The sequence below is a fragment of the Streptomyces sp. NPDC093801 genome, assembly GCF_040701585.1.
Lineage (GTDB): Bacteria > Actinomycetota > Actinomycetes > Streptomycetales > Streptomycetaceae > Streptomyces.
In genome coordinates, this window is record NZ_JBFBDP010000010.1 from 187976 (window position 1) to 243931 (window position 55956).

Consider the following 55956-nt stretch of genomic DNA (forward strand, 5'->3'; position numbering starts at 1 on the left):
CCGAACTCGGCTTCGGTCATGGCGCGCTTCTTGCCGCCGGTGACCTGCCAGACGGTGGGGTCGCCCTGGGCGAGGACCATCGTGCCGTCGGCGGGGGCGGTCCTGGCGGCGGCCGCGTGCAGCCACTCACCCGGGACGACCTCCAGAGGGCGCTTGTCGTAGCCGAGGCCGGTGAAGTCGGCGTAGGACAGCGTGACGGCCTTGCCGCCCGCCATCACGTAGACGGTGGGGTCGGCGGCGCTCTTGACGATCGTGCCGTTGACCAGCTGCTTGGCGGCCGCGGCGGCCAGCCAGCTGGTCGGGACGCCCATCTCGGCGCGCTGGTCGTACCCGTTGGCCGTCCACTCCGGGGCGGAGATGTGCACGGCGGTGCCGTTGACTATCACGTAGCGGTTCGGGTCCTTGCCCGACTGGTCCAGGACCACGGTGCCGTTGGCCGGGGCCTTGGCGGCGGCGGCCTGCAGCCAGGCGGTCGGGACGCCCATGTCCGGGAGGGTGTCGTACCCGTTGGCGGTCCAGTCGTCGGCGCCGATGTGCAGGGCCGCGCCGCCGATGATCACGTACCGGCCGGCGCCGCCGGCCTGGTCGTGTACGACCGTACCGGCGGGCGGGGTGCTCGCCAGGCCGTTGAACGCCGCGTCCTCGATCAGCACGATCCTGGCGAGGTCGTAGTGGTCGGGCGTGACGTCGGAGCCCGCGACCGGGATGCCGGCGCCCTTGACCATCACCTTCACGGCCGGGCCGTTCGGGGACTTCACGAGGGTGCCGTCGGCGAGCGAGGCCGGGCTCGGGTAGGAGGGGCCCGACGGGTACGGGTCGGCGTGGTCGTAGGCCAGGCCGGCGGCCGCGCCGCAGCTGCCCCAGGCGCCCGCACCCTGGCCGGCGAGGATCTTCTCGGCGGTGAGGATCTGCTGCTGCTTGGTCGCCTGGTGAGGGTAGGAGGCGTACCGGGTGCCGCCGTACGCGTCCCAGGTGCTCTTCAGTATCTGGAGGCCGCCGTAGTAGCCGTTGCCGGTGTTGATGCTCCAGTTGTCGGTGCTCTCGCAGTGCGCGACCTTGTCCCAGGTGGAGACGGACGCGGCCGAGGCGGTGGTGCTCGCGGCGAGCGGGGCGGCGATGGCGAGGAGGGCGGTGGCGGCGGCGAGCAGTACGGACTTCTTGCGGGCGGCGGAGCGCATGACGGTGTCCCTCGGGGTGTCTGTGGCGGCGGGGCGGAGGCTGCGGGGCGGCGGGCCGCCGGAGGCCCGTGCCGCCCGGCCGGTGGGGGCCGGGCGGCACGGGGTGTTGCTCAGGAGGTGCTCCGGCGGTGTGCCGGGGATGTTCCGGGGGAGCGTCAGGCGGTCGGCAGGGGGGCCGGCGCCGGGGTCGGCTGGACGGTCGGCAGGGAGGCGACGAGGGCGGCCGGGACGCTGACGACCTGGTCGAAGGAGGCCTTGCCGGGGCCGAACTCGGCTTCGGTCATGGCGCGCTTCTTGCCGCCGGTGACCTGCCAGACGGTGGGGTCGCCCTGGGCGAGGACCATCGTGCCGTCGGCGGGGACCGCCTTGGCGACGGCGGAGGCCAGCCACTCGGCCGGCAGCGTCTCCAGGGGGCGCTTGTCGTAGCCGAGGCCGGTGAAGTCGGCGTAGGACAGCGTGACGGCCTTGCCGCCCGCCATCACGTAGACGGTGGGGTCGGAGGCGTTCTTGACGATGGTGCCGTCGGCCAGCTGCTTGCTGACGGCGCCGGCGAGCCAGGCGCCGGGGACGCCCATCTCGGGACGCTGGTTGTAGCCGTTGGCCGTCCACTCGGCGGCGGAGATGTGCACGGCGGTGCCGTTGACCACCACGTAGCGGTTCGGGTCGGTGGTCGACTGGTCCATGACCACGGTGCCGTTGGCCGGGGCCTTGGCGGCGGCGGCCTTCAGCCACTCGCCGGGGACGCCCATGAGGGTCATCTCGTTGTAGCCGTCGGCCGTCCACTCCGCGGCCGAGATGTGCAGGGCGCCGCCCTCGACCATCACGTAGCGGGCCGGGTCCTTGCCCGTCTGGTCCATGACCACCACGCCGGTGGTGATCTGGCGCTGCGCGGCGGTCTTCAGCCAGGCGGTCGGGACGCCCATGTCCGGGCGGTTGTTGTAGCCGGCGGCGGTCCAGTCCTCGGCGCCGATCTTCAGGGCGGCTCCGTCGATGATCACGTAGCGTTCGGCGCCGCCCGCCTGGTCGTGCACCACGGTGCCGGCCGGCGGGGCGCTCGCCAGGGAGCGGAAGGCCGAGTCGTCGATGAGGACGATCTTGCTGAGGTCGTACTTGTCCGGCGCGACGTCGGAGCCCGCCACGGGGACGCCGGCGCCCTTGACCATGACCTTCACCTCGGGCCCGTTCGGCGACTTGACGAGGGTGCCGTCCGCGAGGGAGGACGGGGCCGGGTAGGAGGGCTTGGTGGTGCCGGCCGGGGAGATGTAGCCGCTGATCCGCTGGCCCCAGGGGGAGGAGCCGACCTGCCACTCGTCGGTGCTGTTGGTGCTGACGTGGCCCGGGTAGCCGCCCTGGTTGCCGCCGGTGATGGTGACCCAGTTGCCGGAGACGGCGGTGACGATGGCCACGTGGTCGTCGGCGTAGCTGCCGCCGTGGTTGTAGACGACGGCGTCGCCGACGTGGGGGGTGTTCGAGAGGGTGCCGTTCTTGACGCCGTAGTCGTAGAAGCTGTCGGCCATGTCGTTCAGCGTGGACAGGCCGGTGACCCCGTTGCGGGCCCAGACCCAGCCGGCGAAGTCGGCGCACCAGGCGTGGGTTCTCTGGCCGTTGTAGCAGCTGCTGTTCTGGTTGGGTCCGCCGACGTAACCACCGTGGGCGCAGGCGCCGTTGCCGTTCTCGGCGCGGGCCGTGGCGGCGATGCCGTCGGTGAGTGCCGAGGCGCTGGCCGGCGAGGCGAAGATCATGGTGGCGGCGGTCGCGGCGAGGGCCGAGGTGGAGGCGACGCGGATGGCGGTGGCCTTGGGGTTCTTGGGCATGGCTGAACTCCTGCGGGCGTGAAGAGACGTGTGGTGGCGCCGCGGGATGCCGCGGGCGGGCCCGTTCGGGGGCCGGAAGGGGTGGGGCTGTGCACCGTGGTGGCGGTGGGACGGCTGCCCTGCAGGAACAGCGGTCGGTGGGCCGGGCGGTCGGTGGCCGGGAAGGCGCTAGGGGGTGAGCAGCGGGCTCAGGTGGTAGGCGCGGCCCGCTCCGGTGCCGAGGACGGCCTTGAGGAGGCGGGTCGCCTTCCGGTGGGCCTGGTCGTCGTCCTCGGCGCGGACGAAGAGGGCCACGCTCAGGCCCGTCGGCAGCGGGCGCACCCGTACGTGTTCGAGGGCGTGCTCCGGACCCGCGTGGGCCCACAGGGCGTCCTGGAGGAGGCTCGCCCCGCTCTCGGTACCCGGTGCCCCGGTGTGGCTGAGGAGGGGCAGTCGGACGAGGAGCATGCCGGTCAGTCCCAGCTGATGACGTCAGTGCGGGCGGTGCGGGCGGTGCGGGCGGCGCAGGCGTGGATGCGGTGGAGCGGAGCGGTTTTCGACATGGCGGTGCCCCCTGACGGCTGGTGCTGGTGGACCCGGAAGGCGGACGTCCGGGCCTCGGGGGCGAGTCCCGCCCCTGCGGCCCCGGCTTCGGGTTCCGTTCCCGCCGCCGTTCCGGTGATCACCATCCTGCTGCCCGCGGAAGACGCGCGGAAGGGGGTCGGCCCGGCACCAAGAGGTCAGTCACCTTGGTGACAGCGGTCCCGCGGCGTCAGGAGTAGCGCTCGCGCAGGCGGTACTTGAGGACCTTGCGCAGGGCGTCGTTGCGGGGCAGGGCGTCGACCAGCTCCAGCTGCTCGGGGAGCTTGTACGGGGAAAGGCCCTGGGAGCGGAGGTAGGCAGTCACCTGGGGGAGGGTCAGCGGGGCGGCGCCCGCGGGCTGCTCGACCACGGCGCAGACGCGCTCGCCGCGTTCCTCGTCCGGGAGGCCGATGACGGCGACGTCGCCGACCGCGGGGAGCTGGTGGAGGAGGTCCTCGATCTCCTTCGCCGAGATGTTCTCGCCCTTGCGGATGATCACGTCCTTGCTGCGTCCGGTGAGGACCAGGTGGCCGGAGGGGGTGAGGTGGCCGAGGTCGCCGGTGATCAGGTAGCCGTCGGCGTCGAAGACCCCGGCGGTGTCCTTCCGGCCGAGGTAGCCCTGGCAGACCGCCTCGCCGCGCAGCCGGACCTCGCCGTCCGTGCCGGCGGGCAGGGGGGTGCCGTCGGGGGTGGTGATGCGGATCGACATGCCCTCCGGGGGGCGGCCCTCGGTGGTGGCGAGGTTCTCGGGGGTGTCGTCCGGGGAGCCCATGGTGATCATCGGGACCTCGGTCATGCCGTACCCGTGGGTGAGCTGGCAGCCCAGCTCGCGCACCACCGCGTGGTAGATCTCCGGCGGCTTGGGGGCGCCGCCGCCCGCGAGCAGGCGCAGGCTCGGGATGAGGGGCGCGGCCGGGTCCTTGCGCTGCTCGGCCAGGAACATGGAGTAGAAGGCGGTGGAGCCGCCGGCGATGGTGACCCCGTGGCGGCGGTAGCCGTCCAGGGCGCCGGGCATGGCGAACTTCTCGAAGAGCACCGCCGGGAACCCGTAGAGCAGCAGCATCACCGTGTAGTCGGGCCCGGCGATGTGCGCGTACGGGAAGGCCATCGAGCCGACGTCGGACGGGGTCAGGCACAGGGCGTGGGCGAGGCAGGAGCCGCCCGCGATCAGGGAGCGGTCGGTGTGCAGGACGCCCTTGGGGTCGGAGGTGGTGCCGGAGGTCCAGTAGATCCAGCGGACGGAGGTCCCGTCGGAGGGCGGCGGGGGCAGGACGGCCGGGTCGCCGTCGGGGAGGTCCGCGTACGCCTCGAACACCCCGCGCGCGCCGAGGCGGGTGGCCATCGCGGTGTGGTCGAAGCCGCGCCAGGTGCCGGGGACGGCGAAGTGCTCGGCCCCGGACTCGCGCAGAGCGAAGGCGACCTCGCGGTCGCGGTAGAAGGGGATCACGGGCGACTGGACGGCGCCGAGGCGGGCGAGGGCGGCCGACAGCAGGACCGTCTCGATGCGGGTCGGGAGCTGCCAGGCGACGACGGTGCCGGGGCGCACGCCCCTGCCGTACAGGCCGGCGGCGACGCGTTCGGCGCGGTCGCGCAGGGCGCCGAAGGTGAGGGTGCGGTCGGCGGCGGGCCGCTCGGCGGCCTCGATGAGCACCGGGGCGTGGGGGGTGAGGGCGGCGCGGCGGGCGATCAGCTCCCAGAGGGTGCGGGAGCGGCCGAGTTCCGTGGCGACGGCCTTCGCCGTTCCGTCCGCAGCCGTTCCGTCCGTCGCCGTTCCGTCCGTCGCCGTTCCGTCCGTCGTCGTCATCGCGGACCTCCCCCTGGGCGTGCCGGCGCGCGGCCAGCTGACGGTTAGTCAGATCAAGGGCAGAGCGTAGGGCGCCGGCGCTTGTCGGTCCAGGGGTGGCGGGGCTAGCTTGTTTCTGACGATCCATCAGATTGGGGAGCGCGCACATGGCACTGGAACTGCCTCGGATCATCAGCGTCGACGACCACGTGATCGAGCCCGCCCACCTCTTCGACGTGTGGCTGCCCGCGAAGTACCGCGACCGCGGCCCCAAGGCCCTCACCGCCGGCATCGGCGAGCTGGAGTACACCGGCGGCAAGTACGTGATCTCCATGGACCCCGACGGCCCGCCGACCGACTGGTGGATCTACGAGGACCTGAAGTTCCCGTACAAGCGCAACATCGCCGCCGTCGGCTTCGACCGCGACGACATGACCCTGGAGGGCATCACCCGCGAGGAGATGCGCCGCGGCTGCTGGGACCCCGGGGCGCGGCTCCTCGACATGGACCTCAACCACGTCGAGGCCTCCCTCTGCTTCCCCACCTTCCCCCGCTTCTGCGGACAGACCTTCGCCGAGGCCCACGACAAGGAGGTCGCCCTCGCCTGCGTGCGCGCCTACAACGACTGGATGGTCGAGGAGTGGTGCGGCGACAGCGGGGGCCGGCTGATCCCGCTGTGCATCATCCCGCTGTGGGACATCGACCTGGCCGTCGCCGAGATCCGCCGCAACGCCGCCCGCGGCGTGCGCGCCGTGACCTTCTCCGAGATCCCCACCCACCTCGGGCTGCCGTCCATCCACTCCGGCTACTGGGACCCCTTCTTCGCCGTCTGCCAGGAGACCGGCACGGTCGTCAACATGCACATCGGGTCCTCGTCGCAGATGCCCGCCGCCTCCCCCGACGCCCCGCCCGCCGTCCAGGCCTCGCTGAGCTTCAACAACGCCATGGCCTCGATGATGGACTTCCTCTTCAGCGGGGTCCTGGTGAAGTTCCCGGCGCTGAAGCTCGCCTACAGCGAGGGCCAGATGGGCTGGATCCCGTACGCCCTCGAACGGGCCGACGACGTCTGGCAGGAGCACCGCGCCTGGGGCGGGGTCCGCGGCCTGATCCCCGAGCCGCCGTCCACGTACTACTACCGGCAGATCTACTGCTGCTTCTTCCGCGACAAGCACGGCATCGCCTCGCTTGACGCCGTAGGCCGCGACAACGCCACCTTCGAGACCGACTACCCGCACGTGGACTCGACCTTCCCGCACACCAAGGAGGTCGCCCTCGACCACGTGGAGGGCCTGGACGACGAGACCGTGTACAAGCTGATGCGCGGCAACGCCATCCGCATGCTCGGCCTGGACCTCGTCTGATGGACCTGGCCCACTCGGAGGAGGAACGGGAGTTCCGGGCCCGGCTGCGGGAATGGCTCGCCAAGGTGCTGCCCGAACTGCCGCCCAGGCCCTCGCCGGACGACTGGCCGGGCCGCCGCGCCTACGACCTGGGCTGGCAGCGCCGGCTGTACGACGCCGGGTACGCGGGCCTGCACTGGCCGGTCGACGCCGGCGGGCGCGGCGCCACCCCGACCCAGCACCTGCTCTTCCTGGAGGAGACCGAGCGCGCCGGCGCCCCCTACGTCGGCGCGAACTTCGTCGGCCTGCTGCACGCCGGACCGACGATCGCCGCCGAGGGCACCGCGGAGCAGCGGGCGCGCTGGCTGCCGCCCGTGCTGCGCGGGGACGAGGTGTGGTGCCAGGGGTTCAGCGAACCGGGCGCCGGTTCCGACCTGGCGGCGCTGCGGACGAAGGCCGTGCGGGACGGGGACGCGTACGTGGTCACCGGCTCCAAGATCTGGACCTCGCACGCGGAGGTGGCCGACTGGTGCGAGCTGCTGGTGCGCACCGACCCGGCCGCGCCGAAGCACCGGGGGATCTCCTGGCTGGCCCTGCCGATGGACGCGCCCGGCGTCACGGTCCGGCCGCTGCGCACCCTCGCGGGATCGGCCGAGTTCGCGGAGGTGTTCCTGGACGAGGTGCGGGTGCCGGTCGCCAACCGGGTCGGTGCCGAGAACGACGGCTGGCGGGTCACGATGGTGACCCTCTCCTTCGAGCGGGGCACCGCCTTCGTCGGCGAGGTCGTCGCCTGCCGCCGGACCCTGGGCGCGCTGGCGCGGGCGGCGAAGGCCGACGGCCGCTGGGACGACCCCGTGCTGCGGCGCCGGCTGGGCCGCCTGCACGGGGAGTTCGGCGCGCTGTGGCGGCTCACGCAGTGGAACGTCAGCGAGGCGCAGGGCTCGGAGGGGGTCCCCGGCGTCGGGGGCAGCGTCTTCAAGCTGGCGTACTCGCACGCACGGCAGGAGCTGTACGACGCGGCGGCGGAGGTGCTGGGGGCCGGCGCCCTGTCCCTGGAGGAGGAGTGGACGCTGGAGCGGCTCTCGTCGCTCTCGTACACGATCGCGGCGGGCACCTCCCAGATCCAGCGGAACATCGTCGCCGAGCGGATCCTCGGCCTGCCGAAGGGGCGGTGAGCGGTCGTGGACTTCCGGCTGACGGAGGACCAGCGGGACCTGCGGGCGGGCGTCCGCGACCTGCTCGCGGGGCGGTACGGGCGGGAGGCGCTGCGGGAGTCGGTGTCCCGCGGCAGGTCCGTGGACCGGGGGCTGTGGCGGGAGCTGGGCGGGGCGGGGTTCTTCTCGCTGCGGCTCCCCGAGTCCGAGGGAGGGGTCGGGCTGGGCCTGCCGGAGGCGGTGCTCGTCTTCGAGGAGGCCGGGCGGGCCCTGGTGCCCGGGCCGCTGGTGGCGACGCACCTGGCGGCCGGCGTGGTCCCCGGGGCGGCTGAGGGCTCGGCGGTGGTGACGGCCTTCGACCTGGGCGGGCCGCTGGTGGCGCACCTGGGGGAGGCGGACGCGGTGCTCGGGCTGGCGGGGCCGCCGCCCGCCGGCGAGGCGGTCCGCTCGGTGGACCCGCTGACCCCGCTGTGGCGCTCCGCCGGGGCGCCGCCCGCCGGGTTCCGGGAGGAGGGGGCGCTGCTGACGGCGGCGCTCCAACTGGGCAGCGCACTGCGGACGGTGGAGCTGGCGGTGCGGTACGCGGGGGAGCGCGAGCAGTTCGGGCGGCCGATCGGGGGCTTCCAGGCGGTCAAGCACCTGTGCGCGGGGATGCTGGTGCGCGCCGAGGTGGCCCGTACGGCGGTGTACGCGGCGGCCGTGACGGGTGACGCGGCCGAGATCGCGGCGGCGAAGCTCCTCGCGGACGAGGCGGCGGTGCGCGGCGCGCGGGACTGCCTCCAGGTCCACGGCGGGATGGGCTTCACCTGGGAGGCGGACGTGCACCTGCACCTGAAGCGGGCCTGGGTGCGGGCGGAGCAGTGGCGTACGGCGGCGGAGGCCGAGGAACTCCTGGCGTCCCGCCTGGGGGAGGAGGCGGAGGCGGATCGCCGGGGGCCGAGGGCATAGCAGGCTGTCACGGAAGGGCACGGGGGCAACAACGCGGGACTCATGTCCGATTACAGAGAGTTGATATCGGTTTGTGTCCTGCGCCCTCCCCGATACGGCCCGGAGGCGGGGGCGTGCCACGGTACGCTCCCACGATGCGAGTGGTTGAGCGGCACGGGCGGCATGGGCGTCGCACAGTATGCACCACGCCTACTCCTTCGCGCTGGAATATGCCCGAAGCGCTTGTTGTGGTGACTGTATGTCAACCATGCTGCTCGGCAAGGGGATCACGTTCGGTGATCCCGTCCTGTCGCGAGGCGAAGTGTCCGCCGGTTCGGATGGTGTGAGCGGTGCAGGTGCTTCAGGTGCAGCTGGAGGTAGGACCGGACCCCGCCGAGGTCGGCCGGGCGCGCCGGTGGGCGCGTTCCCGGCTGGCGGGGTCGGGGATAGGGGACGACGAACCGCTCGCGGAGACGCTGATCCTGCTGATCTCCGAGCTGGTCACGAACGCGGTCGTGCACACGGGCTGTCCGGCCGTGCTGCGGATGCTCCTCGGGGGGCCGGGCGTACGGGTGGAGGTCGCCGACGCGAGCGACCGCGCCCCGGCCCGCCGGCAGGCCGGCGGCGACGACACGGGCGGGCGCGGCCTGGAGCTGGTGGACGGTCTCGCGGACCGGTGGGGCTGGCAGCGCGAGGGCGCGGGCAAACGCATCTGGTGCGAGATCGACCGCGCGGCGGCGCAGGCGCCGGCGGCCCCGGCGGGGTCCGCGAAAAAAGTCGTGCTGAAGCGGGAACCGCGCGTGTACCTCTAACGAGGTGTTGACGGTTCGTCACGGGTTGATCACCCTGGTGGTGAGCGATTCGTCGCGAGGGGACGCCAAGGGTCCTGTGCCTTGACGAGTGCGGGTCGTGGGGTGGCGGCTGCCGTGCCGCGCTCGGGGCGTGCACGAACGCACGCCGCCACCCGCAGGTTCCCTCCCGCGGCACGTCAGTCCCGGGCGTCCCGTGCACCTGTCCACCGGACTTCGGCGTCGCTGCCGCCGGTGCGGAGCCAGTGTTCCAGGGACGGGCCCGCCAGGGAGCGGGACGTGCCGGCGGGGGTGGTGAGGGTGGCCGGTCCGGTGAGGGTGCCGGTCAGGCCCGTGACGACCGTGGTGTCGTCCAGGGTCACTTCGAAGGTGTTCTCGCCGAGCCGCGCTCCGGTGAGGTCCGCGCCGCGCAGGTCGGTGTGCAGGAGGGTCGCGCCCAGCAGGCGGGCGCCGCGCAGGCGCGCGCCGCGGGCGTCGGCGCCGTAGAGGTCGGTGCGGGTGAGGTCGGCGCCGTCCAGGACCGTGCCGCGCAGGTCGGCGCCGTCCAGGTCCGCCCGGACGAAGCAGGCGCCGGTGGCGTCGGCGCCGGTGAGGTCCGCCGCCTGGAGGTGGCTGCGGTGGAAGTCGGTGCCGGCGAGGCGGGTGCGGGCCAGGCCGGCGGCGCAGAGGAGGGAGGAGGAGAGGTCGGCCCCCGACAGGTCGGCTCCGCTGAGGTCGAGGGAGGAGAGGTCGACTCCGCCGGGTCGGCCCCCGGCCCCGTCCTCCACCCACTTCCACAGCCAGTGCGCCGCCTCCGGGTCGACGGGCAGCAGTACGCGCCAGGGGAGGACGGCCGGGCGGCGGTGCCGGTACCAGGGGGTGCTCGACGGGTCGGCGCCGAGCTCCTCGCCGGCGTCGTCGACCGTCAGTTCGCGGAAGCGGGCGTCGAGGGTGGCGACGGCGGTGCGTACGGGGCCGGGGAGGGCGGGGAGCGCGGCTTCCAGGCGGTCGCGGGCGTCCAGGTCCGCGCGGTACAGGTCGGCGTCGTACCAGCGTGCGGGGGGCCAGCCGGCGGCCATGCGGGAGATCAGGGCCTCCCAGGGGTGGAGGAGGCTCCGGTGTTCGCCCAGGGCGTCCGCGACGGGGGTCCGGGGCGGCACGCCGTGGACGACGGAGGGCAGTCCCTCCACCTCGGCCTCGGGGAAGGCGGCGAGCCCGGCCTGGGTGGCGTACACGCGGAACCAGGGCTGGTCCTTCGCGATGTCGAGGTCCTCGATGGCCGCGTAGGTGGCCCAGCCCTGAGGCAGGAGCACCTTCCGGATCCACGGCTCCCTGCCCCACTCGACCAGCACCGGCGTCCCCGACTCCCGTGCCAGGACGGCGGCGAGCTCCTCGGGGGCGGGGGGTGCGGCGACCGCCGGGGTGGCGTAGACGTGCACCATGCCGCGGAGGTCGCCGGCGCGGAGGACCTCGTACTCGCAGGTGACCAGGGCGGTGTCCCGGTTCCGGCCGTCGACCGTCCCCTCCGGGGCCACGTCCACCCGCGCCGCGGGCACCCCGAACCCCTGGGCGAGGGCCCTGGCCAGGGCGTCCGCTGCGGGCGCGGCGGCCGTGAGGAATCCGTACGCCGTCCCGTTCATCGCCGCCGCTCCGTCGTCATCCGTCCAGGATGTCAGCCGCGGGGCGTCGGCCCGTACCGGTTTTCGATGCCCGCGACGACGAGGGCGAGGCCTTCCTCGAAGCCCGTGTCGTAGTCCTGGAAGAGGTCCGCTCCGGCGCCGGCGGCGAGGGGGTAGTCGGCGAGGCGTTCGGCGCGTTCGGCGACGTCGAAGCCTTCGCGGCGCTCGCCCGGGAGGGGTTCGACGCCCTGTTCCTCCGTGACGAAGCCGAGGGTGAAGAAGTACGCCGTGGTGGTGGCGCGGACGGCCTGCGGGAGCGTGAAGCCGGCCTCGGTGAGGGCGCGGAGGCCGGCCTCCATCCCGGCCGCGTGCTCGGTGCCGGTGAAGCGGGAGCCGCTGAACACCTTCGCGCCGTCGCGGTAGCGGAGCAGGGCGGTGCGCAGGCCGCGGTTGGCGGTCAGGAGGTGGTCCTGCCAGGAGGGGCCGGGGGCGAGGGGGGAGTCCGCCGTCATCCGGCGGTACATCTCCGTGGCCATCTCGTCGAGGAGTTCCTGCTTGTTCTTGAAGTGCCAGTAGAGGGCGGGCGCCTGGACGTCCAGCTCCTTGGCGATCGCGCGCAGGCTCAGGCCGTCGAGGCCGACCTCGTTGAGGAGCCGCAGGGAGGTGTCGACCGCCTGCTTCTTGTCCAGCTTCGGGGATCTGCGAGTAGCCACGCTTGACAGTTTAACAGCGTTAAGTGCATGGTTCGGGAGTTGGAACTTAACGCTGTTAAGGAGAGTGGTCGTCATGGACGCGGACGTGGACGTGCTGGTCGTCGGGGCCGGTGCCGCCGGGCTGGCGCTCGGGGTCGACCTCGCGCGGCGGGGCGTACGGGCCCTGGTCGTGGAGCGGGACGGGCGGCTCTTCCCCGGGTCCCGCGGCAAGGGGATCCAGCCGCGGACGATGGAGGTCTTCGACGACCTCGGGGTCGGCGACGCCGTCCGGGCGGCGGGCGGTCCGTACCCGGCCGGGATGATCTGGCGGGCCGGCGAGCGGCTCGGCGAGCACGCGATGTGGGACGAGACGGAGCCGGAGGAGGGCTCGCCGTACCGCGAGCCCTGGATGGTGCCGCAGTGGCGCACCCAGGAGGTCCTCTTCACCCGGCTCGGCGAGCTCGGCGGGCGGGTCGCCTTCGGGCGGGAGCTGGTCGCGATCGTGCAGGACGGGGACGGCGTGACGGCCGGGTTCGCCGACGGCGGGCCGGTGCGGGCGAGGTACGCCGTCGCCGCCGACGGCGGGCGGTCCACGGTGCGGCGGCTGCTCGGGATCGGGATGACCGGCGAGACCGTCGACCCGGACCCCGTCCTGGTGGCCGACGTGCGCATCAGCGGACTCGACCGCGACCACTGGCACATCTTCCCGCCGGCGGACGGCGAGGGCTTCCTCGCCGTCTGCCCGCTCGCCGGGACGGAGGACTTCCAGGTCGCCGCGCAGATGGCGGCGGAGGACGGCCGTACGGTCGACCTCTCCCTGGAGGGGCTGCGGGCGGTCGTCGCCGCCCGGTCGCACCTGGATCCGGCCGCGGTGACGGAGGTCCGCTGGGCCTCCGACTTCCGGCCGCGGGCGGCGCTGGCCGACCGGTTCCGGGAGGGCCGGGTCTTCCTCGCCGGGGACGCCGCGCACGTCCACTCGCCGGCCGGCGGACAGGGGCTCAACACCAGCGTGCAGGACGCGTACAACCTGGGCTGGAAGCTGGCCGTGGTGCTGAGCGGCGCCGCGCCGGAGTCGCTGCTCGGCACGTACGAGGCCGAGCGGCGGCCCGTCGCCGCCGACATGCTCGGCCTGTCCACCCGGATCCACCGCGGCCAGGCCCGCCGCGGCGCCGCCACGCAGCAGCTCGGCCTCGGCTACCGCGGCTCCTCCCTGGCGGTGGAGACCCGTACGGACCTCCCCGCCGGAGCCCTGCGCGCCGGCGACCGGGCCCCGGACGGGGCGTGGGAGGGCGCGCGGCTCTTCGACGCCTTCCGGGGGCCGCACTGGACCCTGCTGCTGGTGGGTGAGGTCCCCCCGGCGGAGCTGCCGGGGGCGCGGACGGTGCGGATCCCGTCGTACGGGGCGTACGGCGACGGGGCGTTCCTCGTGCGGCCGGACGGCTACGTGGGCTGGGCGGGGGAGACGGCGGAGGGGGTCGCCCCGTACGCGGCCGGTGTCGGCGTCGGGGTCGGCTGAGGGGCCGGCGGCTTCCCGGCACGGCGGTGGAGGCCGTCGTCCTCCAGCCGGACCTCGAAGGAGTTCTCCTGCGCGACCGCGTGACTGAAGTCCCCGCCCCGGAAGTCGACCCGAAGGCTGCCTCTGCGCCGGCGGGCCGGTGAACTGGCGGCGCAGGTCGCGGCCGAACAGTTCGTCCCTCCGCTCGCCCCGCAGGGCCCGCCGCCTGGGGAGGGGGCCCCGGCCGCCCTCCGCGGTGCAGTACGTGGTCCGGCCGTCGGCGTCGAGGGCGTCGAGGACGGCGCCGCCGAGGAGCGTGTCGGGCGGGTTGCCGCCGCAGGCCGCCGCGGTGCCGAGGCGCAGGCTCACGCCCGTCAGGTCGATGGAACTGCGTCGAGGTCGAGCGTCTGCGGACTGGCGCGGGCTAGCGGCGCCAGAACAGGTGGTGGGTGACCCCGCTCGGGCTGGGGACCACGTCCCTGTGGAAGCGGTCGAGGAGTTCGTCCGGGGAATCCCACAGGCGCAGGCCGGAGCCGATGTCCACCGGCGAGACCGCGATGTGGAGGGTGTCGACCAGGTCCGCGTCAAGGAACTCGCGGACGGTGGTCACCCCGCCGCCGAGGCGGACGTCCTTGCCCTGCGCGGCCTCGCGCGCCCGGTCCAGGACGGTCGCCGGGTCGGCGTCGACGAAGTGGAAGGTGGTGTCGGAGAGGGTGAGGGAGGGGCGCGGGTGGTGGGTCATGACGAACACCGGGGTGCGGAAAGGAGGTTCGCCGCCCCACCAGCCCTGCCAGTCGGCGTGGTCCTCCCACGGGCCGCGGTAGGGGGTGAACTTGTTGCGGCCCATGATCTCCGCGCCGATGTTGCGCCCCCAGTCGCGGGTGAAGTAGTCGTCCAGCCCGCGGCTGCCGCCCGGCTCGGTGCGGTTGGGCCAGCTCGCGGTGGCACCGGCCCAGGCGAACATGGCGGAGGGGTCGATGGCGCCGCCGAAGGGATGCTCCAGGCTCTGGTCCTCGCCGGCGGCGATGCCGTCCCGCGAGACCATGAAGTTGTGGACCCGCAGGAGCTGGGGGTTGCTCGTCATGTCGGTCGCCTCGTCTTCCTGTGGTGGTGGAAGGGAGACTGCCGGGCCGGGGCGGACTCATCGGTACGGGCGCGGGACGGCGCGCGGACTTGCCGCCTTCGGCGTAATCCCGGTGGTGTGCCGGGCGCGGACCGGCCCGGGGTGCGCCGGGGCCGGTGGCCGGCACCGGCTGGCTAGCATCGCCGCATGGGTGTGGACATGACGGTCCTGGTCGTCGACTGGGCGCACGTGACGGACCTGGCACCGGAGGACCGGCTGCGGGTGGTGCAGGAGTCGGCGTACGCGGACGACGACCCCGACGGAGACGGCGGCGTCGTCGACGGGTGGGTGTGGCCGGCCGCCGGGTCGGAGCCGGCCTGGCTGGGGCGGTACGAGTTCCCGGGCACGCTCGGCTCGTACAAGCCGCACTTCCGGGCCGCGGAGGGCTGGGAGAAGGTCCGGGGCGCCGCCGGGGGCGGGGTGCGGGCGGCGCTGGACGCGTTCCTGGAGGGGTTGATCTGGTGGGGGCCGCGGGCCGACGTCGACGCGGAACAGGTCGACCCCGGGGTGTTCCCCTCGCTGGACGGGCTGTGGAGGTCCGGGCCGCTGATCGTGCGCGGCCCGGCGACGGTGGCCCGGCTGCGGCGGAGGTGGCTCGAGGCCGCCCCGGGGCTGGAGGGTCTGCGGGTCCCGTACGCGGAGCTCGCGGGCCGGGAGCCGGGGCAGTGGGTGTCCGGCTTCGAGGAGTTCGCCGAGCTGGTGGCGGGCTGGGGCGAGGTGGTCGGCGAGGCGGAGCGGCGGGGGTGGGGGGTCATCGGCCTGCCGATCTAGGCGGTCTCTTTCGGATCTTGCCGGGTGGCGCGGGTCGGGCGAGATCCGTAAGGGACGGCCTGGTCCTGCCGTCCCGGCCGGGTGGCCGTGTGCGGGTCAGAGGACGGCGACCGGGGCGACCGGGGTGCCGGTGCCGCCGACGAAGGGCTCCGGCATCGCCGAGAGGAGGAACGCGTAGCGGGAGGCTTCCGCACAGGCTGTGGACAGGGCCTCCAGGTTCCAGTTCTGGCCCTGGTGCATGCCCATCTCGACCAGGTCGAGCGCGTGCACCGGCAGCCACAGGTTGTCGATCTCCGGCGGGAAGATCTCGAAGGTGAGGGTGTCGTTCGCGACGGCCGCCACGTCGCGGGCGTGGAACCACTGCGGGGTGCGGACCGAGAGGCCGGGCGACGGGAAGCCGTAGCCGTGCCGGTCGCCCGCCAGGTAGACCTGGATCTGGCCGGTACGGACGAGGACGACGTCCCCCGCGCGGACGGTGACCCCGCCGAACTCCTCCGCCTCGGCCAGGTCCTCGGGGGTGACGGCGTGGCCGCCCGGGAGCCGGTCCAGGCCCTTCGCGCGGGCCACGTCGAGGAGGACCCCGCGCGAGACGATCGGGGCGGCCTTGTCGATGCCGCTGTACAGGGCCCGGGCGTGCGCGGTGATCGTGGAGGCGGGGCGGCCGTTGTAGATCCGGCCCGAGTGGGAGACGTGGGTCAGGGCGTCCCAGTGGGTTGCCGCCTGGAGGCCCATCGTCACGGCGTCGTCGCTGCAGGCCACCGTGCCCGGGCCGAAGAGCTCCTGGTTGATCTGGACCATGGTGTGGAGCGGGTTGATCCGCCCCGGGATCATGCCGGCCTGCACCCCGTCCTCCTTCAGCGGGAGGGCCAGGGGGATGCGGCGCCCCGTGCGGACCTCCGCGGCCGCCGCCCGGACGACCTCCTCGGTGATCAGGTTCAGGGTGCCGATCTCGTCGTCGGCCCCCCAGCGTCCCCAGTTGTTGACGCGTTTGGCGATCTCGTGGAACTCGGGGGGCAGGGTCATGGCCGCCATCCACTCCTTGGACGAACAGGGGCTTGTGGGAAGGGATCTGACTGGTCATAGAATCTAACGGACCGTCAGAAAGAGCGGGAAGGGGCCGGACGTGGGGAACTTCTTGGCAGGCAAGGTCGTCGCCGTCACCGGTGCGGGCCGGGGCATCGGACGCGCCGTGGCACTCGCCGCCGCCGCCGAGGGCGCCAGGGTCGTCGTCAACGACTACGGCGTCGGGATCGAGGGGAACGCGCCCACCAGCGAGGTGGCGGAGGACGTCGTCAAGGAGGTCCTGGCGGCCGGCGGCGAGGCCGTGGCCGTCGCCGACGACATCTCCACCATGGCCGGCGGCCAGCGCGTCGTCGACACCGCCCTCGCCGAGTACGGGCGCATCGACGGGGTGGTGTGCGTCGCGGGCATCCTGCGCGAGCGGATGCTCTTCAACATGTCCGAGGAGGAGTGGGACCCCGTCGTCGCCACCCACCTCAAGGGCACCTTCACCGTCTTCCGCGCCGCCTCCGCCGTCATGCGCCGGCAGGGCTCCGGCACGCTCATCGGCTTCACCAGCGGCAACCACCAGGGATCCGTCGCCCAGGCCAACTACAGCGCCGCCAAGGGCGGGATCATCTCCCTCGTCCGCAGCGCCGCCCTCGGACTCGGCAAGTACGGGGTCACCGCCAACGCCGTCGCCCCCGTCGCCCGGACCCGGATGTCCGCCAACGTGCCCATGGAGCTCAAGGAGATCGGCGAGCCCGAGGACGTCGCCGCGCTCGTGACGTACCTGCTCAGCGACCGCGCCAAGGCCGAGGGCATCACCGGGCAGGTCTACACGATCGCCGGCCCGAAGATCGCCGTCTGGGCCCAGCCGCGCGAACTGCGCGCCGGGTACGCCGAAGGGGCCTGGACCCCCGAGAAGATCGCCGACTTCCTCCCCGGCACCGTCGGCACCGACCCGATGCCGATGCTCGCCCAGCTGGAGGCCATGGCCAAGGCGGCCGCCGCCAAGGACCGCCCGAACGCCTGAGGGCCGGGAGAAGGGGAAGCAGCGTGGACTTCAGCTTCGGCCCGGAGGCCGGGGAACTGCGCGCCCGCGCCCGCGCCTGGCTCGCCGAACACCTCGTCGGCCCGTACGAGGAGGCCATCGGCCTCGGCGGGCCCGGCAGCGAGCACGAGGGCGTCGGCGCCCGCCGCGCCTGGGAACGGGAGCTCGGCCGCGGCGGCTGGATCGGCACCGGCTGGGACGCCCCGCCCGGCGCCTACGGACAGCAGCGGCTCTCCCTCACCGGCCAGGTGGTCTGGGCGGAGGAGTACGCCGCGCGGCGCGCCCCCGGCCGGGTCGGCCACATCGGCGAGAACCTCCTCGCCCCCACCCTCCTCGCCCACGGCACCCCCGAGCAGCGGGCCCGCTTCCTGCCCGGCATCGCCCGCGGCGAGGAGCTGTGGTGCCAGGGCTACAGCGAACCCGACGCCGGGTCCGACCTCGCCGGGCTGCGCACCGCGGCCGTCCGGGACCCGGCGGACGGGCTGCTGCGCGTCACCGGCCAGAAGATCTGGACCTCCCTGGCCCGCGAGGCCGACTGGTGCTTCGTCCTCGCCCGCACCGAGCGCGGCTCGCGCCGCCACCACGGCCTGTCCTTCCTCCTCGTCCGGATGGACCAGCCGGGCCGGGTGGAGGTCCGCCCCATCCGGCAGATGTCGGGGACGACCGAGTTCAACGAGGTCTTCTTCGACGGGGCCGTCGCGGAGGAGGTCGTCGGCGGCGAGGGCAACGGCTGGAGCGTGGCCATGGGACTGCTCGCCCTGGAGCGCGGGGTCTCCACCCTGGTCCAGCAGATCGGTTTCGCGGCCGAACTGGAACGGGTGGTCACGGCGTACGCGGCTTCGGGCGCGCCCGATCCGGTGCTGCGGGAGCGGCTCGTACGGCAGTGGGCCGAGCTGCGCACCATGCGCTGGAACGCCCTGCGGACCCTGGGCGAGCCCGGGGACGCCGGCGCGCCGAGCGTCGCGAAGCTGCTGTGGGGCGGCTGGCACCGGCGGCTCGGCGAGCTGGCGGTGGCGGTCGGGGGCGCACGGGCCACCGCCGGGCCGGGGCCCTGGGCGCGGGGGGTCCCGTACGAGCTCGGACTCGACGGGGAGCAGCGCCTGTTCCTGTTCACCCGGGCCGACACGATCTACGGCGGCTCGGACGAGATCCAGCGGAACATCATCGCCGAGCGGGTGCTCGGCCTGCCTAAGGAGCCCAGGTGAGAGGCGTCGTGTTCGACGGCAAGCAGGCCCAGGTGGTCGGGGACCTGGAGATACGGGAGCCGGGGCCGGGGGAGGTGCTGGTCGCGATCACCGCGGCCGGGCTGTGCCACAGCGACCTTTCGGTGATCGACGGGACGATCCCCTTCCCGCCGCCGGTGGTGCTCGGGCACGAGGGGGCCGGGGTGGTCGAGGCGGTGGGGCCGGGGGTGACGCACGTGGCTCCGGGTGACCACGTGTCCCTCTCCACCCTCGCCAACTGCGGGGCCTGCGCGGACTGCGACCGCGGCCGGCCGACGATGTGCCGCCGGGCGATCGGGATGCCGGACCGGCCGTTCTCGCGGGGCGGGCAGCCGCTGTTCCAGTTCGCGTCGAACTCGGCGTTCGCGGAGCGGACCCTGGTCAAGGCCGTGCAGGCGGTGAAGATCCCCGAGGAGGTCCCGATGACCTCGGCCGCGCTGATCGGCTGCGGGGTGCTCACCGGGGTGGGGGCCGTGCTGAACCGGGCGAGGGTGGGGCTCGGGGAGACCGTCGTGGTCATCGGGACGGGCGGGATCGGCCTGAACGTCATCCAGGGGGCCCGGATCGCGGGCGCGTCCGTGATCGTGGCCGTGGACGCGAACCCGGCGAAGGAGCCGGTGGCGCGGCGGTTCGGCGCGACGCACTTCGTGGACGCCTCGGCGGCCGGGTCCCCCGCCGACGCCTCGGCGGCGGTCCGGGAGGTCCTGCCGACGGGGGCGGACCACGCCTTCGAGTGCGTGGGCAGCGTGAAGCTGATCCGGCAGGCCGTGGACCTGCTGGACCGGCACGGGCAGGCGGTGCTGCTGGGCGTGCCGGGGTTCAAGGAGGAGGCGTCGTTCCTGGTCTCCTCGATGTACCTGGACAAGACGATCATGGGATGCCGGTACGGGTCCTCGCGCCCCCAGCGCGACATCGTGCTGTACGCCGAGCTGTACCGGCAGGGGAAGCTGCTGCTGGACGAGCTGGTGACGGAGGTCTACCCGGTGGAGGACTTCGCGAAGGCCGTGGACGACGCGCGGCACGGACGGGTGGCGCGGGGCGTGCTCACGTTCTGAGAGGCGGCCGGCGGCCCGGCGCGCGTCACGCGCGCCGGGCCAGCCAGGTCAGGGCGAGGGCCGGGGCCGGGACGGCGAGGACGGTCCACAGGCGGTGCGGGCGCCGCCGGGGCCTTGGCCAGGGAGACCTTCGGCGGTCTGCGGCCGGCCGGATGGGAGGCCGCGGCCCAGCAGACGGCGAAGGCCGCGGAGGCGCCGGCGAGGGCGAGCTCGACGGCCAGGGGCGGGTACGGGCTCACCCCGGCCAGACTGCAGACGACCGCTCCGAGGGCGCTCGTCGGCATCAGCCATCCCGTGGTGGTCGTCCACCGCGTGCGCCCGGGTTCGTACGTCCTCTTCATGGCCCCCGCCCGTTCCGAGACGGGCAGGATAACCGGGCCGGGGCGGCCGGGGTCAGTCGGCCAGGCGGCCGAAGCGGCCCTGGTGGAAGAGGAGGGGGGCGCCCTCGCCCTCCGCGCCCATGGCCTCGACCCGGCCGACGACGATCAGGTGGTCCCCGCCGGTGTGGACGGCGTGGATCCGGCAGTCGATCCAGGCGGGGACGTCGTCGAGCTGCGGGGACCCGGTGGCCGGGGCGGGCCGGTGGGAGACGCCGGCGAACTTGTCGGCACCGCTGACGGCGAAGGAGCGGCAGAGCTCCCCCTGGTCCGCGCCCAGGATGTTGACGCAGAACACCCCGGCGCGGGCGATGCGCGGCCAGGTGGTCGACGTACGGGCCACCATGAAGGTGACCAGGGGCGGGTCGAGGGAGAGCGACGCGAAGGACTGGCAGGCGAAGCCCGCCGGCCCCTCCTCGCCGTCGGCGGGCGGGGCGGTGATGACCGTGACCCCGCTGGCGAAGTTGCCGAGGACGGCCCGGAACTCGGCGGGGCTGACGGGCGCGCGCTCGTCCTCGCCGACGGCCCGCAGGTCGGGGCGCGGGAGGGCGTCGACCTGCGCGGGACCGGGCTCCCCGGCCGCGGAGGTGGGGGAGCCGGCTGACCTGAGGTATCGGACGACGGTGGCCGCCATCCCTGCGTGTCCCATCACCCTCCGATTGAACCTGACGGCTCGTCAGATGAGAAGGGGTGTGGAAGCCCGGGTGGGGGGCGGGGCGCAGGCGCGCGTGCGGGGGCGCGGGTGCGGGTGCGGTGCCGGGTGCGGTGACGCCGAACGGGTGAATCCGACCGGCCGTGGCGGCCCGTACGCCCTCCGGCGGGTGGGGGGTGGGCAGGGTGGCGAGCGACTGCGCGGCACCTACCTGTGGAGGACCTGATGCTCGGCACCGACTTCCGGACCGGATCGCCCAACTGGCTCGACCTCGGAAGCCCCGACACCGGCGCGGCCGCCGCCTTCTACCGGGCGGTCTTCGGCTGGGACTTCGTCTCCGCCGGGCCCGAGGCGGGCGGGTACGGCTTCTTCCGGCAGGACGGCAGGACCGTGGCCGCGCTCGGACCGCTGACGGAGGAGGGGGCGGACCCGGCGTGGACGGTGTACTTCCAGAGCCCCGACGTCCGGGCCACCGCCGACGCCGTGCTGCGCGCGGGCGGACAGGTGCGGGTGGTGCCGATGGACGTGATGGGCGAGGGCTGGCTGGCCCAGTTCACCGACCCGCAGGGCGCGCGGTTCGCCTGCTGGCAGCCCGGGAAGACGGGCGGGCTGGAGGTGGCCTCCGCCGAGAACAGCCTGGTGTGGGTGGAGCTGCACGTGCCGGACCCGACGGCGGCGCTCGTCTTCTACGGCCGGGTGTTCGGATGGCGGTCGGCGGAGATGGAGACGCCGGGGATGACGTACCGGGTGCTGAGCCTCGCCGAGGGCGACCAGCAGGACACCTCCTTCGGCGGAGTCGCGCCGCAGGGGGAGGGGGCGGGCGGGGCGTCGAACGCCCTGCCGCGCTGGGTGCCGTACTTCCACGTGGCGGACGCGGACGCGACCGTGGCGGCGGTGGAGGGGGCCGGGGGCGTGGTGCTGATGCCGGCGGCGAACGTGCCGGACGTCGGGCGGATCGCCTGGGCGGCGGACCCGGCGGGCGCGGTGTTCGCGGTGCTGAGGCCGGACCCGCGGATGTAGGCCCGGCGGGGAGCGGCTCCGCTTCAGCGGCCCGGGTACCCCGGGGTGCGGGCGGTCGTGCCTTCGGCGGTGGGCTGCGGGGGCGGCCCGGCTCAGCGGCCCAGGTACTTCGGGGTGCGGCGTTCCACGAAGCCGGCGACGCCCTCGTTGGCGTCGGCGGTGGTCATGTTGAGCTCCTGGGCGGCGGCCTCGGCGGCCAGCGCGGTGGCGCGGTCGCTGTCCAGGGAGGCGTTGACCAGCTGCTTCGTGAGCGCGAGGGCGCGGGTGGGGCCCTGGGCGAGGCGCTCGGCCCACGCGCGGGCGGCCGCCTCCAGCTCGTCGGCCGGGACGACCTTGTTGACGAGGCCGAGGCGGGCGGCCTCCTCGGCGGGGACGGCGTCGCCGAAGAACATCAGCTCCTTGGCCTTCTGCGGGCCGAGCAGGCGGGGCAGCAGGTACGCGCCGGCGCCGTCGGGGACGAGGCCGCGGCGGACGAACACCTCGATGAAGCGCGCCTCTTCGGCGGCGATGACGAGGTCGCAGGCGAGGGCGAGGTGGGCGCCGATGCCGGCGGCCGTGCCGTTGACGGCGGCGATGACGGGCTTCTCGCAGTCGAGGACCGCGGTGACGAGGCGTTGCGCCCCGAGGCGGATCATGCGGGACACGTCGCCGGCGACGCGGTCGGCGGTGGTGCCGGTGCCGGTGGCGTTGCTTCGGAGGTCGGCGCCGGCGCAGAAGCCCTTGCCGGTGGCGGTGAGGACGACGGCGCGGGTGCCGGGGTCGGCGGAGGCCTCGCCGAGCAGCGCGATGAGGCGCTCGCGCTGGTCCCGGGTGAGGGCGTTCATGGCGTCGGGACGGTTGAGGGTGATCCAGGAGACGCCGTTCTCGAACCGGTGCCGGATCTCGTCCGAGGGGGTTTCGGGGGGCATGAGGGCTCCGTTCGGGGGTGGGGTGGAGTGGTGCCGGGTGCCGGGTGCCGGGTGCCGGGTGCCGGGTGCGGATGCCGGTGGGCGGGCCGCTGCGCGGGGCGAGGTCCCCCACCCGCCCTTCCACCGTTCCCCGGGCGCTGCCCGGACCCGTTCCGTGCGCTACCGCGCCCGGTGCGTTCAAACGCCGCGCGGGCGGGAATTGCCGCGCAGCGGCCCCCGTGCCCGGCGGAGCTCAGTGGCAGATGGCGAGTGCGTCCAGCGCCACCGCCCCCTGCCCCCGCGGGAGCACCATCAGCGGGTTGATGTCCAGCTCCGACAGCTCGTCGCCCAGTTCCAGCGCCATCCGCTGGACCCGCAGCACCACCTCCACCAGCGCGTCCACGTCCGCCGGCGGAGCCCCCCGTACGCCGTCCAGCAGCGCGGCGCCGCGGAGTTCGCGGAGCATCGTGCGGGCCTGGTCCTCCCCGAAGGGGGGTACGCGGACCGCGGCGTCGTGGAGGACCTCCACCAGGACGCCGCCCAGGCCCACGGTGACGGTCGGGCCGAAGAGGGGGTCCCGGGTGACGCCGACGACCATCTCGACTCCGCGTTCGACCATCTGGCAGACCAGGATCCCGTCCAGCGGGACGTTCTCGTAGCGGGCGATGTCCGTCAGCTCGCGGTAGGCGTCGCGGATCTGGCTCGCCGAGGTGAGGCCCACCTTGACCAGGCCGAGCTCCGTCTTGTGGGCCAGCTGCGGCCCCGAGGCCTTCATGACGACGGGGTAGCCGACCAGGCCGGCGGCGCGGACGGCCGCCGCCGCGCTGGTGACCAGCTGCTCGCGGGGCACCCGGATCCCGTAGGCCCGCAGCAGCTGCTTCGCCGCGTGCTCGCTGAGCTGCTGGCCGGGGCGCATCAGGGCGCGGGCCTTGCGGTAGGAGGGGGAGGGGGTGCGGGGGGCCTCGTCGAAGGGGGAGCGGTAGGAGGCCGTGAAGCGGTGGTGGCCGAGGTAGGCGCGGACGGCGGTGATGCAGTTGCCGAAGGTGCGGAAGGTGGCCACGCGGGAGGAGCCGAGGAGGGTGGAGCGGTACGCCTCCTCGGTGCCGACGGGGGAGCCCCAGATGACGCAGACCAGCTTGTCGGTGGCTTCGGCGGCGTCGACGAGGTCCTGGGCGAGCCGGTCGCTCATCGGGGGGAAGGGGCCGGTGATCGGGCAGATCAGGACGCCGACGGAGGGGTCGGCGAGGATCGCGTCGATGATCTTGCGGCCGCGCCAGTCGCCCACGGGGTGGCCGCCGTTGTCGACGGGGTTGGCGACGTTGAGGTACGGGGGTATCCACTGGTGGAGCTCGGCCTGTTTGGCGTCCGAGAGGGTGGGGAGGGTGAGCCCGGCCTCGGTCGCCAGGTCGGAGAAGTGGGCGCCGGTGCCGCCGGATATGGAGTAGACGACGACCCCCTCGGCCTGCGGGGGCCTGGCCCGGGCGAGGAGGGCGGCGGTGTCCTGGAGTTCGTCGAGGCCGTCGACGCGGATGACGCCGAACTGGCGCATCGCGGCGTCCACGACGGTGTCGGCGCCGGTCAGCTTGCCGGTGTGGGAGGCGGCCATGCGGGCGCCGGTCTCCGTGCGGCCGACCTTGACGGCGACGACGGGGACGCCGTTGCGGGCGGCCCGGTCGGCGGCGAGGAGGAAGGACCGGCCGTCCTTGAGGCCCTCGACGTAGCAGGCGATGGCGCCGACCTCGGGCCGCTCGGCGAAGTAGGAGATGAAGTCGGCGGTCTCCAGGTCGGCCTCGTTGCCGGTGGGGGCCCAGTGGGAGAGGCGGATGCCCAGCTCCTGGAGGGCGTAGACGGGCCGTCCCTGGTGGCCGGACTGGGTGATCAGGGCGATGGCCGGGCCGTCGAGGTCCTCGCGGAACTCCTGGAAGGCGTTGAGGTTGGTGTTCGGGCCCAGCAGGCGCAGCCCCGAGCGCTGGACGGCGGCGGCCAGCCGGGCCTGGGCGGCGGCGCCGCTCTCGCCGGTCTCGGCGAAGCCGGAGGCGAAGGCGACCGCGAACCTGATCTTGGTGTCGGCGAGTTCCTCGATGACCGGGACCGGGTCGGCGACGAGCAGGACGGCGAGGTCGACCTGGTCGGGCAGCTCGGCCACGGAGGCGTGGCACGGCAGTCCGAAGACGGAGGTCCGGGTCGGGTGCACGGGGTGCACGCGGGCGCCGACGCGCTCCGCCCAGGCGATCAGCTGCCGGGTGATGCCGGTGTTGGGCCGGCCCTCGGTGTCGGAGGCGCCGATGACGGCCACGGACTCCGGCCGGAAGAACCGGTCCAGGTCGGGTACGTCGGAGTGCAGGGGCCGGCCGCTGACGTCCCGTTCGGCCGCGTTCCCGGCGGCCGGTGCCGCCGTGGAGTGGACGGCCGTCCTGGGGGTCTCCCCGCAGGCCTCGACCCGTGCGCGGAAGTCGGTGGTGAGGGTGCCGTGAGTAGATCCAAGCATCGCTTCGCCCGCCCTGCTCGATGAACCTCGATGGAGTCGTCGGTAGCTGACGTCTTGTCAGATTACTGAACTGACGCGCCGTCAGGAACAGGGATGCGCAGGAAAGGTGGTGGAGGTGGTGTGCCTGAACCGTGGCAGAGGTGCTCGGGCGCCGTCCAGACCGGATCCGGCCGAGGGGTGCCCGACCGGTCTCAGCGGGACAGGGCCCTGGCCACGCGCCGCGCGTCCCGGGCCAGTTCGCGGAACATCCCGCTGATCGGGTTCGTGTAACCGGTGAAGTACAGGCCCGGGGCGTGCGGGGCGGTGCGGGGGCCGTGGGCCAGGGGGCGGCCGCGGCCGTCCAGTACGTCCAGGTGTCCGACCAGGGCTTCGAGGCCCCGGCGGTAGCCCGTCGCGGCGATCACCGTGTCCGGGGTGAGCGCCGTTCCGTCGGCCAGGAGCACCCGGTCGCCGTCGAAGGCGGCCACGGCGGCCACGGGTTCGACCCGCCCCCCGCGCACCGCGTCGATCAGGCCCACGTCCTGCACCGGGACGGCGCCCTGGCGCGCCCTGCTGTACAGGCCCGACGCGGGCCGGGGGAGCCCGTGCGCGGACAGGTCCGGGACCGAGGCCTTCGCGACCAGCGCCCCGAGCCGGTCCACGAGCCGCACCGGCAGCCTGCGGACGAGGATCCCCGTGCGCTGCGCCGACCAGCCCAGCGTCGAGCGGCGCACCACGTGCGGGGCGGTGCGCACCGCGAGCCGCACCCGGGCCGCCCCGCCCTCGGCGAGGTCCACGGCTATCTCGGCGCCGGTGTTGCCGACGCCGACGACCAGCACGTCCCGCCCCGCGTACGGCGAGGGCTCGCGGTAGCCGGAGGCATGCAGCAGCCGCCCGGTGTACGTGCCGGCGCCCGGCCAGTCCGGCAGGTGCGGGGTGTGGTTGAAGCCGGTCGCCACCACCACGGCCCGGGCCGCCAGCAGCCGCCCGCCGGAGGCGTGCAGGGTCCAGCCGTCCCCGTCGGCGGCGCGCTCGATCCGGGTCACCTCGACGCCGGTGACCAGCTCCAGCTCGTGGTGCCCGGCGTACTCCTCCAGGTACCGGACCACGTCGGCCCGCGCGACCCAGCGCCCGAAGCGGCGCGGGATCGCCAATCCGGGCAGGGCCGACAGCCGCCGGGTGGTGTGCAGCCGCAGCCGCTCGTAGTGGCTCCGCCAGGAGGCGCCGACCGCGTCCGCCTTCTCGACGACCACGGCGCGCACCCCGCGGGCGCGCAGCGCGGCGGCGACGGCGAGCCCGCCGGGGCCCGCGCCGATCACGTACACGGGGCGCGGCTGGGTGCTGGTCAGATCGGGTGCGGGCGCGGGCATGAGGAGTGAGCGTATCGACACACAGCGTTGATGGGTCTCGGACGAGGAGGGAATCGATTGCGGATCGGTCACGGGGGCCGGCGGTGGTGGCCGGGGGCCCGGCGCGGCTCGCCGACGGAGCGGGGTGAACCCTGACAAAGTGGGGCGTTCCGGTAGTGGAGAGGAGTGCGCGATGTGGCAGCCCGACGGGTGGGACGTGCGCGTCCGGCTCGGCGTCCTCACCCCCCACGCCGACGTCGGCCCCGAGTCGGAGCTGCGCGCCATGGCCCCGCCCGGTGTGGGCCTGCACTACGCGCGGGTGCCGTTCGGCGGGATGGGGCGCGGCGGCGTGATGGAGGCGACGATCCCGCTGGCCCCCGTACGGGCCTTCGCCGAGCCCCCGCAGGTGGACGACGCGGCCGGGCTGCTGGCGGCCGCGCCGGTGGCGGTGATCGCGTACGCCTTCACCGGCTCCTCCTACGTGATCGGGACGCGCGGCGAGGCGTACATGCTGGCCCGGCTGCGCGAGCGTGCCCACGGCCTGCCGGTGGTCGCCACCTGCGCGGCCGCCGTCGAGGCGCTGCGCGCCCTGGGGGTCGGGCGGATCGCGCTCGTCGACCCGCCGTGGTTCGACGAGACCCTGAACGAGCTGGGCCGCGGCTACTACGAGGAGTCCGGCTTCGAGGTCCCGTACGCCGCCCCGTGCGGCCTGCCCGGCGGGCAGGCGCAGGTCACCCCGCAGGGGCTGCACGACTGGGTGGCGGAGCGGGTGGGCGACGCGGCGGAGGCCGTCGTGGTCGGCGGGAACGGCTTCCGAGCGGTCGGTGCGATCGCCGCCCTGGAGGCCACCCTGGGACGCCCGGTGCTGACCGCGAACCAGGTCCTGCTGTGGTCCGCCCTGCGCGCGGCGGGTGTGGGGGCGGACGGGGTCGAGGGGTACGGGCGGCTGTTCACGGAGGTCGTCTGAGGCCTTGCGGGATCGGCGCCGATCCGCTGAACTGACGTACCGTCAGATCGAGTGGAGGGTGGCGGTCCATGCAGACCATCTGGCTCAGCGGGGCCGAATGGCTCGCCGTGCTGCGCACAGGCCTCGGCCTGTGGTGGCTGGAGAGCTGGCGGCACAAGGACAAGAAGGGCTGGTTCGAGCGCGGTACCGGCATCGCCTGGGCCGCCGACGTGGCGGGCAGGCACCGCTGGTCCTTCGTCACGAGGGGCTTCGCGACGGTCGTCGAGCCGCGGCCGCGGCTGATGGCGTACGTCGTCGTCTACGCGGAGCTCGCCCTGGGACTGGGCCTGGTCCTCGGGTTCCTGACCCCGGTGGCACTGGTCGGCGGACTGCTGCTGAACCTGCTCTACCTGGTGCTGATGATCCACGACTGGGCCGAGCAGGGGCAGAACGCGATGATGGCGCTCGTCTCGGGCGTCGCGTTCTTCGCCGTCTCCTGGCAGACCTGGTCGCTCGACTCCGCGCTGGGGATCCTGCTGTGAGCGCCGCGCGGTACGACCTGCCCGAGGCCGACGAGTTCACCCGCCCCTACTGGGACGCCGCCGCCGGGGGGAGGCTGCTCCTGCGGCGCTGCGCCGACTGCGGGCGCGCCCACCACTACCCGCGCGAGTTCTGCCCCTTCTGCTGGGCCGGCGAGGAGCGCGTGGCCTGGGAGGAGGCGAGCGGACGCGCCACCCTCCACACCTGGTCGGTGGTCCACCGCAACGACCTGCCGCCGTTCGGCGGACGGGTCCCGTACACGGCCGCCGTGGTCGACCTGGAGGAGGGACCCCGGATGATGACCGAGGTCGTCGACTGCGCGGAGGGGGACCTGCGCATCGGCATGCCGCTGCGGGTCGCCTTCCGGGAGGCGGCCGAAGGGGTGTGGATCGCGGTGTTCCGCCCCTGAGGGGGTCGTTCGTCCGCGTGTCGGCCTCCGAAAGGAGACGGGCGCCGTCGCGCGTTCACGGCCAGAGGAGCTCGCGGGTCCAGCCGCCGCGCCCGTCGCGCCGGTAGCGCAGGCGGACGTGGCGGCGGGCGGCGTCGCCCTGGAAGAACTCGGCCTCCGCCGGGTCCAGCACGTACCGGGTCCAGGTCGGGGCCGGGGCGTCCGGCTCGGCCGCGGCCCGCTCCCAGGCGGCGGCCGAGGCCTCGGCCAGCTCCTGCGGGGAGCCCAGCACCTCGCTCTGCCGGCCCGTCAGCGCCGCCGCCAGGGCGCCGCGCGAGCAGACCGCCAGGTCCGCCCGGCTCTCCTGCGGCCCGCACGCGCTGACCCGGCCCCGCAGACGGACCTGCCGTCCCACCGCGGGCCAGTAGAAGGCCAGCGCCGCCTCCGGGCGCTCCGCCAGCTGGCGGCCCTTGGCGCTGGTGGCGTGCGAGGCGAAGTGCCAGCCCCGCGCGTCCGCCTCGTGCAGCATCAGGATCCGCACGTCGGGCCGCCCGTCGGCGTCCACCGTCGCCAGGCTCATCGTGTGGGGCTCCACCTGCCCCGCCCGGGCGGCGTGCACGAACCACTCCCGGAACAGCTCCAGGGGCTGCCCGGGCGCCGATGCCGGGTCGAAGGCGGGCAGGGCGGTGTCCCAGACGCGCAGGGAGTGCAGGAGCTCGTGGAACTCGGAGTCGCCGGTCATGGCGACAGGCTAGTGACCCGGGCCGCGGGCGCGGCCGCCGGCGTGTCGGACACCTCTTAGGGTGCCCCCATGGACATCGCCCGAGCCGCCGCCCGCACGCTGGTCCCGCTCGCCGCGGTGCCGGCGCTGGCCGCGCCCGTCGCCGCGTACTGCGACCGGCCGGGCGGCCCGGCGCTCGCGGCCGAGCTGAACCACCCCGTGCTCCTCGCCGCCCTGGCCGTCCTCGCCCTCACCGCGGCCGCCCTGCTCGCCTCCCGCCGCCCGGCGGTGCGCAAGGCCGCCGTCCCCGCCCTGGCCGCGGCCACCGCGGCCGGGGTGCTGGCCGTTGCGGCGTACGCGGTGATGGCCGACCCCTTCCCCGACCAGGAGTGGGACCTCCCCGCCCCGGACGGCTCGGCCCGCCGGCTGGTGGTGGAGCGGGGCCCGGGGCCGACCGACCCGGTCTGGAGCATCCACGTCGACGCCGGCTCCTTCCCCACGGCACGCCGCTGGCCGGTGGCCTCGTACGTCTCCCGGTACCCCAGGGGCGTCCTCCAGGCCGAATGGAGGGACCCGTCCCACATCCGCCTGATCGACCTCGACCACACCCACCACGACCTGCGCATCGCCCCGGACGGCAGGCCCCTGGACACGCTGGACTGGTAGCGGGTCCCGGCCCCGCCCGTACGGTCAGGCGATCGGGACCGCCGTCCCCGTCACCTCGATGCCCGCCGCCGGATCCGCCGGCACGCCCACCGTGATCAGGCTCGGCCGGCCCATGTCCACGCCCTGGTGGACGGTGAGGACCGCCGGCACCTCCACCAGCCCCAGGCTCCGCAGGTACCCGCCCAGCGCGGCGGACGCCGCGCCCGTCGCCGGATCCTCCACCACACCCCCCGGCGGGAAGGGGTTGCGGGTGTGGAAGACGGTCGGCGACTCGCGCCGGAGCAGGGTGACCGTCGTCCAGCCGCGGCGCGCCATCAGCGCGCCCAGCGCCGCCATGTCGTAGTCGAGGTCCGCCAGCCGCTCCCGGCTCGCGGCCGCGATCACCGGATGCCAGGCCCCCGCGTACGCGGCCCGGGGCGGCAGCTCCGGGTCCAGGTCGCAGGCCGGCCACCGCAGCGCGGCCAGCAGCTCCGCCAGATCGGCCTCGGAGATCTCCTCCGTACGCGGCGCGACGCTCACCAGCGTGGCGACCACCGCCCCGTCCGGTCCGGCCGAGGTGGTCACCGGGACCGGGCCGGCCTGGGTGTGCAGCAGCAGTTCGCCCACCCCGTACCGCTGGGCGTGGGCGACGGCGGTGGCGATGGTGGCGTGCCCGCAGAACGGCACCTCGTTCTGCGGGCTGAAGTAGCGCACGTCGAGCTCCCCGTCCTGCCGGGGAACGGCGAACGCCGTCTCCGAGTAGCCGACTTCCGCCGCCGTGGCGGCCATCGTCGCCTCGTCCATGCCGGTGGCGTCCAGCACCACTCCCGCCGGGTTCCCGCCGAGCGGATCGGTGCTGAAGGCCACGTAGCGCAAGAGGTCCATGGACAGAACGTAGCGGGGCCGTCATTTGCGCGTCAAAGCCCTTGCCGCACACGGACGTTGACGCACAGGCATGCTCCGGTTCACGCCCAGGTGAGCAACTGCCCGTTCGTCCCGACACCCACCGCGAACCCGAGGGCGATCCGCCGGGCCCCCCGGCTGGGCCGCACCGCGTGGAAGAACCGCGGATCCAGCAACAGCGCCTCGCCGACCTCCGGAGCGAGCGCGACCGACTCGGAGCCCCGCACCACCGCCTCGTCGTACCCGTAGTACGCGGACAGCCGGTGCGCCTCGTCCTCCGGCTGCCAGCGGTGGCGCCAGATGACCGTCTCGCCGCCCTCGGGCGGCACGCTCAGGTACAGGTTGAAGGCGAACTGCCCCATCAGCGGCACGTCCAGCAGGTCCCCCGCGTACTCGCGCAGGGCGTCGTCGAAGTGCACCTGGAACCCGTCGTTCGGCTCCCTGGCCACCCCGTCGCCCATCTCCAGCCCGCCCCGCCGGCCGACCGCCACCCCGCCCGGCCAGGCCGCGGCGAGCGCCTCCCGGCTCGTGCGGAACGGGTCGAAGGACAGGCCGAGGCCCCGCCACGCCTCGCGGTGCCCCTCCAGCGCCTTCCAGTAGCCGTCGGCGACCCCGCCGTCCGCCATGTGGTCGCTGACCCCGACCCCGAACCGCATCACCGGCGGATCGATGCGGTCCTGCTGGTACGAGTCGAACGGCCGTGCCTCCAGGGCCCCGAGGACCTCCGCGCACCGCTGCCGCGAGAGGAAGCCGGGCACCCGCACCGCCGCGTACCGGCCGGCGGCGAGACCGGCGAGCAGTTCGTGGGTGAACGCGGGTGCGGTGACGGCGCGGAAGAAGGGGTCGTGCGACGGGGTCGGTGGCGCCGACGGCGCCGGTAACACGCTCTGCGTGGATCGCTCTGCCTGTTCTGACGTCATTCGACGGCCCCCCGGGCACTCGGAAAGACAACAGGGAACAACAGCACTCACACGGGATGCGTCCCACTGGTCGTACGGAAGGCGGACTTGGCGTCGAGTTCGAGCGCCTGCCGTCCGGCCTCCAGCGCCTCCATCGCGATCCGCCGGCCGACCTCCGCCTGGAGCTCCTCCAGGGCACTCCCCGGCGCCCCCCATCTGAGGGACCGGTCGTCGTTCGTATCGGCCGGGACAGCAGTCATCGGCGGACCTCCGCGCATTTCGGTGTGGGACGCGTCACACAGAGTGAGGCACCGTCAGGCTACGCGCAAGTCCGCCCCGGGCGCCGGAATTCCCCCTGAATCCGGGTGAATGACGGACGTCCACCGGCCCTCAGGTGGGCATCTCGCGCAGCGTCTTCTCCAGCAGCGCCCTGGCCTGCACCGACAGCGGATGCTCCGAGGCCACCACCCGGTCCAGGTCCCGCACCAGCGCCTTCAGGCGCTCGACCGCCTCGCTCGTGCGCCCGCGGATACCCAGCAGCACCAGGACGAACGTGAACCGGAACCTCATCACCATGTTCGAGTCCGACGGCTGCGACGCGTCCCGCAGCGCCTCACCGATCACCTGCTCCGCCTCGTGCGCCCGGTCCAGGCCCAGCAGCGCGTGCGTCAGCGTCTCCCGCGCCCGCAGGATCTCCGGCGTCGACGGCGGCCAGTGGTTGCGCCGGCTGATGTCCAGGATCTGCCGGGCCTCCGCCTCCGCCTCCCCGTGCGCGCCGAGGGCCAGCATCGTCCGGGCCAGGGTGTTGCGCATCACCAGCGTGTCGTAGTGCTCCCGGCCGCGCACCTCGTTCTCGGCCTCGACGATGGAGCGCAGCATCGCCTCCGCCTCCTCCTCCCGCCCGGACTGTTCCACGATCGACCGCGCCAGCTTGTGCCGGCTGGCCAGGGTGTCGGCGTGGTTCTCCCCGAGGATCCGGGTGCGCGCCCGCACCACCCGTTCCAGCACCCGCTCCGCCTGCGGCAGCTGCTCCCGGTCCAGGTGGATGCGTCCCTGCTCGTGCCGCAGGCCCAGGATCTCCCGGTCGTCGACGTCGAACCCGAAGGAGGAGCAGCGCTCCACCATCGGCAGCACCAGGTCGTACGCCGGCCCCAGCAGCCCCGTCGCGATCAGGTAGCGGGAGGTCAGCCGGGCCAGTTCCAGGGCCTCGGCGCGCACGGTGCGGTCCGACAGCTTCAGGTCGCCGAGCAGGCAGGCCCGGGACACCTCCATCGCGTGCGGGCCGAGCGCGGCCCACAGCGGCCAGTTGGCCGGGTGATCGGGATTGCGCAGGTGGGCGGCCGACAGCACCATCCGCACCGCCAGCCCGTAGTAGTCCGAGGCCCGGTCACGCACCTCCTCGTCCTCGCGCAGCACCCCGTGCACCACCGGGTGCATGGCCAGCACGTGGGCCAGGTCTCGCTCCCCGACGCCCTCGCGCTCGTACGCGTCCACCAGGCCGAACTCCTCCAGCCCCGCGAGGGCGGCGCCGGTGCGCGCCGGACTCGCACCGGGGAAGAGGGGGGAGCGGTCGAGGGCCGTACCGGCGAGCAGGCAGCGGTAGGGGACCGGGGCGATGCTCAGGCAGGCGAACACCTTCAGCAGGGTCGCCGCCTGCCCCACCCCCCGCCGGGCCAGCAGGTCCAGGGCGATCCCGCAGGACTTCTCCACGATCTCCCGCCCCAGCAGCTCGCTGAGGTGCGGTCCGTCCTGGCCCGCCGCGGTGCCGACGCGGGCGGCGACCGTACTGCGGAAGGCCTCGAAGTCGCGGATGTCGCTGTCCAGGGAGATCCGGCTCTCGCTGACGGCCCTGATCACGTCGGCGGCGTGGCGCAGCGCGAGCGGCAGCCCGCCCAGCTCCCGCGAGAGGCGGCGCGCGTCCTCGTTCGTGCCGCCCAGGCCGCCGGTGCGCTCCAGCAGCATGGACGCGCCGTCGTCCTCGTCGAGCAGCGGGATCCGGTGGATGCGCAGCCCGTCGCCCCAGGTCTGGGGCCGGCGCGCCCGGCTGGTGACCAGCACCGTGCCGCGGGCGTTCTGCGGCCGGCGCAGCCAGCCCGTCCCGCTGGAGACGTCGCCGTCGCGGGGTCCGAGGCGCGCGGGGTCGTCCGCGTTGTCGAAGACCAGCAGCCAGGGGTCGGGGCAGTCGTTGAGCAGCGTCCACACCAGGTCCATGGCCGTGCCCAGCAGCCAGGCCCGCTCCACGGTGATCGACGGGGCCCCGAGGTCGCGGGCGATCATCCGCATGCGCAGGCTCAGCTCCGGCATCGACACCCACCACACCCGGCGCCCGTCCCGCTGCGCCCGGTCGGCCGTCTCCAGGGCCAGCCGGCTCTTGCCGGACCCGCCCAGCCCGGTGAGCACGTGGACCTGCTGGCGGGCCTGCTCCGACAGCAGGTGCGCCACCAGTCCGAGCCGCTCCCGACCCTTCAGCTGGCCCTCCTCCAGCCGGCCGTACGGCGGCGGGGGGAACGGCGCCAGCTCGTCGCCGGGGCCCTCCGGCGGCACGGCCCACTCGTCGGCGCCGGCGGACGGGCCGGGCGCGGGCACCTCGGCGTCCTCCCGCCCGGGCTCCCCCCGGGCCACCTCCAGCAGGGCGCTGCGCACGGCCATGTAGGAGGCGGCGGTACGGTCGGGGGGCTGGACGATGGAGAAGTGGTCGGCGGTGACCACCCCGCCCTTGGGGAACACGCCGCGCGCGACGACCGGCGGCACCACGTCGTCGGCCGACCCGCCGTAGGCGCGCACGGGGATCGGGCACTCCATGTCCCCGTACGCGCGGGCGTGCACGACGGCGCTCAGCACGGTCCGCTGGGCCTCGGTCACCGCGCGGTCGAAGGGGCGCAGCTGCTGCTCCTGCGGGTTGTGCCACAGCACCTTGAGCCACTTGCGGACGGTGAGGAAGAAGCCCGATCCGGTGTTGGGGCAGGCGAACATCGTGAAGTGCCTGATGCGGTGCAGGTCGCGCCCCTCGCCGTTCCACAGCTTCCGGGCGAGGAACCGCTGGACGACCAGCCCGCCCTGGCTGTGGGTGACGATGGCGATCCGCTCGGCGTCGGCGAGTCCGGTCTCCAGGAAGGTGCCGAACTGGTCGGCCACGTCGTCGGTCTCGGCGACACGCCGGTCGGGGCGCAGGCGCACGAGGGGGGAGTCGTACTGGAAGCGGTGGACGCTGAGCCAGTCGCCGAGTTCGGGGTCGTCGGCCAGGAGCCCGTGGAACGCGTCCCACACCTTCGCGGAGGAGAACAGGCCGTGCACCAGCACGAGGTGGACGCGTGTCCGTACCGCCATCGCGAACCTCCGCAGCCAGAAAGGGTGTTGAAGCAGAAGGAATTCGGTCGCAGATGAAGAACCAGCCGGCTCAATGATGCACGAGGCGCGACGGGGCGAGCCATAACGGGACGGCCCCGGAAACGGCCCCCGCCCCGGCGACACGCCCGACCGCGCCCCTCTCCGCCCCCCGCGCGCCCCATGCCACGCCCCGGCGCACGCGGGGCGCACGCCGTGCACCCCGGGCGCCCCGCGCGGGCGTCGCCGCGGACCACGTCCCGGAGGCCGCCGCACACTGCCGAAATCACAGCGCCAAACGGCCGTCCGGAAGGTTGCAAGTCGCGGGCGGCGGCTGCGAGACTGGCGATATCAGCGTGAAATGGCCGCTGAAAACACGGTCCGAGAACATTCTCGCATCAAATGATGAAACGTCAAATGATGAATTCTTAACCGCCGGTCCTGTCTGCTCAGGAGGTGCCTCATGAGCGGGACCCGTCCCATCAACTGCATCATTCCCCCCTACATTCTCGAAAAACTCTTGGAGAGTGAAGACCCCGAGGTGCGCCGGGCGGCGATGAACACCTTGCTGACCACTGCCCGCCTGCGGGGCGAGCGGACGGTCCGGGCGTCCTTCACCGGCGCGGCAGCTCCGGGCGGCGGTCGGCGCACCATATTCGACTGCAGGGAGAGCGAATTCCTTCCCGGGGCGACCCTGGCCAGGCCCGAGGACGGCCCGGAGGCCGGGGACGAGGCCGTGAACCGTGCGTTTGACGCCCTCGGCCTGACCCGCGATTTCTACAAGGAAGTGTTCCAGCGCAATTCCATAGACGGCAAGGGGATGCGCCTGGACGGCTTCATCCACTACGGCGAAAGCATCAACAACGCCTTCTGGGACGGGCGGGAGATGCTCTTCGGCGACGGGGACGGAAAGGAGTTCAGCAACCTGACCGGATCCCTTGACGTCATCGGCCACGAGCTGACGCACGGAGTGACCGACCACACCGCGGGATTCGAGTACCACGATCAGTCCGGGGCTCTGAACGAGTCGATGTCGGACGTCTTCGGCTCACTGGTGAAGCAGTGGTCGCTGAAGCAGACGGCAGAGGACGCGGACTGGCTGATCGGTGCCGAGGTGTGGACTCCGGGGATCGGCGGCGACGCCCTGCGGTCGATGAAGGACCCGGGGAACGCCTACGACAACGCGGTGTTCGGCAAGGACCGGCAGGTCGACCGGATGGGCAAGTTCATCCACACGACGCGGGACAACGGCGGAGTGCACGACAACTCCGGCATTCCGAACAAGGCGTTCTACCTGGCGGCCGTGGGCATCGGCGGATTCGCCTGGGAGGCTCCCGGTTCCATCTGGTACGAATCGCTCAAAGCCTCCGGTCCCGAGGACCAGTTCCAGGACTTCGCCAACACCACCTTCCACAAGGCCGGAGAACTGTTCGGCGCCGGCAGCCCCGAGCAGTCGGCCGTACTGGCGGCCTGGCAGGGGGTGGAGATCCAGATCAGCGGCGTCCCGGCCGGACTCGCCCGTGCGCGCAGGAGCTTCGCGACCAACGGCTTCGGCGGCGGCGCGGGCCGCGACGACGGGCTGGCGGCCCTGTCCCGGCAGATCGGTGAACTGAACACCAAGGTGACCGGACTGGCCCGGGACATGTCCGGGCTGAAGGGAGCCGCATAGGGACGGCGGGCCGGCGGCAGAAGCCCGCCGCCGGTCCGGGGACGCGTCAGCGCACCCCTTCGTCCATCAGTACGTAGAGCAGCGGAACGAGGGTCCCGCTGCTGACGATCTCCCGCCGGTCGATCATCCCCCGGATCTCGGCCAGCGGAATCCACTCGATGCGGTCGGACTCGTTCTTCTCGGTCGGCGGCCCCGCATACGTCGCGCCATCGGCCCGGAACAGGTGGTGCTGCGCATCGGTGATCCCGGCGGCCGGCTCGGCATAGACCAGGGGCTTCATCGCCCCCGCCCGCCACCCGGTCTCCTCCAGCACCTCCCGCGCGGCCGCTTCCCCGGGCGTCTCGTCCGCCTCGACCAGCCCCATCGGGAGCTCCCAGGCCCAGGTGTCGGTGATGAACCGGTGCCGCCACATCATCAGCACCTCCCGCCGCTCGTTGACCACGGCGGCCACGGCCAGGTTCCGCAGCTTGACCACGTGGTGCTCGAACCGGCTGCCGTCGGGCGTCTCCACGTCGGCGAGCCACAGGTCCAGCCAGTGGTCCTCGTAGACCGCCCGTTCCCCGTGAACCGTCCACCGCATGTCCGTACCCCCTCGTCGACCGGGGCCCAGCATCGCAGAGCGGGTGCCGGGACGTCCCGGCCGGCCGGCCGCCCCCTCACCCCCGTCCGAGCAGCACCGTCCCCGACGAGCAGAACCAGCCGCCGGTACCCGAGGCCAGGGCGACCTCCGGGAGGGTGCCGTCGCGCCGCGTGACCTGCCGGTCGGGACCCGCCTCGCCGCGGAGCTGGCGGACGGCCTCCACCAGGAGGAACAGGCCGCGCATGCCCGGGTGGCAGGCCGAGAGCCCGCCGCCGTCCGTGTTGACCGGGAGTTCGCCGTCCCTCAGCAGGCGGCCCTTCTCCACGAAGGCGCCGCCCTCCCCCTTGGCGCAGAAGCCGAGGTCCTCCAGCGTCACGAGCGTCATGTACGTGAAGGCGTCGTAGATCTCGGCGAGGTCCACGTCCGCCGGGGTGAGGCCCGCGCGGGCGAAGGCCGTGCGGCCCGAGACGGCGGCCGGGGAGACGGTGAAGTCCTCCCACTCCGACATCGTCGTGTGGGACACCGACGTACCCGTGCCCAGGATCCAGACGGGGGCCTTGGCGCTGTCCGGGACGTAGTCCTCCGCCGCCAGGAGCACCGCGCAGCCGCCGTCGGAGCGGATGCAGCAGTGCAGCTTGGTGAACGGGTCGGCGATCGGTTCCGAGGCGAGGACGTCCTCGACCGTGATCGGGTCGCGGAACATCGCGTCCGGGTTGGCCGCCGCGTTGGCCCGGGCCTGGACGGCCACCGAGGCGAGCTGCTCCAGCGTCGTCCCGTACGCGTGCATGTGCCGGCGCGCGGCCATCGCGTACTTCGACACCAGGGTGTGCCCGTAGGGCACCTCGAACTGGAGCGGCCCCCGCGAGCCGAACGACAGGTTCGACGTACGCCGCCGGGCCTTGATGTCGGCGCGGGCCGTGGAGCCGTAGACCAGCAGGACGGCGTTGGCGTGGCCGGCGGCGATGGCGTCGGCGGCATGGGCCGCCATCACCTCCCACGTCGATCCGCCGACGGACGTGGAGTCGACCCAGGTGGGCCGCAGCCCGAGGTACTCGGCCACCTCCACCGGCGCGAGGACGCCGAGGCCCGCCGAGGCGAAGCCGTCGATGACGGAGCGGTCCAGGCCGGAGTCGGCCAGTGCCCGCCGGGCGGCCTGCGCGTGCAGGGCGTAGGGGGTCGGGCCGTCCACCCGGCCGCAGTCCGACAGGGCGACGCCGACCACCGCGACCCGGCGGCGGGGTGCGGCGGGGGAGGGGGACACGGGCGGTTCAGACAGGGGTCCAGGCATGGGGCGACGGTACAGCTGACGGAGCGTCAGATGCCAGACCCCGTGCGCCGCCGGCCCCGTGACGGGCCCCCGTCCCACCCCTGTGCATCTCGGTCCCGCCGCCCTAACATGACGCCCCGTCAGATACGGGGAGGAGCCCGACGATGGATGCCGCCTTCACCGCGGAACAGGACGAGATGCGCCGTACCCTGCGCGAGATCCTGGGCAAACACTGCGGCCCGGACGAGGTCAAAGCCGCCGTCCGGACCGATGCCGGACACGACCGCGAGCTGTGGCAGCAGCTCTCCCGGCAGCTCGGCCTGCCCGGCATCGCCATCGCCGAGGAGTACGGCGGGGTCGGCTGCACCCCGGCCGACCTGGCGCTGGCCTGCGAGGAGACCGGGAGCGTACTGCTGCCCTCGCCGCTGCTGGCCACCGCGGCCCTGGCCGCCCCGCTGATCGGCGCCCTCGGCACCGCCGCCCAGCGCGCGGAGCTGCTGCCCGCGCTCGCGGCCGGGGAGCTGACCGCCGCGCTCGCCGTCCCCGGCCCCGCCCTGGCCACCGCCCTCGCCCTGACCGGCGACAACGCCCCCGGCGACTGGGCCGGCGGGGGCCGCGCGGGCGGGGTGCAGGCGCGCGCCGACGCCGACGGCTGGCGGCTCTACGGGGAGGTGGCCCAGGTCCTCGACGGGCACGGCGCCGGCCTGCTCCTGGTCGCCGCGCACACCGGCGGCTTCGCCCGGGCCCGGACCCTGCTGTTCCTCGTCCGGGGGGACGCGCCCGGCCTCGTGCGGGCCCGCCAGGCCACCCTCGACGAGACCCGCCCGCAGGGCCGCGTCCAACTGCGGAACGTGGAGGCCCGGCTGCTGGGGGAGTCCGACCGGGCGGACGGCGGGGCCGCCACCCTCGCAGCCCTGGCCGCCACCGGCCGCCACGCCGCCACCGTCCTCGCCGCCGAGGCCGTCGGCGCCGCGGGCCGGGCGCTGGACCGCACGGTGGAGCACGTCCGCCGGCGCGAGCAGTTCGGCCGGCCCATCGGCTCCTTCCAGGCGGTCAAGCACCGCCTCGCCGACCTCTACGTCCAGGTCCAGGCAGCACGCTCCGCCGCCTACTACGCCGCCTGGGACCCCGAACAGGGCGCCCTCGCCCTCGCCCAGGGCCTGGAGGCCCTGCGGATCACCGCGGGCGAGGCCATCCAGCTGCACGGCGGCATCGGCTTCACCTGGGAGCACGACGCGCACCTCTACTTCAAGCGGGCGGCCGCCGACGAGCTGCTCTTCGGCCCGGTCCACCGGCTCCGCGCGCACGCCGCGCAGCGGGCCGGCCTCTTCGACGCCCGGGACCCGGCGGCGGACACCGCGGCACCCGCGACCACGCCCGCGACCGCTCCCGCGCCCACCTCCGCGACTCCACAGAAGGCGGCCGTCTGATGGCTCCCGGTGCGACCCTCCCCGTCAAGCTCATGCAGAAGGTCTCCTCGACCCTCCTCTTCGCCAAGATCGCACCGCACTTCATCCCCGCCATGGACAAGGCGGTCCACCGTCTGACCGGAGGAAAGGTGCTGCTCAGCGCCCGGATGCTGCCGGGCGTGATCCTCACCGCGCGGGGGGCGAGGAGCGGCGAGCCGCGCACCACCCCGCTCGCCTGCATGCCGGAGGACGGAGGTGCGAGCTGGCTGCTGATCGGGTCCAACTTCGGCCGCCCCGGCCATCCGGCCTGGACCGGGAACCTGCTCAAGAACCCGGACGCGGACGTGAACTGGCAGGGGCGGGACATCGCGGTACGGGCCCGCCTGCTGGAGGGGGCCGAACGGGCCGAGGCGTGGAAGGCGGTCCTGCGGTTCTGGCCGCCGTACGCGACGTACCAGGCGCGCATCGAGCGTGAGATCAGGCTGTTCCGCCTGGAGCGGCGCTGACCGCAGGCGTACGGGAACCAGCGCCGGCGGCGGACCCCGCGCGGGGGTCCGCCGTCACCTGGTCGGCTTCTTGCCGGTGATGCCCAGGTGGACGAGCAGCGCCAGGTTCGGCTTGAGTTCCGCCTGCTTGACGCCCCAGGTCTGGAAGCCCTTCTGGTGCGAGGCGACCGCGGCCAGCATCGCCACCAGGGAGCCCGCCATCGCGGCGGGGCTGAGGTCCTTGTCGACCCTGCCCTTGGCCTGGAGCTCCTTCATCGACTCCGTAAGGGAGTTGGTGACGGAGTTCAGGATCTTCATGCGGATCTTGTAGAACCGCTTGTCGCCCTCGGCCGCGCCGAGGTCCACGACGCGCAGGATCGCGTCGTTGCGCCGCCAGAAGTCCAGGAATCCCTCGACGAGTTCCTCGGCGGCGGCCCAGCCGGCCTTGCCGACCCAGCTGCGGCCCTCGACGAGCGCCGTCAACTGGGCGCCCTCCGTGGCCATGTGCTCGGCGATCTCCAGGACGGCGCCCTCGACGTCCGGGAAGTACTGGTAGAAGGTCGCGGGGGAGGTACCGGCCTTGCGCGCGACGTCGATCACCTTGACGTCGCGGTACGGCGAGGAGCTGAGCATCTCGCTGAGGCAGTCGAGCAGCTTCTGCCGCGTCGCCTGGCCGCGCCGGCCGGCGACACGCCCGTCGACGGTGCGTACTTGTCCTGTCATGCCGTCAGCTTACCGAGGGGGCTCCGGCGCGCTATTCGGCCGCCTGCAAATGGGGTTACGGGCCCGCCGACCAGCCCTGGAGCGGGCGCGGGGCATCGGGCGACGGCGGATTTCAGCCGAATTGCCGGGCCGCCGCTGGGTCGCCGCAGGGCTGCCGCGGGGCGGGCGCGGCACCGGAGGCCCCGCTCCGTATCGCCGCTTATCCCCCGAATAGTCTTGTCAACAGGGTGTGGACAACCTTTCGGGCGGATCCTGTCCACCAGGGGCGAAAACCGAGAAAGGCGACCAACCCCACCACCCCCGCCATCTGCGGCGAGTCCGTGAAAAACCCTGCGAGACCCAGCGCAACGGAAGGAACCTCCCCATGGTCGCATTCGCGGAAGGCTCCCCCTGCTGGGTCGACGCCTCGCTCCCCGACGTCGAGGCGGGCAAGCGCTTCTACGGCGAGCTCTTCGGGTGGACCTTCGCGGACAGCGCGGGTCCCGAGTACGGCGGCTACACCCAGGCCTACAGCCGCGGTCGCAACGTCGCAGCCCTCGCCCCCAAGCCCGACGGCCGCATGCCCACGGTCTGGGGCGTCTACCTGTACACCGTCGACGCCTACGCCTGCGCGGCCCGCATCCGCGCCGCGGGCGGGCAGATGGTGATGGACCCCCAGCCCGTCGGCCCCTACGGCACCGCCGCCATGGCCGCCGACCCCGGCGGGGCGGTCTTCGGGCTCTGGCAGCCCGGCACCCACCACGGCTTCGAGGCCCAGGACGAGCCGTACACGTACTGCTGGGCCGAGCTCTACACCCGCGCCCGCGACGCGGTCGACGTGTTCTACGCCACCGTCTTCGGCTACGTCCCCGAGGACCAGTACGACACCGAAGACGGCACCGGCACCACCGGCACCACCGGCACCACGGGCAGCACCGCTGGCGCCTCCGACGCCGAGTACCGCCTGTGGTCCCCGCCCGGCAGCGCGCCCGGAGCCGACACCGCGGTCCTGGGCCGCAGCCTGATCACCGACGCGTTCCCGGAGATCATGCCCGCCCACTTCCTGGCCTACTTCGCCGTCCCCGACTGCGACGCGAGCGTGGCCACGGTGCGGCGCCTCGGCGGGCGCGTCACGGCCGATCCGTTCGACACGCCGTACGGCCGGATCGCCGTCGTCGCCGACAATCAGGGGGCCGTCTTCGCCCTCCTGTCGCAGTCGCGCGGGAATGGGGACCGGGAGCCGGGGCCGGACCAGGCGCGGGCCTGACAGAATCGGGATTGCGCGACTCCTGGCCACGGGCCCGGAGTCGGACGCCGCACGCGGCGGGACGGGGTGCCGTCACCGCCGGCGGTGCCGTACGGGACGCCGGGCGGCCGTCCGCGGTGCCGGTGCGCGCTGGTGGACGCGCTGTTTGCAAGAGCGGGCCCGGGCAGAGGGCCCGTACGGGGAGGTGTGGAGGCGAGTGGTGGAGCAGCTGACGCAGCACGACCCGAGACGGATCGGCCCCTTCGAGGTGCTGGGACGGCTCGGCGCCGGCGGCATGGGGCTGGTCTATCTCGCGCGGTCGGCGTCCGGTCGGCGGGTCGCGATCAAGACGGTGCGCACCGAGCTCGCGGAGGACCAGCTGTTCCGCGTGCGGTTCACGCGCGAGGTCGAGGCGGCGCGCGCGGTGTCCGGTTTCTACACCGCGGCCGTGGTCGACGCCGACCCGCGCGCGGCCGTGCCGTGGCTGGCGACCGCGTACGTGCCGGCGCCCTCGCTGGAGGAGATCGTCAACGAGTGCGGGCCGATGCCCGTACAGGCCGTGCGCTGGCTCGCGGCCGGCATCGCGGAGGCGCTGCAGTCCATCCACGGGGCGGGCCTGGTCCACCGCGACCTGAAGCCGTCCAACGTGCTGGTCGTCGAGGACGGGCCGCGCGTGATCGACTTCGGCATCGCGAGCGGCGTGTCCAACACGCGGCTGACGATGACGAACGTCGCCGTCGGCACCCCCGCCTACATGTCGCCGGAGCAGGCGAAGGACTCGCGCAGCGTCAAGGGCGCCAGCGACGTGTTCTCGCTCGGCTCCACCCTCGTCTTCGCCGCGACGGGGCACCCGCCGTACCACGGGGCGAACCCGGTCGAGACGGTGTTCATGCTGCTGCGCGAGGGACCCAACCTCGACGGGCTCCCGGACGAGCTGCGGCCGCTGATCGACTCCTGCATGCAGATGGACGCCACCCAGCGCCCGACCCCCGCCGACCTCCAGGCGCAGCTCGCCCCGCACCTCTTCGACGGCGGCGACGACAGCGGGACCGCCTCGGCGTGGCTCCCGGCGCGGGCCGTCGCGATGATCGAGGCCCGGCGCGCCGGCAACCGTACGCCCGTCCCCGGCGTCCCGGCCCCGGGCGGCCCCTCCCAGGCCCCGCGGGGCGGATCCGCTTCCGTGTCCGGGCCCGCCCCCGGGCCGGTCTCCGGGCCCGTCTCCGCACCGCCCGTCTCCGGCCCCGCCACGCACCGCAGGCCCCCGCGCGGCACCGCCGACCCCTTCACCGACCCGCGCACCGGGCAGGCCCTGCCGCCGCGCCCGGACCGCCCGCCGATGGCCCCCGCGTCCTCGCTGCCGGGCGCGCCGGTGCGCCTCGGCGGCTCCCCGGTGCCGATCGGGCCCGGCCCGCGGGCGACGGCCCCGGCCCCGGCCGGGCACGCCTCCGCGGACTCGGCGACCGGCTGGGTGCGGCCGCCGGCCGGCGTCGCCGCGTCCGCCGCGGCCCCGGTGGCGACCCCGTCCGTACCGGCCCCCGGGCCGTCCCCGGACAGCGGCCGCTGGCGGCCGTGGCGCTTCCGCATGTCGAACGAGGTCTGGGGCACCCCCACCGTCGCGGGCGACCTGCTGTACGTCACCTCCTTCGAGGTGCACGCCCTGGACGTGGGCAGCGGGCGGCGCCAGTTCAAGACCCGTGACGTCGCCTGGTCCATGGCGGTCGCCGACGGCCGCATCCACGCCTCCGACGGGCCCTCCCTCTTCGCCCTCGACGCCGCGGACGGCTCCGAGCGGTGGCGGCTGAACGCCGACGCGTGGGTGTACGCGCTGCGCGCCGAGCGGGGCACCGTCATCACCGCCACGCGCGGCGGCGGCGTCCAGGGCTGGGAGGCCTCCAATGGCCAGAAGCTGTGGGAGCTGACCGGCGCCCAGTCCGACTTCGAGACGCCGGAGGCGGCCCCCGTCCTCCACGACGGCACGGTCTACGTCTGGCAGGACGCCCGGCTGCGCGCCCTCGACGCCCGCTCCGGGCTGGAGGCCTGGTCGTACCCGGTCGGGGACGCGGCCTCCTGCGGCAACGTCCCGGTCCGCGTCACCCCGGCCTCCGACGGCAACGTGTACGTGGCCGCCGGCACCCGGGTGCTGTCCGTGGACCGGGCCTCGGGCCGGGTCCGCTGGCACTTCGAGGCGCCCGCCGTCTTCCTGGCCCCGCCCGCGTTCGCGCCGGGCCCGGCGGTCACGGGCGGCGGGGTGTACCTCGCGGACTACCTGGGCACCGTCTACGCCCTGGACGCGGCCACCGGCAAGGACCGCTGGCGCATCGCCACCGAGCCGCGCCCGGCCGCGGACCCGGTGCTGGTGGCGGGCGGCAACGTCCACCTGGGCGCGGGCAGCGCCCTGTACACGCTCGACGCGGTCACCGGCACCCCGAAGTGGCGGTTCGCGGCGGGCGGCGAGATCACCGGCTCCCCGGTGGTCGCGGACGGCCGGGTCCACTTCGGCTCGGCCGACCACTGCCTGTACACCCTGGACGCGGCGGGCGGGCAGCTGCGCTGGAAGCTGGCCACGGGCGGCGAGATCACCGGTGCCCCGGTGGCGGAGGCGGGCGTGGTGTACGCGTGCAGCAAGGACCGCTGCGTGTACGCCCTGGACGCCGCCAAGGGCACGGGCACCCGTACGGGAGGCTGACCGGTCGGGGCCGGGGCGCGAGGACCGCCCCGGCCCCGCCCGACCGCGCTCCGCACCCGCCCGGAACACCCGCACGGGCCCTCCGTCCGAGTGCTCCGGGGCCCCGCCGGGTCGCGTTCCGCACCGGGAGTGACAGGATGGGACCCATGAGCAACGTCTACTTCGACATCACCATCGACGGCGCGCCCGCCGGCCGTATCGTCTTCGAGCTGTTCGACAAGGTCGTCCCGAAGACCGCCCAGAACTTCCGCGAGCTCGCCACCGGCCAGAACGGCTTCGGCTACGCCGGCTCCGGCTTCCACCGCGTCATCCCGCAGTTCATGCTGCAGGGCGGCGACTTCACCAACCACAACGGCACCGGTGGCAAGAGCATCTACGGCGAGAAGTTCGCGGACGAGAACTTCGAGCTGAAGCACGACAGCAAGTACCTCCTCTCGATGGCGAACGCCGGCCGCAACACCAACGGCTCGCAGTTCTTCATCACCACCGTCCTGACCCCGTGGCTCGACGGCAAGCACGTCGTCTTCGGCAAGGTCGTCGAGGGCACGGACGTGGTCGACAAGATCGAGTCCCTGGGCTCCCCCTCCGGCGCCACCCGCGCCAAGATCGAGATCGCGGCCTCCGGCGTCGTCGACGCCGCCTGATCCGTCTCGTCCGATCCGTCTCCACGGACACCGGCCGGCCCCGCCCCCCTTCCCGGGGAGCGGGGCCGCCGCCGTTCCGGCCGCCGGGCGCGGCGGCCGCACTGTCGGTGGCCCCTGGTAGCGTGACCGGCCGTTGTCCTCGGGGGAAGGAATCGCGCCATGGTGGCCGGTCGTCATATCAGGTTCACTGCCGTACTCGTGGGCGTCGTGCTCTCGCTCACCGGCTTCTCCGCCCACGGCCGGCACGGCGGCAGCGGCGGCCACGGCTGCTCGTCCGGCAAGAGCAGCCACAGCAGCACCAACGACAGCAACAGCAGCAACAGCAGCACCGGCAGCGGCAAGAGCAAGAAGAGCGACGCGCCCGCCCACGCCACGGTCGTCTCCTGCGCCGCGCCCGGCCGCACGAGGGCCGTCCTCCAGGTCACGTCGGACCTGGACACCCAGCGCACCGTCGAGGTGCCGCTCACCTTCGAAGGCAACGCGGGCACCGTCGACCGGACCTCGGTCCGCGTCACGCTGAAGCCGCGCGAGACCCAGACGGTCACCGTCCCCATGGCCAGCCCGGGCCAGGTGAACGACGTCCAGCGCTGCCAGGTCGGCAGGATCGCCTGACCGGGCCGGCCCGGGGCGCGTCCGCAAGGTCCCGCCTGCCCCGGGCGGCCGGCGCCACCGTGCGGACACCCCCTAGTACCGGCCGCCCGGCCCCCACGGCTCGGGTTCGGCGGCCGGCCGGGGCGCCACCGGTTCGAGGTCCAGGCCGCGACCGCGCGGCCGGCGGCGCCGGCCGCGCATGACCACGGCCGCCAGGAGCAGCAGTGCGCCCGCCCCGACGGCGCAGGCGAGGCCTTCGCCCAGGCCCTCCCCGTCCACGCCGACCGCCAGGCCCCCGGCCGCCTGGCCCTGGCGGACCATCCACAGCACCGCCGCGCCCAGCACCACCAGGCCCGCCAGCCCCATGAGCGGCCGCGACCGCCGCAGGACCGCGCAGAGCGCGAGGAGCGCGGCGCAGAGCATCGGCAGGAGCAGCGAGCCCAGCAGCGCGGGCGGGTCGGTGGTGACGCCGGAGAACAGCTCCCCGACGCGGTAGTGGCGGCCGGGCCGGCCGTCGTACCAGGCGCGGAAGGGGCTCCAGACGGCGGCGGCCGCTCCGGCCAGGCCCAGGAGCGAACCGATCGCGTTGCGGATCATGCCCGGCCCTCCGGGGTGGGGATCATGATCCCGACGCTAGCCCGGCACCCCCGGGCCCGCACGCCGGCCGTGGCGTCAGGGGGTGGAGCGGGTCGATTCGGCGCGGGCGCGCAGGGCCTCGTTCATCGCGGTGAAGTTGCGGGCCGTCCCCTCCAGCAGTCTGCCGAGGAAGGGGACGAGCAGCCCCCGGAAGCGCTCTCCGTGCTCCACCCGGGTGCTGCGCCCCGGGCCCTCGGAGAGCCGGACGAAGTGCTCGCCGTCGAAGAGCCCGCGGACGAGGAAGTGCCCCGTCCAGCGGAGTTCGGCCGCGGGCACGCAGATCCGTACCACCGGGTGGAAGGTGGTCGGCTTGCCCGACTCGGCGTACATCGTCAGCCGGAGGCGCTCGCCGGGGGCCACCTCCCCGTCGGCCTGTCGGATGAAGGGGTTCCAGACGCAGTAGCGGGGCAGGTCGGTCAGGACCTCCCAGACCTCCTCGGGGGTCGCGTCGATGGTGATCTCGGTGGTGATGTTGCGTCGCATGTGCCCGTGTTCCTCGTGGTGACGTGGTGCTCACCGAAGGGACGCGGGGGTGTGCGGCGGCCGCCGGGTTCGGTGCTGGGATGCAACCACGGATCCACCGGTTCCCGGTAGCGTGACCGCCGTTTGTCTCAGGGGGAGGGACTCGGCCATGCCGGTCGCCGGCTTCGCCACCCCTGATCAGCGCAGCCGGAACTCCGTCCCCGGCCGGCGGCCCGCGAACAGCTCCGTCTGGCGGCCGGGCGGCAGGTTGCCCAGCGCGATCAGCGCCGGGGCCTGGGCGAGGGCCTGCTGCAGGGCGGCCTGCTTCGCCGACCACAGGGCCCGGACGGTGCCCTGGACGCCCTCGGCCGGGAACGATGCCAGGGTCCGCGCCGACCGCACCGCCGCCGCGAGCAGTTCCCCGGGCTCGGCCAGCTCCGACACCAGGCCGATCTCGTACGCCCGTCGCGCGGACAGCCGCTCCGCCGTCCCCATCAGGGACATCCGGGCGACCTCCCCGAAGGGCATCCGCTGGGCCATGTAGACGGCCTCGTAGGCGCTCACCATCCCGTACGAGGTGTGCGGGTCGAAGTAGGTGGCGGTGGTCGCCGACACGACGAACTCCGACTCGCCCAGCAGGTAGAAGGCCCCGCCGCAGGCCATGCCGTTGACGGCGGCGACCACCGGCTTCCACAGGTCGTTCGCCTTCGGCCCGATGGCGACCAGCGGGTCGTCGACCGAGTACGGGGAGGCCGGCTGCGGCACCTGCGCCGAGCGGTCGATGCCGGTGCAGAACGCGGCCGTGCCCGCGCCCGTCACCACCACCGCCCGCACCTCCTCGTCGAAGCGCAGCTCCCGCCACAGCGAGGCCAGTTCCGCAGCCGTGTCCAGGTCGATCGCGTTGTGCCGCGCCTCCCGGTCCAGGGTGACGACCGCGACCCCGCTCCCCTTCTCCCGCTCCACCCGCAGGGTCACGGCCGCTCCAGGATCCAGCGCGGCACGGCCGTACCGCCCGTCTCGGTGAACACCACCTGCACCCGCGCGCCGATCCTCAGCCGGGACGGGTCCACCGAGTCGAGCCGGGCGCCGGCGGAGGCGACCAGGTTCCCGGCCAGCCGGATGTGCGGGGCGTCGGCGAGCTCCACCAGGACCACGTTGTACGGGGCCTGCGCCGCGTACGCCGGCAGCAGCGGGGGGTGCGGCAGGACGTAGGACCAGATCCGGCCCCGCCCGCTCATCAGGCGCCACTCGGAGTCGAAGGACCGGCAGTGCGGGCAGCAGGGCCGGGGTGGGAAGCGGAGCCTGCCGCAGGAGGCGCAGGCCTGGACGCGGAGCTCGCCGCGGGCGGCGTACTCCCAGAAGGGGGCGCCGTCCTCGTCGGGGACGGGGAGCAGGAGCTGGAGTTCGTCGGCGCCGGGGGCGGTGGTCATCGTGCGGCTCCTCGGGGAAGGGGGGCTCAGGCGCGCAGCAGGATCGCGGACGTCGGGACGCCCTCGCCGGCCGTCACCAGGCAGGTGGCGGCGTCCGGCACCTGGGCGGTGGAGGTGCCGCGCAGCTGCTTGACGCCCTCGTTGATCAGGTTGAAGCCGTGCACGTACGCCTCGCTCAGCCCGCCGCCCCCGGTGTTGATCGGGAGCCGGCCGCCGATCTCCAGCGCCCCGCCCTCGGTGAAGGCGGCGCCCTCGCCGCGCCCGCAGAAGCCGTAGCCCTCCAGGGAGAGCGGGATCAGGGGGGTGAAGGCGTCGTAGATCTGGGCGACATCCACGTCGGCGGGCCCGAAGTCGGCCTGCTTCCACAGGTGCCGGGCGGCGGTCCAGGCGGGCCCCGACAGCGGGTCGTCGTTCCAGTAGTTGACCATCCCGTGGTGCTGGGCGGGCAGGCCCTGGGCTGCGGAGTGCACGTAGACCGGCTTCTGGCGGCAGTCGCGGGCGCGCTCGGCGGAGACGACCACGCAGGCCAGGGCGCCGTCGGTCTCCAGGCAGTTGTCGAAGAGGCAGAGCGGGTCGCTGATCATGCGGGAGGTCATGTACATCTCGCGGGTCAGCGGCCGCTCGTACATCATCGCGGCGGGGTTCTCGTTGGCCCGGTTGCGGCAGGCCATCGCGACGTTGAAGAGGTGGTCGCGGGTGGCCCCGTACTCGTGCATGTAGCGGCGGGCCAGCATGCCGATCTCGTCGGCGGGCCGCAGCAGCCCGAAGGGCCGGGTCCACTGGGCGGGGGTGGGCAGCTGGACGGCCGTGTTCTTCCAGGGCCGCGGGCCGGAGCCGCGCTTGCGGGAGCGCCAGGCGACGCCGACGGTGGCCTGGCCGGTGGCGATGGCGGCGGCGAGGTGCCCGACGGTGGCGCAGGAGCCGCCGCCGCCGTAGCCGACCTTGGAGAAGAAGGTGACGTCGCCGGCGCCGATGGCCTTGGCGACCTCGACCTCGTCGGTCTCCTCCATCGTGTAGGAGGCGAAGGCGTCCACCTCGCCGGGGTCGATGCCGGCGTCGGCGAGCGCCGCCAGGATCGCCCGGCAGGCCAGTTCCTTCTCCGGCGCGGGTAGCCGCTTGGCAAAGGGGGTCTGGCCGATGCCGACGATTGCCGTAGCGTCCTTGAGCGTTGCCGCCATCGCCACCTCCGGGGTGCGCCGGTACTGCTGACAGCCGCGAAGGCTACAGCTAATCTGACGGATAGTCAGCTACTGGGTTCCAGGGGGAGGGGCGGGCGATGGGCCGAGGCGACCACGAGGACCACGGCGGCACCGGCGCGTTCGGGCTCGGACCAGCGGGAACGGACACGGTGGGCACGGGTACGGGCACGGGCACGGGCACGGGCGTGCCGGACGGGGCCGCGGTGGGCACGGGCGCTCCGGTGGGCACGGGCGCTCCGGTGGGCACGGGCGCTCCGGACGGTGGCACGCCGGACGGTGGCACGCCCGACGGGTCCGAGGCGCACCGGGCCGAGGTGCATGCGGCCGAGGTGCATGCGGTCGAGGTGCATGCGGTCGAGGTGCACGCGGCCGAGGCGGACGGGGCGGACCCGCGCGGAGACCTGCGCTGGGGGACCGTCGCCGCCCTCGTACGGGACGCCGCCCGCCGCCACGCCGGCCGCGAGGCCGTCGTCGACGGCCGCACCCGCCTCGACTACGCCCAGCTCGGCGACCGCGTCGAACGGGCCGCCGCCGCCTGCCTCGCCGCCGGCGTCGAACCCGGCGACCGCGTCGCCGTCTGGGCGCCCAACACCGCCGACTGGATCGTCTCCGCCCTCGGCGCCGTCACCGCCGGCGCGGTGCTCGTCCCCCTCAACACCCGCTTCAAGGGCGCCGAGGCCGCCTACGTCCTGCGGCGCAGCCGCGCCCGCCTGCTCTTCGTCACCGGCACCTTCCTCGGCACCTCCTACGTCGCCTCCCTGCGCCGCGCCGCGGCCGAAGGCCCCGGCGGCGGGCCGCTGCCCGGGCTGCCCCACCTGGAACAGGTCGTGGTCCTCGCCGACGACGTCCCCGCCGACTTCCGCACCTGGAAGGACTTCCTCGCCGGAGGCGACCGGGTCCCGGCCGCCGCGGTCCGCACGCGCGCCGACGCGATACCCCCCGACGCCCCCTCCGACATCGTCTTCACCTCCGGCACCACCGGCAGCCCCAAGGGCGCCGTCATCACCCACGCCCAGACCCTGCGCTGCTACGCCGTCTGGAGCGAGCTCGCCGGACTCCGCGAGGGCGACCGCTACCTCATCGTGAACCCCTTCTTCCACACCTTCGGCTACAAGGCCGGGATCATCGCCTGCCTGATGCGCGGGGCCACGATGGTCCCCCAGCCCGTCTTCGACGTCGACACCGCCCTCGCCAACATCGCCGCCGAGCGGATCTCCGTGCTCCCCGGACCGCCCACCCTCCACCAGTCCCTCCTCGACCACCCCCAGCGCGACCACCACGACCTCTCCGCGCTGCGCCTGGTCGTCACCGGAGCCGCCGTCGTCCCCCTCCAGCTCGTCGAACGGCTCCGCGCCGAACTGCGCATCGCCACCGTCCTGACCGCCTACGGGCTCTCCGAGGCCTCCGGCATCGTCACCATGTGCCGCCGCGGCGACCCCGCCGAGGTCATCGCCGCCACCTCCGGCCGCGCCATCCCCGGCACCGAACTGCGGATCACCGGCCCCGACGGCACCGCACTGGACCCCGGCACCCCCGGCGAGGTCTGGGTCCGCGGCCACCACGTGATGCGCGGCTACTTCGAGGACCCCGAGGAGACCGCCCGCACCCTCACCCCCGAGGGCTGGCTGCGCACCGGCGACGTCGGCGTCCTCGACGCGCACGGCAACCTGCGCATCACCGACCGGATCAAGGACATGTTCATCGTCGGCGGCTTCAACGCCTACCCCGCCGAGATCGAGCAACTCCTCGGCCTGCACCCCGACATCGCCGACGTCGCCGTCGTCGGCGTCCCGGACCCCCGGCTCGGCGAGGTCGGCAAGGCCTACGTCGTCCGCCGCCCCGGCTCCACCCTCACCGCCGACGACCTGATCGCCTGGTCCCGCCGCGAGATGGCCAACTACAAGGTGCCCCGCGCGGTGGAGTTCGTCCCCGGCCTGCCGCGCAACGCCGGCGGCAAGGTCCTCAAGACCGAACTGCGCGCCCGCCGCTGACGTCCCGGCCCGCCCCCGCCCGTCAGGCGACCGCGCGCAGCCCGGCCACGGTGTGCGGGTCGCCGCCCGCGTACGCCAGGTCGGCGCGGGCGGCGCACTCGCGCGCGGCCACGTCCCGGCCCAGCGGGGACAGGGCCGCGCAGTACAGGAGGGCGCCGAGCGGGATCAGATCCAGGCTGACGGCCATCGCGGCCGTGCCCAGCAGCACCGCCAGGGGGCGCCACACCCCGATCCGGCGCTCGACGGCCAGCTGCGTCACGATCCACAGCAGGCCCACGTAGAACAGCATCGGCCCGACCGAGTACACGAGCGGCTCCACCCCGGGCCGGCTCTGGACCTCCTCGAACAGCCGGTCCATGCCCGCCCGGTCGGCCGACTGCCACCCGACGACCAGGTCGACGCCCGCCTGCGCGACGGCCGCCACCGCACCGGCCAGCCCGAGCCCCGTCGCCACACCGGCGCCCACCCGACCCACCCGCCCGGCCGGAACCGCCAGCCGCCGCAGCCCCAGGAACACCACGCCGAACAGCGCCACCCCCGCGGCCAGCGCCAGGTGCCCGGCCGTCCAGGCGGCGCCGGGGCCGTGGTCCGGGTCCGCGAGCCGCACCACCCCGTACACCAGCAGGCACAGCGGGGCGGCGGCGAAGGCACCCCGCACGAACGCGGTCCGACGCCGCCCCCACGGCCGGACGGCCACCGGCCGCGCGCCCCGAACACCCTGCACAGAAGCTTCGTTGGTCATGGCCCGATCCTCCCCGCCCCCCACCCGTCCCGGATCCGGCATCACCCCCACCCCCACCCCGAGGCGACCCCGACGCGCCCCTGACCACCCCGGCCCCCGCCGACCCGCGGGTTAGCCTGCACGGGTGAGCGTGCGTCAAACAGTCGACCGAATGCGGCGGGGGAGCGTGGAGCGGGCCGGTACCCGGGCCGGCGCCGCCTTCGCGCTGACCCTCGCCGTGGCCCTCGTGCTGGCCTTCGTCCTGCGGCCCGACGCACCCGCCGGCCCGGCGGACGCCGACGGCCCCGAGCCCGCACACCGGACCGGACTGACCGCGGCCGTCTCCGCCCCCTTCAACGCCTTCACCGAGGGCTACGACTGCTACCGCATCCCCAGCCTCACCACCACCAAGGACGGCACCCTGCTGGCCATCGCCGAGGCCCGCACCTCCGGCTGCGCCGACATCGGCGACATCGACCTCGTCCTGAAACGCTCCACCGACGCGGGCCGCACCTGGGGCCCCCTCCAGGTCATCCGCGGCGCCGGAGACCCCGGCGCCTACGGCAGCCCCGCCCCCGTCGTCGACTCCGCCTCCGGCCGGATCTCCCTCCTCCACGCCTACAGCACCTGGACCGCCGACGCCGACGGCAACCGCGTCCGCGGCCCCCGCGAACTGCGCCTGGCCCACAGCACCGACGACGGCGCCACCTGGACCACCGACCCCGACCCGCAGCCCCAGCTCAAGGACCCCGACTGGGCCTGGGTCTCCGTCGGCCCCGGCCGCGGCGTCCAGATGACCCCCACCCGCCCCGACCGCCCCGGCCGCCTCGTCATCGGCTCCGACTACCGCACCGGGACGGACGCATCGGGCGCCCAGCTCCTCTACAGCGACGACGGCGGCCTCACCTGGGCCGCCGGCGCCCGCTGGAGCGCCCCCGCCGGCACCCCCGCCCCCAGCGAACCCGCCCTCACCCAGCTCCCCGACGGGCGGATCTACCTCAACGCCCGCTCCACCGCCACCTGCGGCACCCCCGACCACCGCCTGTCCGCGACCGTCGACGACGCCTCCGCACCCGCGTTCCCCGCCCCCGGCTTCACCCCCGTCGCCGACCTCCCCGCCCCGCCCGCCTCCGGCTCCGTACTCCAGCTCCCCGGCGGCCCCCTCCTCCTCACGGCGCCCAGCCGGCCCGGCGCCGAGTCCTCCGACCGCTGGACCCTGGCCGTCCGCACCTCGCAGGACGAGGGCCGCACCTGGTCGCAGGACGGCGCCGTCGTCCTGCGCGAACGCGCCGGCTACTCCGACATGGCCGCCCTGCCCGGCGGCCGCGTCGGCCTGCTCTACGAGACCGCCAACGGCACCCCCCACGGCTACATCAAGTTCACCGCCTTCGGCCTCACCGAACTCCGGTCCGCCGCCGAGGACCTCACCCCCCGCCGCACCGCCGACACCGGCCCGTACCGCGACGACGCCGTCGTCCACGGCGCCCCCCGCCTCGGCAACCGGCCCGGCGGCGGCAAGGCCATGCGCTTCGACGGCACGGACGACTTCCTGCGCCTGATCGACTGCCCCGACGAACTGCGCGTGGGTGCGGAGGACTTCGCCGTCGCCACCTGGGTCCAGTACAAGACCCGTGGCCAGGACCGGGGGAGCGGCCTGCGCCGGCCCCTCCTGTGGGCCTACGGCCAGGGGCCCGCCGCCAAGCAGTTCCGCCTCGAGGCCGACCCCGCCACCGGCCGCCTCGAAGCCACCGTCAACGCCGGGACCGGCCCCGTCACCGTGACCTCCCCGACCCGCACCGACGACGACAAGTGGCACCACGTCGTCCTCCAGCGCCACGGCGGCCGCCTCGAACTCTCCGTGGACGGCAGGGCCCCGGCCACCGCCGCGACCCCCACCGGCCCCGCCGGCGACCTCCGCCCCGGCGGCGCCTTCACCGTCCACCTCGGCACCCGTCCCGACTACAAGGCCTTCTACGCCGGAGCCCTGGACGACGTGCGCGTCTACGGCCGCGCCCTGTCCCGCAACGACATGGCCCGCCTGCGCGACGGCCACGACGTCACCGACGAGGAACGCGTCCACCTCGCCTTCGACGCCATCCGGTGACCGGCGGCGGCCCGGCTCCCCCGCCGCCCCCGCTGTCAGTGCCCCGTGCCATGGTGCCGTGCATGATCAACGACCTCGACGGCATCGACTGGGTCTCCCTGGGCCACGCCTACGGCCCCGGCGGTGAGATTCCGGGATGGCTGAGGGGCATGGCCGACCCCGACCCCGACGTCCGGCACCAGTCGTTCGCCGGCTTCTACAGCGCGGCCCACCACCAGGGCGACGTCTACCCCTGCACGGTGGCCGCCCTGCCGTTCCTCCTCGGCCTCGCCGACGACCCCGCCACCCCCGACCGGGCCGCCGTCACCGCCCTGCTGCTCAGCATCGGACGGGAGGCCGCCGACCGCGACGACGACGACATCCGCTTCGCCCCGGACGGCACCGAGTCCACGGCCCCGGCGGACGCCATGGCCCTGCTCCGGGCCCGGGCCGACGCCTTCGTCCGCTACGCGGCCGACCCGGAGGAGGGCGTACGGCGGGCGGGCATCGAAGGCGTGGGCCTGTTCACCGCCGACGCCGACCGCGCCCTGCGGATCCTGTGCGACCGGCTGCCGGCCGAGAGCGGCACCGTGGAACGGCTGCTGGTCATCCGCACCGTGGCGGACCTGGCCCTGCGCCTGGGGGCCGCCCGGCCCGCCGCCACCGCCTGGCTCGACACCCTCGCCCAGGACACCGCCGCCGACCCCGACATCCGGCTCGGCGCCCTCGTCCACCGCGCCCGCTGCGCCCCGCAGGACGTCACGGCCGACACCGTGCCGACGGCGATCGACCTCCTGCACCGGCTCGCGCCCGCGCCGGAGGAGTCCGGCGACCAGGGGTGCGACGCCTCCACCGGCGGCTGCGCCTGCGCCGAGGCCGACCCCGCCCCGGACGCCGAGGCCGACCCCGCCCCGGACGCCCCGGCCGACCCCGCCCCGGACGCCCCGGACGCCCCGGACGCCCGGGACCCCCAGGGCACCCAGGACGCCGCGAACCAGAGCGTCCCCCCGCAGATCGCCGCCGCCTTCGAGGACCTCGACCGGCACGGCCGCGTCCACGCCCCCACCACGGGCCTGCTGGAGGCCTTCCACGAGGTCCTCGACGCCCGCGTGCCCGAGCGCACGGCCCTCCTCACCGCCCAGCTGGACAGCCCCGACCCGGCCACCCGCCACGACGCCGTCGCCATGGCCAAGGAGCTGATCGGCTCCCGGCGCGGCGACCACACCGGGCTCGTCCTCCTCCTCGCGCGGTGCCTCAGGCCCCGCGAGCCCTACACCACCGCCGCCGCGGCCGAGGCCCTCCGCTCCCTGGGCCCCCTCGCCGAACCCGCCCGCGAAGCCCTGGCCGGCTGCGTCGCCGCGCACCGGACCACCCACGGGCCGGACGTCTGGGCGTCCCGCCGGCCCCTGCTGCGCCGCGCCCACCAGGAAGCCGTCATGACACTGGCGCGCCTGGGCGACC

50 protein-coding genes (1 of these 50 running past the window's edge) are annotated in these 55956 nt (G+C 74.4%); 24 read left to right on the forward strand and 26 right to left on the reverse strand.

Annotation, left to right across the window (positions count from 1 at the left end; genetic code table 11):
• From AB0469_RS14035 to AB0469_RS14050, 4 genes are all read right to left on the reverse strand, one after another.
• A partial coding sequence (locus AB0469_RS14035) for a transglycosylase family protein (protein WP_366451588.1) occupies positions 1-1178 on the reverse strand: 1178 nt, incomplete at its 3' end.
• Positions 1179-1333: 155 nt separating this feature from the next.
• Positions 1334-2992, reverse strand: coding sequence for a CHAP domain-containing protein (locus tag AB0469_RS14040; protein WP_366451589.1), 1659 nt, complete (start codon positions 2990-2992; stop codon positions 1334-1336).
• Between the two features lie 168 nt (positions 2993-3160).
• The gene (locus AB0469_RS14045; RefSeq protein WP_366451590.1) at positions 3161-3439 is read right to left on the reverse strand and encodes a hypothetical protein; all 279 of its coding nucleotides are present in this window, start codon (positions 3437-3439) and stop codon (positions 3161-3163) included.
• Between the two features lie 304 nt (positions 3440-3743).
• Entirely contained in the window at positions 3744-5357 is a 1614-nt protein-coding gene (locus AB0469_RS14050; RefSeq protein WP_366451591.1) for an AMP-binding protein, read from the reverse strand.
• Between the two features lie 146 nt (positions 5358-5503).
• On the opposite strand from AB0469_RS14050, the gene AB0469_RS14055 reads away from it, so the two are divergent.
• From AB0469_RS14055 to AB0469_RS14070, 4 genes are all read left to right on the forward strand, one after another.
• Complete coding sequence (locus tag AB0469_RS14055; RefSeq protein WP_366451592.1) at positions 5504-6697, forward strand: amidohydrolase family protein; 1194 nt, start codon at positions 5504-5506, stop codon at positions 6695-6697.
• Complete coding sequence (locus tag AB0469_RS14060; protein WP_366451593.1) at positions 6697-7851, forward strand: acyl-CoA dehydrogenase; 1155 nt, start codon at positions 6697-6699, stop codon at positions 7849-7851. Before AB0469_RS14055 ends, AB0469_RS14060 begins: the two co-directional genes overlap by 1 nt.
• A 6-nt stretch (positions 7852-7857) precedes the next feature.
• Positions 7858-8778: an acyl-CoA dehydrogenase family protein gene (locus AB0469_RS14065; protein ID WP_366451594.1), complete on the forward strand. Its 921-nt coding sequence runs from the start codon at positions 7858-7860 to the stop codon at positions 8776-8778.
• Between the two features lie 329 nt (positions 8779-9107).
• Positions 9108-9569 (forward strand): ATP-binding protein, encoded by a 462-nt coding sequence (locus tag AB0469_RS14070; RefSeq protein ID WP_042814661.1) that lies wholly within the window; start codon positions 9108-9110, stop codon positions 9567-9569.
• A gap of 176 nt (positions 9570-9745) precedes the next feature.
• Here AB0469_RS14070 and AB0469_RS14075 read toward each other — a convergent pair whose 3' ends face one another.
• A complete protein-coding gene (locus AB0469_RS14075) occupies positions 9746-11185 on the reverse strand; it encodes a pentapeptide repeat-containing protein (RefSeq protein ID WP_366451595.1) in 1440 nt (479 codons plus the stop codon).
• A gap of 32 nt (positions 11186-11217) precedes the next feature.
• Positions 11218-11877, reverse strand: coding sequence for a TetR/AcrR family transcriptional regulator C-terminal domain-containing protein (locus tag AB0469_RS14080; protein ID WP_366451596.1), 660 nt, complete (start codon positions 11875-11877; stop codon positions 11218-11220).
• Positions 11878-11950: 73 nt separating this feature from the next.
• Here AB0469_RS14080 and AB0469_RS14085 point away from each other — a divergent pair, with 73 nt between their 5' ends.
• On the forward strand, positions 11951-13372 hold the full coding sequence (locus AB0469_RS14085; RefSeq protein ID WP_366451598.1) for an FAD-dependent monooxygenase: 1422 nt from the start codon (positions 11951-11953) through the stop codon (positions 13370-13372).
• Positions 13373-13775: 403 nt separating this feature from the next.
• Here the strand turns inward: AB0469_RS14085 and AB0469_RS14090 are convergent, their stop codons facing one another.
• Positions 13776-14435, reverse strand: a complete 660-nt coding sequence (locus AB0469_RS14090) for a dihydrofolate reductase family protein (RefSeq protein WP_366451600.1) — start codon at positions 14433-14435, stop codon at positions 13776-13778.
• A 186-nt stretch (positions 14436-14621) separates the two neighbouring features.
• On the opposite strand from AB0469_RS14090, the gene AB0469_RS14095 reads away from it, so the two are divergent.
• Positions 14622-15245, forward strand: a complete 624-nt coding sequence (locus AB0469_RS14095) for a hypothetical protein (RefSeq protein WP_366451601.1) — start codon at positions 14622-14624, stop codon at positions 15243-15245.
• 96 nt (positions 15246-15341) lie between these two features.
• On the opposite strand, the gene AB0469_RS14100 is transcribed toward AB0469_RS14095, so the two are convergent.
• Entirely contained in the window at positions 15342-16268 is a 927-nt protein-coding gene (locus AB0469_RS14100; RefSeq protein ID WP_366451602.1) for a cyclase family protein, read from the reverse strand.
• Between the two features lie 100 nt (positions 16269-16368).
• On the opposite strand from AB0469_RS14100, the gene AB0469_RS14105 reads away from it, so the two are divergent.
• The 3 genes from AB0469_RS14105 to AB0469_RS14115 are packed head-to-tail and all read left to right on the forward strand — an operon-like array spanning position 16369 to position 19576.
• Entirely contained in the window at positions 16369-17280 is a 912-nt protein-coding gene (locus tag AB0469_RS14105) for an SDR family oxidoreductase (protein ID WP_366451604.1), read from the forward strand.
• Positions 17281-17303: 23 nt separating this feature from the next.
• Entirely contained in the window at positions 17304-18503 is a 1200-nt protein-coding gene (locus AB0469_RS14110) for an acyl-CoA dehydrogenase family protein (RefSeq protein ID WP_366451605.1), read from the forward strand.
• Positions 18500-19576, forward strand: a complete 1077-nt coding sequence (locus AB0469_RS14115) for a Zn-dependent alcohol dehydrogenase (protein WP_366451606.1) — start codon at positions 18500-18502, stop codon at positions 19574-19576. The genes AB0469_RS14110 and AB0469_RS14115 overlap by 4 nt, the downstream gene beginning before the upstream one ends.
• Before the next feature lie 393 nt (positions 19577-19969).
• Here the strand turns inward: AB0469_RS14115 and AB0469_RS14120 are convergent, their stop codons facing one another.
• Positions 19970-20587 carry a flavin reductase family protein gene (locus AB0469_RS14120; RefSeq protein WP_366451667.1) on the reverse strand — a complete coding sequence of 206 codons (618 nt, stop codon included), beginning with the start codon at positions 20585-20587 and terminating at the stop codon, positions 19970-19972.
• 243 nt (positions 20588-20830) lie between these two features.
• Between AB0469_RS14120 and AB0469_RS14125 the strand changes: the two genes are divergently transcribed.
• On the forward strand, positions 20831-21625 hold the full coding sequence (locus AB0469_RS14125; RefSeq protein ID WP_366451607.1) for a VOC family protein: 795 nt from the start codon (positions 20831-20833) through the stop codon (positions 21623-21625).
• A gap of 92 nt (positions 21626-21717) precedes the next feature.
• On the opposite strand, the gene AB0469_RS14130 is transcribed toward AB0469_RS14125, so the two are convergent.
• From AB0469_RS14130 to AB0469_RS14140, 3 genes are all read right to left on the reverse strand, one after another.
• Positions 21718-22533, reverse strand: coding sequence for an enoyl-CoA hydratase-related protein (locus tag AB0469_RS14130; RefSeq protein ID WP_366451608.1), 816 nt, complete (start codon positions 22531-22533; stop codon positions 21718-21720).
• Positions 22534-22765: 232 nt separating this feature from the next.
• The gene (locus tag AB0469_RS14135) at positions 22766-25000 is read right to left on the reverse strand and encodes an acetate--CoA ligase family protein (RefSeq protein WP_366451609.1); all 2235 of its coding nucleotides are present in this window, start codon (positions 24998-25000) and stop codon (positions 22766-22768) included.
• A 191-nt stretch (positions 25001-25191) separates the two neighbouring features.
• The gene (locus tag AB0469_RS14140; RefSeq protein WP_366451610.1) at positions 25192-26349 is read right to left on the reverse strand and encodes an NAD(P)/FAD-dependent oxidoreductase; all 1158 of its coding nucleotides are present in this window, start codon (positions 26347-26349) and stop codon (positions 25192-25194) included.
• A 172-nt stretch (positions 26350-26521) separates the two neighbouring features.
• Here AB0469_RS14140 and AB0469_RS14145 point away from each other — a divergent pair, with 172 nt between their 5' ends.
• From AB0469_RS14145 to AB0469_RS14155, 3 genes are all read left to right on the forward strand, one after another.
• Entirely contained in the window at positions 26522-27295 is a 774-nt protein-coding gene (locus AB0469_RS14145) for a maleate cis-trans isomerase (RefSeq protein ID WP_366451611.1), read from the forward strand.
• 68 nt (positions 27296-27363) lie between these two features.
• On the forward strand, positions 27364-27816 hold the full coding sequence (locus tag AB0469_RS14150) for a DoxX family protein (RefSeq protein WP_366451612.1): 453 nt from the start codon (positions 27364-27366) through the stop codon (positions 27814-27816).
• Positions 27813-28223, forward strand: coding sequence for a Zn-ribbon domain-containing OB-fold protein (locus tag AB0469_RS14155; RefSeq protein ID WP_366451613.1), 411 nt, complete (start codon positions 27813-27815; stop codon positions 28221-28223). The genes AB0469_RS14150 and AB0469_RS14155 overlap by 4 nt, the downstream gene beginning before the upstream one ends.
• Positions 28224-28278: 55 nt before the next feature.
• Here AB0469_RS14155 and AB0469_RS14160 read toward each other — a convergent pair whose 3' ends face one another.
• Positions 28279-28944: a pyridoxal 5'-phosphate synthase gene (locus tag AB0469_RS14160; RefSeq protein ID WP_366451614.1), complete on the reverse strand. Its 666-nt coding sequence runs from the start codon at positions 28942-28944 to the stop codon at positions 28279-28281.
• A gap of 69 nt (positions 28945-29013) precedes the next feature.
• Between AB0469_RS14160 and AB0469_RS14165 the strand changes: the two genes are divergently transcribed.
• Positions 29014-29589 (forward strand): hypothetical protein, encoded by a 576-nt coding sequence (locus AB0469_RS14165; protein WP_366451615.1) that lies wholly within the window; start codon positions 29014-29016, stop codon positions 29587-29589.
• A 24-nt stretch (positions 29590-29613) separates the two neighbouring features.
• Here the strand turns inward: AB0469_RS14165 and AB0469_RS14170 are convergent, their stop codons facing one another.
• The 4 genes from AB0469_RS14170 to AB0469_RS14185 all read right to left on the reverse strand — a co-directional run bounded on the left by AB0469_RS14170 (position 29614) and on the right by AB0469_RS14185 (position 34697).
• Positions 29614-30453, reverse strand: coding sequence for a PhzF family phenazine biosynthesis isomerase (locus AB0469_RS14170; protein ID WP_366451616.1), 840 nt, complete (start codon positions 30451-30453; stop codon positions 29614-29616).
• A gap of 80 nt (positions 30454-30533) precedes the next feature.
• A complete protein-coding gene (locus tag AB0469_RS14175; RefSeq protein ID WP_366451617.1) occupies positions 30534-31355 on the reverse strand; it encodes a proline hydroxylase in 822 nt (273 codons plus the stop codon).
• Between the two features lie 83 nt (positions 31356-31438).
• A complete protein-coding gene (locus tag AB0469_RS14180) occupies positions 31439-31630 on the reverse strand; it encodes a hypothetical protein (RefSeq protein ID WP_366451618.1) in 192 nt (63 codons plus the stop codon).
• A 130-nt stretch (positions 31631-31760) separates the two neighbouring features.
• A complete protein-coding gene (locus tag AB0469_RS14185) occupies positions 31761-34697 on the reverse strand; it encodes an alpha/beta fold hydrolase (protein WP_366451619.1) in 2937 nt (978 codons plus the stop codon).
• A gap of 553 nt (positions 34698-35250) precedes the next feature.
• Between AB0469_RS14185 and AB0469_RS14190 the strand changes: the two genes are divergently transcribed.
• Positions 35251-36363, forward strand: a complete 1113-nt coding sequence (locus AB0469_RS14190; RefSeq protein WP_366451621.1) for a M4 family metallopeptidase — start codon at positions 35251-35253, stop codon at positions 36361-36363.
• Positions 36364-36409: 46 nt separating this feature from the next.
• Here the strand turns inward: AB0469_RS14190 and AB0469_RS14195 are convergent, their stop codons facing one another.
• Entirely contained in the window at positions 36410-36943 is a 534-nt protein-coding gene (locus tag AB0469_RS14195) for an NUDIX hydrolase (RefSeq protein ID WP_366451622.1), read from the reverse strand.
• A gap of 76 nt (positions 36944-37019) precedes the next feature.
• Positions 37020-38231, reverse strand: coding sequence for an acetyl-CoA acetyltransferase (locus AB0469_RS14200; RefSeq protein WP_366451623.1), 1212 nt, complete (start codon positions 38229-38231; stop codon positions 37020-37022).
• A 143-nt stretch (positions 38232-38374) separates the two neighbouring features.
• On the opposite strand from AB0469_RS14200, the gene AB0469_RS14205 reads away from it, so the two are divergent.
• Entirely contained in the window at positions 38375-39640 is a 1266-nt protein-coding gene (locus AB0469_RS14205; RefSeq protein WP_366451624.1) for an acyl-CoA dehydrogenase family protein, read from the forward strand.
• A complete protein-coding gene (locus AB0469_RS14210; RefSeq protein ID WP_366451625.1) occupies positions 39640-40125 on the forward strand; it encodes a nitroreductase family deazaflavin-dependent oxidoreductase in 486 nt (161 codons plus the stop codon). The genes AB0469_RS14205 and AB0469_RS14210 overlap by 1 nt, the downstream gene beginning before the upstream one ends.
• A 54-nt stretch (positions 40126-40179) precedes the next feature.
• Here the strand turns inward: AB0469_RS14210 and AB0469_RS14215 are convergent, their stop codons facing one another.
• A complete protein-coding gene (locus tag AB0469_RS14215) occupies positions 40180-40827 on the reverse strand; it encodes a TetR family transcriptional regulator (RefSeq protein WP_042812962.1) in 648 nt (215 codons plus the stop codon).
• Positions 40828-41191: 364 nt separating this feature from the next.
• Here AB0469_RS14215 and AB0469_RS14220 point away from each other — a divergent pair, with 364 nt between their 5' ends.
• The 4 genes from AB0469_RS14220 to AB0469_RS14235 all read left to right on the forward strand — a co-directional run bounded on the left by AB0469_RS14220 (position 41192) and on the right by AB0469_RS14235 (position 45994).
• A complete protein-coding gene (locus AB0469_RS14220; RefSeq protein WP_366451626.1) occupies positions 41192-42073 on the forward strand; it encodes a VOC family protein in 882 nt (293 codons plus the stop codon).
• Positions 42074-42269: 196 nt separating this feature from the next.
• Entirely contained in the window at positions 42270-44738 is a 2469-nt protein-coding gene (locus AB0469_RS14225) for a PQQ-binding-like beta-propeller repeat protein (RefSeq protein ID WP_366451628.1), read from the forward strand.
• Between the two features lie 146 nt (positions 44739-44884).
• A complete protein-coding gene (locus tag AB0469_RS14230; protein WP_366451629.1) occupies positions 44885-45382 on the forward strand; it encodes a peptidylprolyl isomerase in 498 nt (165 codons plus the stop codon).
• Positions 45383-45541: 159 nt separating this feature from the next.
• Positions 45542-45994 (forward strand): hypothetical protein, encoded by a 453-nt coding sequence (locus AB0469_RS14235; protein WP_366451630.1) that lies wholly within the window; start codon positions 45542-45544, stop codon positions 45992-45994.
• A 72-nt stretch (positions 45995-46066) separates the two neighbouring features.
• Here the strand turns inward: AB0469_RS14235 and AB0469_RS14240 are convergent, their stop codons facing one another.
• From AB0469_RS14240 to AB0469_RS14260, 5 genes are all read right to left on the reverse strand, one after another.
• Positions 46067-46570 carry a hypothetical protein gene (locus AB0469_RS14240; RefSeq protein WP_366451631.1) on the reverse strand — a complete coding sequence of 168 codons (504 nt, stop codon included), beginning with the start codon at positions 46568-46570 and terminating at the stop codon, positions 46067-46069.
• A gap of 75 nt (positions 46571-46645) precedes the next feature.
• Entirely contained in the window at positions 46646-47092 is a 447-nt protein-coding gene (locus tag AB0469_RS14245) for an SRPBCC domain-containing protein (protein WP_366451633.1), read from the reverse strand.
• 177 nt (positions 47093-47269) lie between these two features.
• Positions 47270-48046 carry an enoyl-CoA hydratase/isomerase family protein gene (locus AB0469_RS14250; RefSeq protein ID WP_366451634.1) on the reverse strand — a complete coding sequence of 259 codons (777 nt, stop codon included), beginning with the start codon at positions 48044-48046 and terminating at the stop codon, positions 47270-47272.
• A complete protein-coding gene (locus AB0469_RS14255) occupies positions 48043-48501 on the reverse strand; it encodes a Zn-ribbon domain-containing OB-fold protein (RefSeq protein ID WP_042810968.1) in 459 nt (152 codons plus the stop codon). Before AB0469_RS14255 ends, AB0469_RS14250 begins: the two co-directional genes overlap by 4 nt.
• Before the next feature lie 26 nt (positions 48502-48527).
• Positions 48528-49679 carry a lipid-transfer protein gene (locus tag AB0469_RS14260; protein WP_366451635.1) on the reverse strand — a complete coding sequence of 384 codons (1152 nt, stop codon included), beginning with the start codon at positions 49677-49679 and terminating at the stop codon, positions 48528-48530.
• A gap of 98 nt (positions 49680-49777) precedes the next feature.
• On the opposite strand from AB0469_RS14260, the gene AB0469_RS14265 reads away from it, so the two are divergent.
• Positions 49778-51691, forward strand: a complete 1914-nt coding sequence (locus tag AB0469_RS14265) for a FadD3 family acyl-CoA ligase (protein WP_366451636.1) — start codon at positions 49778-49780, stop codon at positions 51689-51691.
• A gap of 22 nt (positions 51692-51713) precedes the next feature.
• On the opposite strand, the gene AB0469_RS14270 is transcribed toward AB0469_RS14265, so the two are convergent.
• Positions 51714-52433 (reverse strand): hypothetical protein, encoded by a 720-nt coding sequence (locus tag AB0469_RS14270; RefSeq protein WP_366451638.1) that lies wholly within the window; start codon positions 52431-52433, stop codon positions 51714-51716.
• A gap of 151 nt (positions 52434-52584) precedes the next feature.
• Between AB0469_RS14270 and AB0469_RS14275 the strand changes: the two genes are divergently transcribed.
• Together AB0469_RS14275 and AB0469_RS14280 are read left to right on the forward strand one after the other, a co-directional pair.
• Complete coding sequence (locus AB0469_RS14275) at positions 52585-54516, forward strand: sialidase family protein (protein WP_366451639.1); 1932 nt, start codon at positions 52585-52587, stop codon at positions 54514-54516.
• Between the two features lie 62 nt (positions 54517-54578).
• A protein-coding gene (locus AB0469_RS14280) for a HEAT repeat domain-containing protein (RefSeq protein WP_366451640.1) crosses the window boundary here: on the forward strand, positions 54579-55956 show its 5' portion. It continues 848 nt past the right edge of the window; only the first 1378 of its 2226 coding nucleotides appear in the window; it begins with the start codon at positions 54579-54581; the stop codon falls past the right edge of the window.

Bases quoted from the DNA above. Each gene is read 5' to 3' on its own strand.
- AB0469_RS14135 (WP_366451609.1), bottom strand. From the start codon at position 25,000: ATGCTTGGATCTACTCACGGCACCCTCACCACCGACTTCCGCGCACGG.
- AB0469_RS14205 (WP_366451624.1), top strand. From the start codon at position 38,375: ATGGATGCCGCCTTCACCGCGGAACAGGACGAGATGCGCCGTACCCTG.
- AB0469_RS14235 (WP_366451630.1), top strand. From the start codon at position 45,542: ATGGTGGCCGGTCGTCATATCAGGTTCACTGCCGTACTCGTGGGCGTC.
- AB0469_RS14095 (WP_366451601.1), top strand. From the start codon at position 14,622: ATGGGTGTGGACATGACGGTCCTGGTCGTCGACTGGGCGCACGTGACG.
- AB0469_RS14180 (WP_366451618.1), bottom strand. From the start codon at position 31,630: ATGACTGCTGTCCCGGCCGATACGAACGACGACCGGTCCCTCAGATGG.
- AB0469_RS14210 (WP_366451625.1), top strand. From the start codon at position 39,640: ATGGCTCCCGGTGCGACCCTCCCCGTCAAGCTCATGCAGAAGGTCTCC.
- AB0469_RS14255 (WP_042810968.1), bottom strand. From the start codon at position 48,501: ATGACCACCGCCCCCGGCGCCGACGAACTCCAGCTCCTGCTCCCCGTC.
- AB0469_RS14195 (WP_366451622.1), bottom strand. From the start codon at position 36,943: ATGCGGTGGACGGTTCACGGGGAACGGGCGGTCTACGAGGACCACTGG.
- AB0469_RS14265 (WP_366451636.1), top strand. From the start codon at position 49,778: ATGGGCCGAGGCGACCACGAGGACCACGGCGGCACCGGCGCGTTCGGG.
- AB0469_RS14140 (WP_366451610.1), bottom strand. From the start codon at position 26,349: ATGCCCGCGCCCGCACCCGATCTGACCAGCACCCAGCCGCGCCCCGTG.
- AB0469_RS14260 (WP_366451635.1), bottom strand. From the start codon at position 49,679: ATGGCGGCAACGCTCAAGGACGCTACGGCAATCGTCGGCATCGGCCAG.
- AB0469_RS14275 (WP_366451639.1), top strand. From the start codon at position 52,585: ATGCGGCGGGGGAGCGTGGAGCGGGCCGGTACCCGGGCCGGCGCCGCC.
- AB0469_RS14055 (WP_366451592.1), top strand. From the start codon at position 5,504: ATGGCACTGGAACTGCCTCGGATCATCAGCGTCGACGACCACGTGATC.
- AB0469_RS14085 (WP_366451598.1), top strand. From the start codon at position 11,951: ATGGACGCGGACGTGGACGTGCTGGTCGTCGGGGCCGGTGCCGCCGGG.
- AB0469_RS14050 (WP_366451591.1), bottom strand. From the start codon at position 5,357: ATGACGACGACGGACGGAACGGCGACGGACGGAACGGCGACGGACGGA.
- AB0469_RS14125 (WP_366451607.1), top strand. From the start codon at position 20,831: ATGCTCGGCACCGACTTCCGGACCGGATCGCCCAACTGGCTCGACCTC.
- AB0469_RS14165 (WP_366451615.1), top strand. From the start codon at position 29,014: ATGGACATCGCCCGAGCCGCCGCCCGCACGCTGGTCCCGCTCGCCGCG.
- AB0469_RS14160 (WP_366451614.1), bottom strand. From the start codon at position 28,944: ATGACCGGCGACTCCGAGTTCCACGAGCTCCTGCACTCCCTGCGCGTC.
- AB0469_RS14090 (WP_366451600.1), bottom strand. From the start codon at position 14,435: ATGACGAGCAACCCCCAGCTCCTGCGGGTCCACAACTTCATGGTCTCG.
- AB0469_RS14145 (WP_366451611.1), top strand. From the start codon at position 26,522: ATGTGGCAGCCCGACGGGTGGGACGTGCGCGTCCGGCTCGGCGTCCTC.
- AB0469_RS14200 (WP_366451623.1), bottom strand. From the start codon at position 38,231: ATGCCTGGACCCCTGTCTGAACCGCCCGTGTCCCCCTCCCCCGCCGCA.
- AB0469_RS14075 (WP_366451595.1), bottom strand. From the start codon at position 11,185: ATGAACGGGACGGCGTACGGATTCCTCACGGCCGCCGCGCCCGCAGCG.
- AB0469_RS14270 (WP_366451638.1), bottom strand. From the start codon at position 52,433: ATGACCAACGAAGCTTCTGTGCAGGGTGTTCGGGGCGCGCGGCCGGTG.
- AB0469_RS14185 (WP_366451619.1), bottom strand. From the start codon at position 34,697: ATGGCGGTACGGACACGCGTCCACCTCGTGCTGGTGCACGGCCTGTTC.
- AB0469_RS14130 (WP_366451608.1), bottom strand. From the start codon at position 22,533: ATGCCCCCCGAAACCCCCTCGGACGAGATCCGGCACCGGTTCGAGAAC.
- AB0469_RS14040 (WP_366451589.1), bottom strand. From the start codon at position 2,992: ATGCCCAAGAACCCCAAGGCCACCGCCATCCGCGTCGCCTCCACCTCG.
- AB0469_RS14220 (WP_366451626.1), top strand. From the start codon at position 41,192: ATGGTCGCATTCGCGGAAGGCTCCCCCTGCTGGGTCGACGCCTCGCTC.
- AB0469_RS14150 (WP_366451612.1), top strand. From the start codon at position 27,364: ATGCAGACCATCTGGCTCAGCGGGGCCGAATGGCTCGCCGTGCTGCGC.
- AB0469_RS14215 (WP_042812962.1), bottom strand. From the start codon at position 40,827: ATGACAGGACAAGTACGCACCGTCGACGGGCGTGTCGCCGGCCGGCGC.
- AB0469_RS14190 (WP_366451621.1), top strand. From the start codon at position 35,251: ATGAACACCTTGCTGACCACTGCCCGCCTGCGGGGCGAGCGGACGGTC.
- AB0469_RS14240 (WP_366451631.1), bottom strand. From the start codon at position 46,570: ATGATCCGCAACGCGATCGGTTCGCTCCTGGGCCTGGCCGGAGCGGCC.
- AB0469_RS14170 (WP_366451616.1), bottom strand. From the start codon at position 30,453: ATGGACCTCTTGCGCTACGTGGCCTTCAGCACCGATCCGCTCGGCGGG.
- AB0469_RS14230 (WP_366451629.1), top strand. From the start codon at position 44,885: ATGAGCAACGTCTACTTCGACATCACCATCGACGGCGCGCCCGCCGGC.
- AB0469_RS14245 (WP_366451633.1), bottom strand. From the start codon at position 47,092: ATGCGACGCAACATCACCACCGAGATCACCATCGACGCGACCCCCGAG.
- AB0469_RS14060 (WP_366451593.1), top strand. From the start codon at position 6,697: ATGGACCTGGCCCACTCGGAGGAGGAACGGGAGTTCCGGGCCCGGCTG.
- AB0469_RS14120 (WP_366451667.1), bottom strand. From the start codon at position 20,587: ATGGCGGCCACCGTCGTCCGATACCTCAGGTCAGCCGGCTCCCCCACC.
- AB0469_RS14045 (WP_366451590.1), bottom strand. From the start codon at position 3,439: ATGCTCCTCGTCCGACTGCCCCTCCTCAGCCACACCGGGGCACCGGGT.
- AB0469_RS14100 (WP_366451602.1), bottom strand. From the start codon at position 16,268: ATGACCCTGCCCCCCGAGTTCCACGAGATCGCCAAACGCGTCAACAAC.